This window comes from Hyphomicrobium sp., assembly GCF_041659645.1.
Taxonomy (GTDB): Bacteria; Pseudomonadota; Alphaproteobacteria; order Rhizobiales; family Hyphomicrobiaceae; genus Hyphomicrobium_B.
The window spans coordinates 795101-852771 of record NZ_JBAZXX010000003.1; the positions used below are offsets into that span (position 1 = coordinate 795101).

Below are 57671 nucleotides of genomic sequence, written 5' to 3' on the forward strand. Positions count from 1 at the left end.
CGCTCGCGAAGATCTTCGCTAAGACCTGCATCGAGTCGGTCCATTGTTCGGCGGTTTCGCCCGGCTTCACGCCGAACGCCTCCAATGTCGTGAGATTGTTGGAGCGCGCCGTTCCGATCTCCGCGCGGCCATTTGAAACGATATCAAGCGTCGCGAGGCGTTCGGCAACGAGGATCGGATGATTCCACTTCAGAAGCACCGAACACATGACGCGCAGCTTGATGCGCTTCGTGTGCTGGGAGATTGCGGCGTAGAGCACTTCGGGCGCAGACACGGTAAATCGGGGCGGGCTGAAATGCTGCTCCGACGTTCCCCAAGTCGAAAAACCGAGTTTGTCGGCGAGAGCGACCTCTGCGATCATCTCCTGATATCGCTGGGCGTAGCTCACGCCCTGCATAACTTCGCCTTCCTGTAGAATGCCTACCTTCACGTAAGTTCACCTATAAAGCCGTAATTCGTGAAAAATAACATTTGAAGTACTGTAATTCGTAGCGATACGCGAGTCAATGCTGCGAAACGCACATTCTTGGCTTGATCTGTTGCCGCGATATGTTTTGGCTCAAGATGACGGCACCGAGGCCGGTGCGCGCCGGAGGAATGAATGAAGGGGACCATGACGACGCCCGACTATCTTCGACTCGTCGCATCGCTCGACGATATCGATCGGCGCATCGTCTCGTTGCTGCAGGCCGATGGGCGCATGCCCTTCTCACATATCGCGCGTGAGATCGGCGTCACGGAGAAGACGGCACGCAGCCGTGTGCTCGATCTCATCGATGAGCACGTCATGCTGATAACCGCCGTCACGGATCCGTCGGTTCTTGGTTATGGGGCTTCGGCGCTGCTGGGGATCGCGACGCGGCCCAACCGGCCGGCGACCGAGATTGCGCAGGAACTGCAGAAAATTCCGGCCATCGATTATGTTGTCGTATCGACGTCACGCTACTCGCTGTTCGCGGAGGTGCTTTGCAAGGACCGCGCCGAGCTTCAGTCGACGATCGAGAACGATGTCGGCAAGATCGATGGTATCCAATCGATCGAGGCGATGCCTTATCTCAGCTTCCACTATCAGCTCGCTCATTTTGCGGCGGCCAAAAACAAGGTCGAGAGCGTAACGGGCGTTCGGCCGCGCGAGATCGATCCGATCGACGTGTGCATCATCCGCTCATTGAGCGAAGATGGGCGCAAACCGTTTTTGCAGGTGGCGGACGAACTCAATATCTCCGAAGGGCAAGTCCGTCTGCGCTTCAAGCAGCTGACGGATACGGGCACCGTCAGCGTCATCGCGCTGATAAATCCGATGAGTCTCGAATTTCGCTCGATGGCTTGGGTCGCGATCAACGTCGCTCCCGGGCATCGCGCGACGGACGTTGCTGATGCTTTGTCCCGGCTCGCGAATACAACCTATGTCGTCATTTGCGCCGGCCGCTTCGACATCCTGACAGAGTTCGTTTGCCAGACGGACCGGGAGCTTCTTGAGGTGATCGATCAGAATGTCCGGTCGCTTCCGGGCGTCGGCAGGCTCGAAATCTCTATCTACAGCGAACTTTATTATAAACGGCTCACTCCGATCCGCGATGAAGCGGCGGCCGTCGCCGAGAAGGTGTGAAGGGAGCGGCGTTGTAATCCATAGCCGAAGATTTGCGTTCGAGCCGCCACGGTCCCTGTCGCATACGGGTGAAATGGCGATGTGGGGCGGCCTCTTGTTTTGTCGTGGCCCGTCCAGTTTACTTGTGTCGCTCAATGGAAGATCGGAGACGTGGGACAAGGGCTTTCCCAATTCCACCGCCGGTCCAATGAGGCGTCGGGGCGGGCCTTCGCCAAGGGGATGAAAATGAGTTCGGGTGATAATAGCGTCGCTGAATCCGGTTGGCCTCTGACGGCGGGGGATAAGAGCTGGAGCACTCGGCAGCTCACCGTCGTTCTTCTCGTTACGGCCTGCGGAAACTGGTCTTACCTCATCGGTCAGTACGTTGCCTTCTATCTGGATTTTAAAATGGGCGTGTCGGCGCTCATTGCCGGCTCGATGATCGGAATGCTTATCTTGATGCTGGCCGTCGTGCCGACGTCCACAAAGTACGGTATCGATTCCATTGCCGCGTCGAAGCCTCAGTTCGGCAATCGGGGCTGGCTCATCACCGTCTTTCTGCAATACGCGTCGATCATCGGTTGGAATGCGCTTTTGCTGGTGTTCTTCGGAAAGGCTGTTGCGCAGGTCGCGATCACGCTCGGATTGGCGCAACCCGATCACGCGCTCCCGACCGTGAGGGTCGTCTCGGCCGTGACGTGCTGCGTCGTCTACATCGTGCTTCTTCGTGGGCTCAAGGGTCTCGAAGCGGCGGCGAATTTGCTCTGCGTCTTCGTCGTCGGCATCGGCCTTTGGATGCTCTATCAGCTGCTTTCGGGACAGGCGGAAGCTCTTGTCGTCGCAAAGCCAACGATGGCTTCGAGCAACCTGTCGTGGAACTACGTCACAGGCGTCGAGATCAGTATCGTATCGCTGCTTGGCTTTTGGTCGTATTTCGGAACGATCGTCCGCGAGGCGCCGACGCCGTCGAGTTCGGTGTTGCCGTCGATGCTCGCCATGGGGCTGGCGCTGCCGCTGCTGAGCATCGTCGGTCTTGCAGCCATGCTGGTTTTGCAGGTTCCCGATCCGACGGCTTGGCTCGTCTCGCTTGGCGGCCCGCTTTACGGGATTATCGCTTTGTTTTTCGTGATGGCCGCCAATCTCGGGCCGTCTCTTGCAGGCGTCTACTCGACGGCCATCGGTCTGCGTCGCGTGCCGGCGCTTGGTGGGGCACCGTGGCGAACGCTCATTCTGCTGTCGATCGTTCCGGTTGCGGCCGTTGGCGTGCTTATTCCGGAAGAATTTTTCTCAAGTTTCGGAACGTTCCTGGCATTTATTGGCGTCTTTTTTGCGCCTCTCTGCGCCATTCAAATCGCGGACACGTTTGTTTTGCGCCGGAATACCCTCAACGTGCGAGGCGTCTATCAGGATGGTCCGGGCAGTCCGTATGAGTTTTGGGGCGGCTTCAATCCGGCGGCGCTGCTTGCCATGGCGTCAGGCTTTTCGACGTATCTCTATCTTTTGAATCCGGTGACGTATGCGAGCCGTTGGCCGTATGAGTATACGACGGCTTCGCTTCCCGCTGCGCTTGTCGCCGGAGTCATCTTTGTTGTGGTGACGCGCATATTCGTGATGCCGTTCGGTAAGGGCGATTACGGCCGCTCTCAGCGCTAGCGCGGCGAGAGGCGCGGCGCGATTCTCGGTTTGTCAGATCACGCTTAGATCCCTCCGTGTCCGGAGATTGCGCAATATCGCGAGAGACGGCGTCGCGCGAAGACGCGTACAAATTTTCCCAATTCTTGCGCAATTGGCTGTCGTGCCCAATTTTATGGACGGCAAAAAGATAGCGCAATTCAGCGAAATTGGGTCATTGACTTGGATCAATCTACGAAATACGGTTATTCAAGACGCCAGTTATACGCTTTACGGTTCATTGCTGCCCGAGGGATGCGCAAGTTGCCTCTGACTTAGGCAATTCCGGTTCGGGCCCAACAAGTGAAGGACACGATGTTCTTTGGTCGTGCGCAGAAACATTCCGAACAGGCATGGGCTGAGGATATCGCGGCAGCGGATGGCATCTGTCCGAGCCCGCAATCTGATCGCGCCATTTCCCGATGCCGCTGTCACGGCGACATCGTCTTCGAATTCAAGGTCGACTTCCCGTATCCGGCGCGCCGGACATGAAATGGATGCCGCGCTGGCCACTATTCGAACCAACGTCATCAGCCAATTGGGAGTTTTGAAATGAGTAGCGGGGACGGCAAGTCGAAGATCGCGAATCTCTCACGCCGGCAGATTTTGGGAACAGGCGTCGCTGTGGCGGGCGCAGCAATGCTGCCGTTGCCGGCGATCATTGGTAAGGCCCGGGCAGCGGACGCGAAGACGGCCTTCAAAGGCGAAGAGATGACCGTTTGCGCGTGGTCGGGCGGGTATCTCGATTCATTTAAAACCGCGATTTCCGATCCGTTCAACGAGCAATACGGCACCAAGGTTTCGCTTGTCGGCGGCTGGGATCAGATGGTCGCGCAGATGAAGGCGGCGCCCGCTGGAAAGCCGCCGTTCGACATCACCGTATCGGAAGAATATACGACGCTCGGCGCCTTGGCCGAGGGTCTCTATGCGAAGTCCGATCGCTCCAAGTTTCCGCAGCTCGCGGACCTCCAGCCCTTCTTCCTGACGGCGCGTCCGGAATCGGCACGTGATTACGGTGTGCCGCTGGGCTTGGGCTTTGCGCTGCCGATGCTGAACACGTCGCTTGCGGCCGGTAAGCCGCTCAGCTGGACCACGATGTGGGACAAGGATCTCGAGGGCAAGCTGGCGCTCGATGCCGGAGCCTACTGGTGGCTCATTGCGATCTCGGCAATCTGGGGCGCGAAGAAAGACTTCAACGCCTTCTACGATTGGAAGCCTGGAATGGCGTCAGATCCGATCTTCGAAGCCCTCGAGCGCTTGCGCCCGGCGAAATATTATAAGGACGGCGCCGAGCTGTCGTTCCTGATGCTGCAGGAGCAAGCTGCCTTTGCCGAAATCTACTCAGCCGATGCCCTCGGCTTGATGCAGAACGGTGGGCCGAATTACCAAACCGGCATTCCCGCCGACGGCACCGTCGCCTACGGCGATTGGTACATCAAAGTGAAAGGCACGCAGCACGACGAACTCGCCGATATGTTCCTTGGCTATCTCTTGGAGAAAGAGACCCAAAACCGGTTCATCAAGGTTCAGATGTCGGTGATGTCGCGAAAAGACGTGACTGTGCCGGCCTTCTGGCACAATTATCCGTCAACGAACGAAGATCTGGTGAAGAACGTGCAGCTGATGACGATGGCCGGGCTTGAGCGCTTGCTGCCCAGCTTCGATGCGATGGGCGAGCGCTTCCAAAAAGCGGTGTTGAAGACCTCAAAGGGCTAGGACGGAATGGTTTGTGCCCTTCGGCTAGAACGTGTCTTAAAACGTTACGGAAGCCATGCTGCAGTCGATGAGATCGATCTTGTCGTCGAGCAGGGCGAATTTCTTACGCTTCTTGGGCCGAGCGGGTGTGGGAAGACAACGACTCTGCGTCTCATCGGTGGCATGGACCGTCCAGACGGCGGCACCATCGAAATCATGGGACGCAGGGTTGACCGGCTACCAAGCTACAAGCGCGATACGGCGACGGTTTTCCAGTCGGGAGCGCTGTTTCCTCATCTTACAGTCGCGGAAAATGTCGCGTATGGGCTGAAAATGCGCGGCGTGCCGGCGGCCGACATCGGTCCCAAGGTCAAGCGCATTCTCGAAGTCGTGCGTATGCCAGGGTTCGCCGACCGTTATCCCGAGGCGATGTCCGGGGGGCAGCGTCAACGGGTGGCGCTGGCCCGAGCCATGGTCGTCGAGCCGAGCATTCTGCTCTTCGACGAGCCGATGAGTGCGCTCGACCTAAAGCTCAAGCTTGAACTTCGCGCCGAGATACATCGGCTGCACGACGAACTCGGTTACACGGCTGTATTCGTGACTCACGATCAGAGCGAAGCTATGGCGCTCTCCGATCGCATTGCCGTCATGAACAAAGGCAAAATCGAACAGATCGGCTCGCCGATCGAGATCTTTGAAAGACCTGCGAGCGAGTTCGTTTATACGTTCGTTGGAGAGTCTTGCTCGCTCGAGCTTCCGCCGCAAGCCGTCAGTGATCCTGCGGGGCGTCTCTTCATCCGTCCTTCGAGGCTCGGTCTGGTCAATGGCGCCGGGGCCGAAAACGTCCTGATGGCGCGCGTCACGTCGATAGAATATCTCGGCGGCGTCTATCGTATTCATGCGGAGACGGATCACGGCGCGATTTTCTTCGACAGCGTGAAGGCTCCGGATGTCGGTCCGGACCATGCCATCAAGATTGGCTGGAAAAGCGCCGACGCAACTTATTTTCCGTTGCCGTGATGTCCAGCGCCGACGCCATCTCCCGCCGTTCCGGGATATCCGGGCTAACAGCGAACATCCCGTGGTTGCTGGTGCCGGGGTTGCTGTTTATCTTTTTCGTATTCGGCTGGCCGCTGCTCTATTTGCTGCGCATGAGCTTCAACGATCATCCGGGCGCGACCGTTTACGTCGAAGCCTGGACGCTTCGCAACTACGTTTTCGTGCTGACAGATCCCGGCATGCTCACCGAAATCGCGAAAACGGTTTACCTCTCCGTCGTCACTGCAGTGGTGACCGTCACCGCGGCGTTTTTCTTTGCGCAGTTTGTTTGGCTTCGTGAGGGCAGCGCTCGCCTGATCTTTCTCGCCATCGCACTCGGGCCGATGTTGATCTCGGAAGTTTCCGTCATCATCGGCTGGCGCATGTTCTTTCCATCGAACGGGCTTCTCTCCTATGCGATGACGTCTACCGGGCTTAGTGGGCAAAAGATCAATCTGTTGAGCACCGAACTCGCGGCCGTCGTCGGCTTGTCCTACATCTCGGTTTCCTACTGCTTCTTTTCTATACTCAGCGTGCTCAACGGCATCGATCGGGGATTGCTGACAGCCAGCGCCGATCTTGGCGCGTCTCCGGTGCGGACCTTTTTCACCGTGCTCCTGCCGCTCGCGAAAGGCGGAATTGCCGCCGCGTTCACCCAAGCGTTCGTCTTCACGATGGGTATTTACGCGACCACAAACGCACTCGGGCCGGATTCGCTTTGGACGGTGCCCTACGAAATTCAGCTTCAAATGTTGACGCGCCGTAACTGGCCAATGGCTGCCGCGCTTTCGATTGTCCTGATCGTGATCATCGCGGCGGCTGCGCTTGTCACGCAATGGTTGCGGCACCGGAAAGGGAGCCGCCATGTTTGAGGAGCGCGCTTTCCGCAATCTTCATCGCGCCTTCGCAGCATTTTTTACGCTCTACGTCCTTATCCCGATCGGGATTACGGCGGTCATGGCGTTCAGCGACGACAACGTGATCCGTTTCCCGATCCGGGGGTTTTCCGTTCGCTGGTTCGGGGCGTTTTTGAACGACGCGCAGTGGATCAATGCGGCTTGGAACTCGCTCGAAATCGCGGCGATGACCACCGTCATGTCGCTGTTGCTATCGCTGCCGACCGCATACGCGTTGGCGAACGGGCAACGCGGGCGGCCTTGGCTGCAGACGCTTCTTATTCTGCCGCTGTTTGTGCCCGGCGTCGTGCTTGGCATTTCGGTGGCGATGGGGCTTGGCTCGGTCACGGTGTTCGGCTCGGAACTTTTCGGTTCGAAAATTCTCGTCGCTTGTGCTCACACGCTTTGGGCTTTGCCGTTGGCAATCACGGTGTTGGTGCCGACGTTCGAGACGCTGGATAAAAGCCTGGTCGAAGCTGCAGGCGATCTTGGCGCGCCGCCGCTGTTGGCGTTCTTCAATGTCATCGTGCCGGTGGCGATGACGGGCATCGTTTCGGCGGCGCTTTTTTCGTTCATCACCTCACTCAATGAATTCATCATGGCGCTCTTTCTCACGACGCGCGATACGCAGACGCTGCCCGTCATGCTTTGGCTATCGCTTCGGTCGAGCGCTTCGCCGCAAATCGCGGTGGCGTCATTCGTGCTGGCGGGCTCGGTGTTCACGGCCGTCGGTCTCGCGTACGCGTGGTATTCGGCATCGCGGCGGAAATAATCCGCAGCTTCGCTGATGCGACCCGCGATAATCGCACATCCGCTATTTCCATTTAGAAAATCACATATGTGAAAAAATATATTGAAAAATTCAGTATTGTGATGGAGTGTGCCGTAAAACGTAATGGTGGGCGGACTGAATGACGGCTTTTCGAAATCGCGTGGAAGTTCTGATCGTCGGTGGCGGCATTGCCGGCGTTTCGATTGCTTATCATCTGGCCAAGCTCGGCATCACCGACGTTATGCTGTGCGAACGCAAGCAACTGACCTGCGGAACGACTTGGCACGCGGCGGGCCTCGTCACGCAGCTCCGCGCGACGCGAACGATGACCGAGCTTGCGAAATACACCGGCGAACTTTTTTCTAGTCTCGAAGCGGAGACGGGGCAGGCGACGGGCTTTCGTCAGAATGGTGCGCTTCGGGTCGCCAAAACCGATGGGCGTTTCGAAGAGCTGAAGCGCGGCGCGTCGATGGCGCGGAATTTCGGATTGCCGGTCGAGGTCTTGAGGCCGGAAGAACTGAAAGAGCGCTGGTCGCCGCTGAACGTCGAGGGCATCGTCGGCGGTCTTTGGATGCCGAAGGACGGGCAAGTCAATCCGGTCGACGTCACTGTCGCGATGGCGAAAGGCGCGCGCAACGCCGGCGCCACCGTTCTTGAGAACATCCGGGTCGAACGCATCCTCGTTGAGAACGGCCGTGCCGTCGGGGCAATTACGGATCAAGGCGAAGTTCGTGCCAACAAAGTTGTGATCTCGGGCGGAATGTGGTCGCGCGATTTCGCGGCGTTGAGTGGCGTATCGCTGCCGCTGCACGCGGCGGAACATTTTTATATCGTCACGGAGCAACTGCCGGACTTGCAGCGCGATTTGCCCGTTCTGTTCGTGACCGACGAGGAGGCCTACTACAAGGAGGATGCGGGCAAGCTTTTGCTTGGATGCTTCGAGAAAAAAGCCAAGCCTTGGGGGCATGACGGCATTCCGGCCGAGTTCTGCTTCGACTCGTTACCGGAGGACTTCGAACATTTCGAGCCGATCCTGCAGATGGCCATAAACCGCGTGCCGATGCTCGCCGATGCTGGCATTCAGCTGTTCTTCTGCGGCCCGGAAAGTTTCACGCCCGATGACCGCTATCTGCTCGGTGAGACGCCGGAAGTCGAAAATCTGTTTTGTGCGTGCGGGTTTAATTCCGTCGGCATTCTGTCGTCAGGCGGTGTGGGGCGAGCGTTGTCGCAATGGATTCGCGACGGCCGTCCGCCGGTCGAGCTGATGGATGTCGATGTCCGGCGCATGCATCCGTTTCAGTCGAACAAGAAGTACCTCTACGATCGCACGACAGAGACGCTCGGGCTGCTGTTCGACATGCATTGGCCGTATCGCCAGTTCGAGACCGCACGCGATGTGCGGCGAAGCCCGTTCCACGACAGGCTCATCGCGCGGGGCGCGTTCATGACGGAAGCCGTCGGCTATGAGCGGCCTGGCTTTTTCGCGGCGCCCGGCACGAGGCCGGAAATCGAATACAGCTATGGACGGCAGAACTGGTTCGGCCTCGCGGCAGACGAATGCCGCAATACCCGCGATGGCGTCGCGCTGTTCGACCATAGCTGCTTCGTCAAGTTCGCGGTCGATGGACGCGACGCGTGTGCGGCGCTCAATTGCATTTGCGCCAACGATATCGATGTGCCGGTTGGCCGCCTCGTTTATACGCAGTGGCTGAACGAGCGCGGCGGCATCGAGGCGGACGTTACCGTGACGCGCGTGTCCGAGACATCGTTCCTCGTCGTTACGATCGCCGCTTCGCAAATTCGGGATTTCGCATGGCTGACGCGGCGTCTGCCGAAGGATGCGCACGTTTTCGCTCGCGATGTTTCCTCTGGTCTGCCGATGCTGGCGTTGATGGGTCCGAAGTCGCGGGAGCTTCTGGCCATCATTTCCAACGCCGATCTTTCGAATGAAGCGTTTCCGTTCGGAGCGAGCCGCGAAATTGAGATCGGCTATGCCAAGGCGCGCGTGAACCGCGTGACGTTCGTCGGTGAGCTTGGGTTTGAAATTTTGATGCCCGCCGAATTTGCGCAGCAAATTTTCGATGTGCTTGTGGAAGCTGGGCAGGCGTTCGGTCTCAAGCACGCTGGCTACTTCGCGATGAACTCGCTTCGTATGGAGAAGGGTTATCGGCATTGGGGCCACGATATCGGCGAGGACGATACGCCCCTCGAAGCAGGGCTTGGATTCGCGGTGGCCTGGGACAAGCCGGGTGGCTTCATCGGCCGCGAAGCGCTGATGAGACAGCGCGAAAGCGGTCAGCTGAACAAGCGATTGGTTCAGGTCATGCTGGAGGGCGCGGAGCCGCCGATGCTCTATCACGAAGAACCGATTTGGCGCGCCGGAAAGATCGTCGGTTCGATTACGTCGGGCGGCTACGGTCACCGGATCGGAGCGTCTCTCGGGATGGGGTATGTGCGCTGTGACGATGGTGTCACTTCGGAGTGGCTTGCAGCAGAGCCGCTCGAAGTCGAAGTCGCGTGGCAGCGCTATCCGGCGCGTGCACAGCTCGGTCCCTGGTATGACCCAAAGGGCGAGCGCATCAAATCTTGAACGAGATTAGAACTCCGAACCGAGCTGACGCGCCGTTGCAAGGATGGTTTCAGGACCGGACGCGTCATCTATGGAACCGTACAGCAATTCCAGTCGTGGCTCGGCTATTCCACAGTAGCCAAGAATGCCGACGTTGAGTTGGGTTCGCATGGCGGCGTCATAGCCGCGCTTCGTATAGCCATCGGCAGCGGCGCCACCAATGGCCAGCATCCAGGCGCGTTTGTGGGGATATTTTCCCTCACCGTAAGCCCAGCCGTTGTTCCAGACACGGTCGATCCAGCCCTTGAGCAAGGCCGGCATCGACCACCAGTACACGGGAAAGATCATCACCGTGGCTTCGTTGCGTTCGATGCGCGCCATCTCATTTTGGACTGTCGGTGAGTAGAGCTTGGCGGAATTCGCCCAATCCGGTTCATCAGGTTCGCGCACGATCGGATCGAACCCTTCGGCCATGAGATCGGCCGTTTCGATTTCGTGACCATTGCTGCGCGCCGCTTCGGCGAATGCGTTCGCGGCGGCGTGGGTCAGTGAGTCGGTGCGGGGATGAGCGGTGACGAGCAGGATTTTCATCGGCATCGTTCCCGGTTGGGAGGCGTTAGAAAGCGCTCGGGCCATGTGTCCGAGCGATGACCGTCATAAGCGATGACGCTCCAGCTTACGCCGTGGCAAAACCTCCGGCGACACGCCTTCGATCAGGCTGGATCGAAGCTCTCCGCTTTGGAATAGGGGAACCACCAGAAATCCTGGTTCGACGCCTTTGGATCGATCATGACGAACTTGGTGTTCTGGAATTGCGCTAGACCCTCGGGTCCGAGCTGACGGCCGCTCCCCGAAAGCTTGCGGCCGCCGAAGGGGAGCGCGTCGTTGTCGAGCAACGGCGCATTCACCCACAGGATGCCGGACTCGATCTCGCGGACCGCTCGGAAGGCTTCGTCCATGTCGAGCGAATAGAGATTGGCGCCGAGGCCGAAACGCGAGCGGTTTGCGAGTGTGATCGCCTCGTCGAAACTCTTCACCCTGCAGATCGGCGCAACCGGGCCGAACGGCTCTTCGTTGAGGATTTCCATATCCGGCGTGACGCCGGTCAGGACGGTCGGCTCGACAAACCAACCGCGGTTGAGTTCTGCGGGTCGGCCCCCGCCGGTCGCAACCGTCGCTCCTTGCTTGCGGGCGCGGGCGATCAAACCTTCGTAGCGATCACGCTGCTTGCTCGTTGCGAGCGGCCCAAGATCGACGGCGCCAAGTCCGTTGCCAATGCGAAGCTTGCGCGCTTCCGCAACGAGGCCTTCGACAAAGGCATCGTGAATGTCTTCGTGGACGTAGAAGCGTTCGGCCGACGTGCAAACCTGTCCGCAATTGAGATAGGCGGCGAACGCGGCGCCTCGGACCGCCATGTCGAGCGGCGCCGTCGGCATGACGATGAACGGATCGTTGCCAGAGGCTTCAACGAGGCAAGGCTTGAAGCTTTCGGCGCATGTGCGTGCGACCGCTTGGCCGACGGATACCGATCCGGTGTAGGCGACGCCGTGCGTTTTCGGGCTGCCGACGAGGCGCTGACCGACGCGCGCGCCGCCGGTGATCACCTGGATTAAGCCCGCGGGAAGACCTGCGAACACTTCCATGAACTTGAGCGTCGTCAGGCTTGTTTGCTCATGTGGCTTGATGATCACGGCATTGCCGCCAGCGAGCGCCGCCGCGGCTTCCCAGCATAAAAGAACAAGCGGGTAGTTGAACGGCAGCACGATTACGATCGTGCCGAGCGGCTCTTTGATGCTGAAGTGGAACTGCCCGGGGACGGTCGCGCCGGCGAGGCGGCCGGTTTCGTGGCGCGCGAGTTCCGCGTAGTAGTCGATCGCGGTGGCGCACCAGGAAACTTCGTCGACGGATTCCTTGAAGGGCTTTCCTTCTTCGCGCGTCAGGCATTCCGCGTAAGGCCGCTTGTCCTTGCGAAGCAGAGACGCGATGTCATGCAGGACGACGGCGCGGCTTCGGGCGTCCATCGCCGTCCAAACCTTGCGCGCGGCTTCAGCGATGTCGAGAGCCTGATCGATTTCGTCATCGGGGCAATCTGCGATCGAGCCGAGCGTATCCTCAGTTGCGGGATCGATGACATCGAAGTGCTCGGTCGCCCGACTGACAACGTAATCTCCGCCGACGTAGATCTTGTTCGACAGGTTCGCGAAATCGTTCAGAGCCGCCATTGCGTTTCTCCTCGTTCAGGAAACCGCTGTTAAAAACTATATGTCATAATGGCATAAAATATTTAACGCGCAAGCGGTGCTGCTGTATTATATTTTGACCCGTCTCGCCAAACGTGGTGACGGGTGGCGTGCGATTGCCGGTTCGGCGCAAGTCTCCGAGCACCAAGACGAAGACACGGCTCGCGCCGCAGAAATGGACGACGATGACACAATCGAAAAAAGCAAAGCGCGCGGACGGCGCTAAAGTTCGCGCGCGCGAGGAGGCGAGCGAACTTGCCGTTGGATCTCGTCTCAGAGCGGTTCGAGAAGCCGCGGGTCTTTCGCAGCGCGAGCTTGCCAAACGCGCCGGTGTAACGAATGCGACGGTTTCGATGATCGAGCAGGAAACGCACGCGCCTTCGCTGGCGTCGCTGCACCGGTTGCTTGCCGCGATTCCGATTTCTCTTGCCGATTTCTTTGCCCTGCCCGTCTCGCAGAAGAACGCGCTTTTCTATGATGAAAACGATCTCGCGGTGGTTTCGAGAGGCGCGGCGGATCTTCGCGTCATGGGCAGCGAACGCCGAGAGAAGAAGCTGCAAATGTTCCTGGAACGCTACAAGCCCGGCGCCGGGACGGGCGAAGATCCAATTATTTTCGACGGGGAAACGGCGGTCATCGTCATCGAAGGGACTATTGAGGTCGAAGCCGACGGGGACGTGCGTCGACTGACGAAAGGCGGCGGCTATCAATTGTTCGGTCGCGTGCCCTACAAGCTGCGCAACGTCGGCAAGACCGTGGCCGTCATCGCTTGCGCGTGTACGCCGCCGATCATCTGATCTCGCGTTGCCCCTCAGTAAGTGGGTGGCGTGATAGCCCATACGACAACAGCCTCGATCTCGCCCGGATTGCGATAGCGGTGCGGCGTCGTCGAGGGAAAGCTGAAGCTATCGCCCGCCTGCAGCGTGAAGCACTGTTCGCCGATCCAGAGTTCGAACGTTCCCGAGGTCACCAGTCCGGCTTCTTCGCCTTGGTGCGAATAGGCGGGCTCCGCTTCGGTCGCGCCGGGCGGAAAGCGCGCCATCACCAGTTCGAGTTGCCCGCGGAGGTTTGGCGACAGTAACTCATCGGTGATGCCCGACGAGAAGCGCAGCATGCGCCTGTTGCCGGCACGAACGATGTAGTCGCGTTCCGCGGGATCGCAGCCTTCCGCGTTGTGTAGAAACCATCCGATCGTAACACCGAGCGCCTTGGCGATGTCCCGAAGCGTCTTGATGCTCGGCGAGGCGAGCCCGCGTTCGATTTCGCTCAGGTGTCCAACCGAGACAGATGCCGAGAGAGACAATTCTTTGATCGTCAGCCGTTTGGCTTTCCGCAAATCGCGAATTTCCGCGCCGACTTGCGAGGGAGTGGAATCGTTATCGAGTTCGCCCGATAAGATCGCCGCACTTTCTTTGGATGCCGACACTGCTTCCCGCCTTCTCTCTAGCTATGCATAAATTTTGAGCTTGCATCGTGAAATTTGCAAGCCATAATTTCGGAATGGCGAATTTTGCGGAATATTTAGATCCCAGCCGTGATGGACGCTCCGATATTTTGTCGGCGAGAGCGTGGATCGGCAACCTTGGCGGGCGCCCGATCCGGCCTCAAAGTTTCGCAGCTTCGTCGGTTCTGGCCGTTGGGCATTTCCGCTTCGATGGTCCGGCGCAGAATATCAAATCACCCGAGCTGCCATTTCATTATATCTCGCTGACGCTTTCCGGACCCTCGCTGATAGAAGCCCGGCGCGGCGGCGAGAGGGTCAAGACGCGCGTTCTGCCGGGGCAGACCATGATCCGGCCGGCGGGCGGCAGCGATGTTTGGCGCTGGGATCAGCCGACCGAGGAAGCGCATGTTTTCCTGCGCGCCAGTTTTCTTGAGGACGTGGCGGCGTCTATCGGCGGCGGACGAGCCGAGATTTTAGACCGGATTGCGGTCAGCGACACGAGGATTCGCGATACGATCCTGGCGCTGACCGATGAGATGATGCGTTCCGGCGGTATTTCGACGATTTTCTTCGACATGACTGCGGAGCTGCTGGCGCGTCGAATGCTGTTGCGCCACAGTTCGCAAAATCGAAGGCGACCGGTGGAATATCGCGGCGCGCTGACCGGGCAACAGTTGCGCCGCGTGCTCGCAGTCGTTCAGGATCGCCTTGAAGAAGATATCACACTCGACGATCTGGCGAGCGCTGCGTGTATGAGCCGGTTTCATTTCGTGCGCGCCTTCAAGGCAGCCGTTGGAAAGCCTCCGCATCGCTGGCTGGTGGGGCTGCGTATGGAACGCGCGAAGGAGTTGCTGCTATGGAACCGAGGCATGACGATCGGTGACGTTGCGGCGCGCGTGGGCTTCGATAGTCAGAGTCATTTCGGCCGGTTATTCCTGGAGCACGCCCGGATGTGCCCACGGGAATGGCGGCGGCATGCGGTGTCGTGACCGGTAATCGTATCACGTCCCGTAGGATCGCCCGCGGCGACGTCAATCGGTTCTGAATAAGCGCCTGACGTATTCGGAGTAGTCGTTCTTCCCCAAGCGGTCGAGAGAGGCCGTCAATTCGGGGGGCGAGATGAAACCCATCCGAACGGCGATCTCTTCTGGGCATGAAATCTTGAGTCCCTGACGGCGCTCGATCGCCGCGACGTAGTCGCCGGCGTCCATCAGGCTCTCAAACGTGCCGGTGTCCAACCACGCGAAACCGCGACCCATCTTTTCGACGTGAAGCGTACCGAGCGACAAATACATTTCATTCAATGTCGTGATTTCAAGTTCGCCGCGCGCTGACGGCGTAACTTGCGAAGCCAACTCGACGACGCGGCGATCGTAGAAATAAATGCCGGTGACGGCCCATCTCGATTTCGGGTCGTTAGGCTTTTCGATAATGGATTTGGCTTTCCCCGCCTCGTCGAACGTCACGACGCCGTAGCGGCCTGGGTCCGCGACCTCATAGGCGAAGATCGTCGCGCCGTCTTCGCGGCTTGCAGCGCTGCGAAGCATCTCTCCGAGGCCGTGGCCATAGAAAATGTTGTCGCCCAGCACGAGGGCGCAACGGTCGCCGCCGATGAAATCCCGGCCGATGACGAATGCCTGCGCCAGCCCCTCGGGAGCGGGCTGTACCGCGTAGCTCAGGCGAATTCCGAATTGCTCTCCCGAACCTAGAAGATTTTGGAAGATCGGCTGATCATGCGGTGTTGTGATGATTAGAATGTCGCGAATGCCCGCGAGCATCAACGTCGATAGCGGATAATAGATCATCGGTTTGTCGTAGATCGGAAGCAGCTGTTTGGAAATCGCGAGGGTGAGCGGATAAAGCCGCGTGCCGCTGCCGCCCGCGAGAATGATGCCCTTCAAAGCGCTCATGCCGATTTACCGAAATCCTGTTGAAGATGTAGCGTCGCGTCGCGGTTCAGCGGGCCGATCAGCCGATCAAGGGCATCCGAGAGAGCGTCGGGCCAGGGTCGTAGCCGAATACTATAGATCTGATGGAGCTTGGTCGTCGAAAGCACGGAGTACGCGGGACGCAGCGCGCGGGTCGGGTAGTCCTTGGTGGCGATGGGGAGGACGGCCGCGCGCGGAGCGCCTCTCAGCGCGGCGCCTTCGATGATGGCTTCGGCGAAAGCGTGCCATGTCGTCTCGCCTGCATTGACGGCGTGAAACGTGCCGAAATATTCGCGAGTCTGCAAAGGTGCGCTCAGCTTGTCGATAATCTGGCGGACGACGACGGCGAGATCTGAAGCGTAAGTCGGGCTGCCATGCTGATCACTGACGACGCCAATCTCCGACCGCTCCTGGTTGAGGCGCAGCATCGTCTTCGCGAAGTTTGAGCCGAAGGGGCTGAAAACCCAGGAAGTGCGAAGGATGACGTGGTTGGGATTTGCGGCGGCGACGAGGGTTTCGCCCGCGCGTTTGCTCTGCCCATAGACGCCGATCGGCGATACGGGATCCGTCTCGGCATAGGGCGTCTTTTTCTTGCCATCGAAGACATAATCCGTCGAGACATGAATGATTGGGGCGCCCGCTTCGGCGGCAGCTTGAGCCGCCGCCCGCGCGCCTTCCGCATTCACCGCATGGGCTGTTTCGGGGTCATCTTCGGCGCGATCGACGGCAGTATAAGCTGCGGCGTTGACGACGATCCTGGGGCGGGCCGCGAGGATGGCCCGCGACAGGGATCGCTCATCGCAGAGGTCGACCTCTGGCCGGCCGATTTTTACGACGCGATGGCCGGCGGCCATCAGCACCTCTTCGAGAGATCGGCTGACTTGACCGCTTTGGCCGATGATTACAATGCCATCACCGCCAATCGTCACACCGAATTCTCCGAAAGATGACGATCTGCCCGCGCGGAGTTTTCAAGAAGACCTAATCTTGTTCCGGAATAGACGTCGTCTCGTAGAGGCCGCCACCACCACTCGTTGTTCAAGTACCATTCGACAGTTGCCGCAATTCCGGTGTCGAAGGTTTTTTCCGCATGCCACCCAAGCTCCGTTTCGATCTTCGTTGGATCGATGGCGTAGCGCCGGTCGTGGCCCGGACGATCCTGGACGAACGTGATCAAGCTTCGGCGAGTTTCTCCGTTTGGAGCAAGCGCGTCGAGGGCATCGCAGATACGCTCGACGACGGCGATGTTCTCGGTCGGCGCTCGCCCGCCGATGTTATAAGTTTCCCCGATCCGTCCGCGCTCCAGAACCGCCGTCAGCGCCTTGACGTGATCCTCGACGTAAAGCCAATCTCGCACGTTGCGGCCATCGCCGTAAACCGGCAGCGGCTTTTTTTCGAGGGCGTTGAGAAGCACGAGAGGTATGAGTTTTTCCGGAAATTGGTGGGGGCCATAGTTGTTCGAGCAGTTCGTTATCAGCGTCGGCAACCCGTAGGTTGCGCGCCAAGCGCTGACGAGATGATCGGAGGAGGCTTTGCTGGCCGAGTAAGGCGATCTCGGGTCGTAGGCGGTGCTTTCCGTGAAAAAGCTGCCGTCGGCGAGGCTACCGTAAACTTCGTCGGTTGAAACGTGCAGGAACCGAAACGCATTTCGGCGTTCGGACGGAAGATCGCTCCAGTATTGTCGGCCGGCTTCGAGCAGAACGTGCGTTCCGAGAATGTTGGTTTTGATGAATTCCGCCGATGAAGAAATCGACCGGTCGACGTGGCTCTCGGCCGCGAGATGCATGACGGCATCGGGATGGAAATCCGCGAATATGCGATTGACTGCGCCGGCGTCGCAAATGTCTGCCTGGACGAAGCGATAGTTGGCATTCTCGGATACCGCTGATAGCGATTGCAGATTGGCCGCGTACGTCAGTTTATCGAAATTCAGGATGTCCCAACCGCGCTCACGGACGAGATGGCGAACGAGTGCCGAACCTATAAAGCCCGCTCCGCCCGTAACGATGACTCTCATCCGTCCCTACTCCACCAGCAGCAGGCTAAAAGGCCTGAGACATATCCTTGAGCAAAGGAAGCCTAACGTCTTTCTCCGACACGATTGCGGAGCGAATGTCGACCGGCCAATCGATTTTCAGATCCGGATCGGACCACAAGACGCCCCCTTCGGCCTGTGGAGCGTAATAGGCCGACACTTTGTAGACGACCTCCGTGTCCGGCTCCAGCGTGCAAAAGCCATGGGCAAAGCCATGGGGGATGTAAACCTGAAGCCCGTTCTCGGCCGATAGTTCAACTGCCGCGTGATGGCCAAAGCTCGGAGACGTGGGCCGCAGATCCACGGCGACGTCGAAGGCGCGCCCACGGCTTACGCGTATTAGCTTCGCCTGCGCATGGGGCGGCCTCTGGAAATGCAGCCCGCGAACGGTGCCGGCCTTCGCGGACAGCGAGAGATTGTCCTGCACGAACGTCTCCCGGACGCCTGCCTCCGCCAGTGCTTGGGCGTTGTAAATTTCACTAAAATAGCCCCGCGAGTCGTGGATCTTGTCGGGGGCGATTAAGACGATATCCGGAATGTCGAGATTGTTTATGCGAGCCACGAGGGTGTCCAGGTCATTGCGAGGTGGGAGCCGGTGAGCGCGAGGCGCCCATGGGAACGGTCCAAAGATTCTTAACTGCCAAACCATACCATTGATTCGCTATGTCTCATTCTTGGGCCGCCCGTCCCCGAGGTGCGAATGCTTCGGGACGCGAGGCTTGCAGGGAGAAAGCCGGCTCGGCTGCGATCATCGCCCCGGGCAGCTACGGCATAGACATCGAATTCTCTGTCTATGAAGTGAGCGAAGTCCAATAACCTATCAGTTCAGACGCCATTAAGAAGACTGAACCGCGCTACCGCGCTGACACGTACGATCAGCTAACAGGGCGGCCGTCCGGAGTGACCGCTTTCGTCGGTTTGTTCGCGAGAAGGCGATCGTAAAAGCTTTGCGTTCGCGAGGATACGAGAACGACCAGCGGGAACCCGACGCCGAATAACAACAAAAGGCGTCCCAGACCATGGGGCGCTAAGTGCGCGAGTTCTTTGTAAATGGGTCGATGCAGCAAATACATGACGAAGCTTGCGTGACTGACAGTCAGTACAAGAGGCGGTGGCTTGCGCAGGATCGAAATTCGCTCGCAAATCGCTACCAACGCTAAAGGCAGCAGGGCCGCGAATGGCAGGCTGAGCAGGTCCTTTTCGACTGGCTGGTCGCCTGACAAACTGAGTTCCAGAGCGAGAAGGCAGAAGGCCGAAACGAGTGCCAGACGCCCCTCGTCTAGGGTTCGATTGGCGAAGTAGACGCCCAGCGAAAATGACGGAAAGTAGAGCAACAGGCGAGGATCGGGATCGGGTGAAATCGCTTGAAGCGCAGCCATGGCACACGCAAAAAAAACGGCGACCGAGAGAAAATGAAGCGATCCCGATGCGAAGTACATCAAGGCTGGCGTCATTAAATAGAAGCAAAGAAGGACGCCGACAAACCAGAGCGTCGTCAAATGTCCTGACAGGAACGCGGACGTCAGAAAGGCCGCCGCTAATAGGTCCGCAGGACGCGCCGATTTGGTGATTAAGTAGAGGGCGATCGCGAAAAGGAAGAGAGGGTAGATGCGCAGCAAGCGTCGCTTATAAAAGGCTAGCACGTCTCGGACGTTTTTCGGCGGCAGGCCTTTGCCTAGCAAGAAGCCAGAAACGAAAAAGAACGAACCGAGCGCTAGGACTGTCAGGCGTACCGTAACAGCATTGGCGTAGCCAGGCGCGTAACCGCCCGTGTAATTCATCAGGTGCCAAAACCCAACGATATAGGTTGCGGCTGCGGCCCGGATAAAGTCGAGATAGGGAAGTCTTTCGTCCGCTCGCATTGTCGCCCCTGGCCCGCCCTCATCACGATACCAGGCACTAAGTTAGAATCTGGCTGTCGTCGGCCAGCATCTGGGCAGGCCGAAGCGCAGCGTAGGGCAGACCTGATGCTGGCGGCAAGATCGCTTCTGGGGCTGGTGGGCGATAGCCGGGTGATGAGTGCGGTCTGACGGCGTTGTAGTGTCTGCGCCAGTCCTCGATCGGCACTTGAGCTTCCCGCAGCGTCGTGAAGATCTCGCCGTTCAGAAGCTCGTTCCCAGAGCTTCGAGTTGAGATTCTCGCAATAGCCGTTCTCCCCACGGGCTTCCCGGCTCGATGTAGAGCGTTTTGACACTGATCCGGCCGAGCCACTCGCGCACGTTGATCGCAATAAACTCGGGGCCGTTATCGGAACGGATGCGCAACTGGCGGCCAGCCTTCCGGCACGGCCCTGATTACGTCGACGAGGGCGGATTGTCCGCGCCCAGGCCCGTTGGAATGGCATCACGGAGGCTGGCCTTCTGGGTCGAGGGCAGGCTTTCACGTCCGTTCCGGTGGCCACGCGGTCGTTGGAAATGTCACGAATGTCTCCTCCCCAGTGGGCGGGAGGCTAAATGAAATCAACGGACAACCCCATACAACGCAGACCCAAGAGCCTCGCCTTTGCGCCCGGCCGCCCGGCTGTGAAGAGAAGATCCGGATGGGGAATCCTTTCAGCCACCGATCGCAAACGGGAAGGAACTGGTGCTGGATGGACAGTACGGCGAAAAAGGCGTGGTGCGCCAAATGGTCCATGAGCCGGAAACCACCCAAATGGGAAATTTACAAATGGGTTGAGGGAACGGAGTAGTTTGGCCAAACTCTTCCGGAAAGCGTGGTCTATACGTGCAGAAATCTAATTTGGTCATCCGGGACGCCTCAAGCGAGCCACCACCCGCCGATAAAGATGCGACAAGAGCGTCAGCGGTCGACGCCGGTTGCTTTAGGGTTCTGCCGGCAGACCGCACAGCCAGTTAGAATACGCTGGGTACGCTGAGGAAGTATCTCTCGGCCCTAGGCGCCTTGAATGTATTTGAGGCGATTAAACGCTTACACATGCCACTCCAGTTCTTTGAGCAAAGGTACAGTTCATGGCCGATCTTCGCTTCTTCCGTCGCGCCGGTCCCTTCAAGTTAAGCGAGATCGCGGCGCACCTCGGGGCAGATGTTCTTGAGGCGGAGCGCGGCTCGATTCCCATTCACGACATCGGCGATTTAGACACCGCTGAAGCGGGTGAGATCAGCGTCTTTACCGATGCGCGTTATCTCGATGGCCTCGGTCGAACGCGCGCTGAGGCTGTCATCTGCAGTCGAGAACTTGCGGGCCATGCGGGTGATTCGACGCTGTTGATGTTCGTTAAAGATCCCCGCCTCGCGTATGCCCAGGTCGGGCATCTCTTCTATCCTCGTCCTGCTCTGGAATCCGGTGTTCATCCAATGGCTTGCGTGGACCCGACTGCCGCCATCGGCGAGGGTTCGCAGATCGATGCGGGCGCGGTGATCGGCCGGGGGGTCGAAATCGGAAGCGGATGTCACATAGGCCCGAACGCTGTCCTAGGTGAGGGGGTTCGACTGGGCGATAATACGAAGATCGGCGCCAACACAACGATCAGTCATGCGCTGATCGGCCAGCGCGTCGAAATCGAGACTGGGGTGACGATCGGGTCGCAAGGCTTTGGCTTTGTACCCGGACCGAATGGGCTCATGCGCATGCTTCAACTCGGCCGCGTCGTCATCGAAGATGATGTTCAGATTGGAGCTAACTGCGCCATAGACCGCGGAGCAACGGGTGACACGGTGATCGGCTCTGGTACCGTTCTCGATAATCTCGTGCATATTGCTCACAACGTGCGTATCGGCCGCCAATGTGTAATTTGTGCCCAGGTCGGCATTGCCGGAAGCACTCGTGTCGAGGAAGGGGTCATGATGGGTGGACAAGTCGGCGTCGGAGATCACCTCAAAGTTGGAGCTCGGGCAAGGATTGCCGCGAAGAGCGGTGTGATGCGGAACGTCGAGCCCGCAGCGGTCATGGGCGGTTTTCCAGCGGTCTCGATCAAGAATTGGCACCGCCAGACCATCGGTCTAGCCCGACTTTCCAGGAGCGCGCCGGGCAACACTGAAAAGCTGTAACCGCTAGACTAGAAATGAAACCAGCATCAAGATCGACACGATTGCTCACGAGCGTTGCGGCGCTTTCGCTGTCTGGCTTAGTCAAAACCGTGAAGGCCACGTCTCGCACGGTTCATGAGCCGCCTGACTTGATCCCTCGTCTCCGGGAGCAGGCGCCATTTATCATGGCGATGTGGCACGGGCAGTTCTTGATGCTCGGCGAGCTTAATACTCGCGAGTTCAATGTCGCGGCGATGGTCTCGCGCCACGGGGATGGCGATGTCGTAACGGGCGTCCTGAAAAAATTTGGCATTTCGGCTATTCGCGGTGCGGGTGCCGGAGAGCGGAAGCGAGACAGGGGCGGCGTTTATGCGTTACGGGCTTCGGTACGCGCGCTTCAAGAGGGTTCTATTGTTGCGATGACGGCCGATGTCCCACCGACGCGGCCGCGTCACGCGGGCAACGGCATCGTGATGCTCGCGCGCCTTTCAGGAAGGCCCATCATTCCGGTCGCCGCCGCGACTTCGAGATTTTTGGTGCTCAACTCGTGGAGCAAGGCGACCGTCAACCTACCCTTTTCGACCTTCGCGGTGGCTGCTGGTGAGCCGATATGGGTTGCCGCCGATGCTGACGAGACCGCGATCGAGATCGCCCGTCTGAAGGTCCAAACCTCACTCAACCAAGTGACCGAGCGTGCTTACGCGCTGACGGGCGCCCGCGATGTCGGCGCCGTAACTGTGGGTGTCGCGCAGCAACGCGAATAATATCGCGTCCGTGCAATGGTACATCTGCATGGTACGTCGGATGGCCTGCCTTCTTAGCTACGCCCACCCGTCAAGAAAATCCATGTGCTGGGTGGGAACGGGTTCGTACGGAGGAAATGTCGTTGCATAACGTCGATTTCAGTTCATGGCACAGTCTGGTCCTGACCTTAATCGGTTTAGCGGTTATCACGTTGGTCGGCGTCGGCATTCGACTGCTCATGATGATGACGTTCCAGCAGCGCCGCGAACGCATGAACCGCCAGATCAATGAGCGGCTGCGCACGTTGATTGGCGCGTATCGGACCTTGGGCGGCTCCTTCACCGGCAAATTATCGGTCGATCCGAGTCACTTGCGTGATTTACGCCGGGGAGGCGACGTCGATGCCGAGACCGATAGCGCTATCGGTTTGGCGGCCGATGTTTCGGATCGCGCTAGGCGCATCCGCGACGCGGTCGAGGCGGCACTCTCGGACATTATCCTGCTTGGGACGGAAGAGCAGGTCAAGTTGGCGACTCTTGCCGCGCGGGAGCTGCTCGCTGGAAATCAAGTTCATACGCACGAGCTTGTTGTCTCGCTCCGAAATTTCGTTCGCGAGGCGCTTGACTTAGCGCCCCTTCCTCCAAATCTCGACATTCCCGCGCAGGGCCCCTCACGGCCGCCACGCTCTGGTGGTGGTGGCAAGGGCGATCGCGGAAAAGAGGAAACTCAAAAGGGCGCCGGTGACAAAATTGGTGGCGCCGGGCTTGGCGGTGGAACTGCCTTGGGCGGGGGAATGGGCTTTGGCCTAGGAGGCGATGATGAACCGTCGCCTGGTGGTGGACATCGGTGAGTGTCCATCGTTCCTACCGCGAGCGGTCTTCCCCGCTATATGTTCCGGCGATGATGCAGCATTGTTTATCGCTGATGGTCTATAGAAGACTTCGCTGAATTTGGTGACAAACGTGGAGATGTGAGTATGCCGAGCAAAACCGCTTTTGTCACCGGCGGCACGGGCTTCGTAGGTCTAAACCTTGTAGAGCATCTAACGCAATCCGGCTGGGACGTCGTCGCGCTCCATCGACCCAATTCCGAACTGACCCATCTCAAGACATATCCTGTGCGCCTGGTGGAAGGGATGATCGAGGATTCGAGTTCGCTCGATCGGGCGATGCCCGAGGATCTGGATGCGGTGTTTCATGTGGCAGGCGACACGAGCATGTGGCCGGGTCATCGGCAGCGGCAATGGCGAACCAATGTGGACGGCACGCGCAATATGGTGTCGACGGCTCTGGCGAAGCGGAGCAAAAAATTCATCCATACGTCGACGTCGGGTGTCTATGGTCTTCCGGAAGCGCCGTTCGACGAGACGGCGCCAAAGCTCGGAAAAGGCAGTTTCAATTATCAACACTCCAAGGCTGTCGCTGAGGAAGAGGTCGCTAAGGCTGTCGATCAGGGACTCGACGCGGTGATTTTAAATCCGGCCAATGTCATCGGCCGCTATGACTGGGGTTCGTGGTCGAGGTTCATACTGAAAGCTGCCAACAAACAACTCCCGCTGATTCCGCCGGGCCGTGCTTGCTTTTGCGATGTTGGTTCGGTCGTGCGCGCGCATGTTGCTGCATCCGAAAAAGGGCGGACGGGACATAACTATCTTCTGGGTGGGGATGAGGCTTCTTACAGCGAAATCGTCCAGATCGTGGGTAAATTGCTTGGTCGGCCCACCAATACACGGGTCGCAAATCCGTTTGCGTTTCGCTTCGCCGGCCGCGCGTTGGACCGGATATCGCCGATTACCAGAAGCGAGCCAATGATCACCGCGGAAACAGCGGCATTCCTCTGTGCGAGCATCATTTGCCGAAGCGAAAAGGCTGTCGCCGAATTGGACTATAAACCGGTGCCGATCGAGGTGATGCTCAAGGACTGCATCGATTGGATGATCGCCGACGGCCAACTTAGCTCAAGACCGGTCGCGGTTTAGGATTCTCCAGGAGAGACGCTGGGGCCACGACGTTTGAAATCGGAAACCGGCTGAACATTCGCCCGATCATCAGGTCATAGAGACGCGGCGGCAAAAGCTGACTGAGGTGCACGCCCCATCCGAGTGAGAAGGGAAAGTGCGCGTACGACCTTTTCCGTTCGATTGCTTTTACGATCGCTGCCGCGGCAGCTACCGCTGTAACGGCCTTGCCGTTGGCCATATCGGCACCCATCAACCCGTTGATCCCGTCGAGCAATGGGGTCTGCACGTAACCCGGGAATATCGTCGTCACGACGACGCCCCTTGTGCGGAGTTCGGATCGAAGGCTTTCGAGGTACGCGGCCACCGCGGCTTTGCTCGCAGAATAGGCGGGTTCGAAAGGAATGCCTCGCACGCCGGCTAAGCTTGACACACCGACAATATGTCCGTGCTTGCGCTCCAACATGGAGGGTAGGACGGCGTCGATCATGTAGACCAACCCCAAGAAATTCGCTTGCAACATTTCCTCGACATCTCCGATCTTCAGATCATCGACTGTCGAAGCACGGCATATTCCAGCGCATGGGATTAAAATGTCGATTGGACCTAGAGTCTGGGCGATTTTACGGACGGCAGATTGAACTTGCTCGTGGCTGCGGACGTCTACGGCTGCGGCGGTGCAGCGGACGCCAGCTTCGCGAAGTTCAACTTCGAAGGCATCAAGTCTGCTCTGCTCTCGATCGATAAGCGCAATTTTGGCTCCACGCCGGGCGAACAGCCTGCATATTTCCTGACCGATGCCGCTGGCTGCACCCGTGACTGCTATGACAAGTTCACTCGATCGCATTGGGTTGAATACCTTTTGGCCGGGAGGTTACCTCAAACTGTTTCCCCGGTTAGCACTATGGCGGTCAATTGAGATCAGGCAACCGATTGCAGCTGCCGATCTCGTCGCAGCAGCTGGCACGGGGCTTATTAACTTTTCGGCGACTTTCCCGATCCAGAGGCGGCATGAGTGGGCAAATTCCTAGGATGGCCGTCCCTATTCCCCAGTTTACGACTTGGCGAATTGGACCGTCGGGCGCCGGCCGAAGAAAGTTTGTCGAAATACTCCTTAAGGTCATTCTTTTGACCCAGTTTTTGAATTACTGATTGGCTCGCGGGATTCAAAAATGCTCAACGTCGGTGTCTAAAAGCACCGCGGCCGAGCGTGTCGGAGCCCGTCATGCAAATCCGCTCAGACTCCAAATCTCAACTCGTCGACCTCGAATTCGACGCCGAGCATACGCTTTGGCGTAAAGCCGACACGGATCGCGGTACTGCGCTCCTCGATATTTTGAGTAGCGAGTTTAAAAGCGCCCTTCGGCAGATGCATCGGCACGTTATGTTACGCAACGCGCTCCGACGTTCGCAGGATCTTGCTCAGATCCATTTGTTCGTCGGGTATGGTGGGGGATTTTCCGAAATCCTTCCGATAGACGACATTCTCTCGGAAATCTTGAAAGAAGGCGCTGCAGGCGACGGTGATCTGCAAATTCTCTGCCGATGGAATGTCGATCGATATGGAAAACCTGTTTTCCCGCATCAACCCGGCCGGTTGATGGAGACGAAGCGCACCATCAAATTGGAAGAACTCCGAAAGCAGTCCGCGAACCTGCTCGCTTGGGTAGACGACTGTGCTGCTGAGGCCGACCTAAAAGGTGGCACGTGGCTCAAAAGGCGACCCGATGATTTGCCATCACCTCGGAAACTTTTGACGGCTTAGGACGAAACCAGGGTCATCTCGCCGAGCGATTGGCCCCCGTTTTTACACCCCAATACACATCAGCGCCCAAAATCTAGCAAAACCTTTTCAAGTGGGTCGCTGTCGATGTGTACGGGACCAGAAAATGGGTGATCGATGGAGATAATCACGAGAAGGCCCATAAAGACAATCGTGGACAGAATTCCTGTCATCATGACCTGAGCCGCGAGATTCTCGGTGCCGAAGAAAAACGTAAATCCCACGGTCAGGACCGCGCCGCTGAAGAGAACGGCCCACAACATTCCGGGCACAATACCCATCGCAAGTTGAAGGCGGGTGCGGCGTGCCTGGGTTAAGGTGTCGAGCTGTTTAAACATCTCCGCTAGGACGGCAGGATGCCGCTGGCCGTTCGTGCTCATTTTGATCGCGGAGGCATAGAGAGCATCGAGCGCTTTTGTGACCTGATCGCTCCCATTCTCGTCAGCCATCCGCGGCCAATCCTGCTCAACCGCGAGTTTGAGATAGTTACTCAATGCGGCGCGGGTTGAGGTCGCATCGGGGTCCGAGCCAGCAGAGAGACGATAAAGGGTAGCGGATGCTCCTGCCTCCTGCAGGACCGCTCCCTCAGCGTCGCTGAAGCGCTCCCAAACGACGATGACGGCGAAAGCGAGTAGCACCGCATAGATCACGCCGACGGTCGCGAACTTGAAGCCGGCGATCTCGTTATTGGTTGTAAGCCGCTCAAGTCCGACTTTGCGCCGGATGATCACTGGGCCGCACATGGCGATGACGGTCGGAACGACGACTAGGAAGAGCGCCGCAATCCATAGCGGTAATCCGGACAAATAAAGCGACACGTTCTTATCCCCCAAGCCACACTACGCGGTTCAATAGGCGTTCTGATCCCAATGTGGATAAGCTTCTACTACACCTCTTCGCGCAGCGGGATTTTCGCCAGCGACATAGTTTTCGGGCGGTGGGTTGGAACTTACAGATGGGATATTCCGCTGGGGTTCCGCCCAGCAAAATCTTTCGCCCCTTAGCGGACTTAGCGCAAATCTCCCGGGTAACGCCCGTCCGGTTTCCCTCGTATTTGTCGGCAAAAGGGAAACACAAAATTTCAGACGGAGGGCCACTTGGCCGAAATTGAAGTCCGGATTCACGAAGGCAGCAGGGATTCCTTGCTGCCTTTGTTCCGCATGGCGGATGAGTCAGAAAGCGAAGTTCTCACCTACTATGAGATGGGAAATGTTCTTGTGGCGTACGAACGCGGCGCGATTGTTGGCCTCGCTCACGTCGTGGAAGAAGCGGGTGCGCTGGAAATCGTCAACCTGGCTGTTGTTCCCCAGCGTCGGGGCAAGGGCATCGGCAAGCGGTTGATAGAAGAAGCGGCGAGGTTCAGTCGGCTCAGCAACACCCGGCGGCTCGTGGTCTGTACGGGGGCGTGGGAGACGAGCAACATAATCTTCTATCTGAAGCGCGGCTTTCGCATCTTCAACGTGGTGCAGAACTTCTTCACGTCGGAGAAGGGATACGATCTGGCGGTTCGCGATCAGGTGCAATTCGAGATGACCGTATGAGGGATGGGTCGTGTCGAAGAATTGGATGCGGCTCCATTTAGTTCTGTAGGTCAGCCATTCGTTCTTTGCAGGGACATTGCCGGGTTCGGAGAGCAAATCGTGACGCAAAGCGAGATCGCTGAAGTTCAGATCAGATATCTGATTGAAGATTGGGCGGAAGCTGTGCGAGGTAGCCGGGGAAGATGTTGCCTTCGCCAATATGCGGTGCGGCTCCGCAACCGGCAGTGGCCCCGCGCTAGATGGAGGATTTCAATTCAGGCTGACGATTGGGCTGCGTAAAATCGACCACCAGTGGCGGCTCGCTCATGAGCACCATTCTGTACCGGCGGTAGATTAGTCGGTCGTCTTCGCGTCACGGAGGCGCCAGTGTCGGAGCCAATAGTCATAGTGGATATCGCATGGCAATACCTGATCACTGCTCCGTCCATGAAGCTGGCCATGCGGTTGCCGCCGAGGTTCTCGGTATTCCGCACCACGGCGCAACGGTCGACCCGGACCGCTGTGGTACTTACCGGATGGCGCTAAATCCGTCCGGTGAGACCTTCATCATCGATCCGCGACCCGGATGGTCACGGGTGATGGGCCCCAAGAAACAGATAGCGAAGAACCTGGCCATTTGTCTGTATGCTGGACGAGCCGCCGAATTGTGCGTCTTCGGTCATGACGTTGGTGGTCATCTCCGGGACTATTCAGAAGCACGCAGCATGATCCTGTGGGCCCGGCGCGATAATACGATCGGACCTCTTCAGTGGCGAACCTTACAGCGACAGCTAGTTCTCCGGGCTGACATCTTGGTAAGAGAGAATGAGGTTGCCCTCCGGCGCGTGGCTGCAGCACTGCAAACGAGGAACACACTGAGCGGAGATGAAATCGGGAAGCTTCTAGGCTAAGCGGAAGGGCTGCTATCTAACCCGCATTAGGTGCGAGGAATACACGCGCGAACTATAGCATTGTCGGAATCTATTCGCCGGTTTTGGTCAGCCAGTCTTCTGCTTCGTGAAGCGAGAATGCGAACTCAGAGCCGGGTATGCCTGAGGGCATTCGTGAACCTCCTGTGTTCTTCACGATGGAAAAGCGACCATGATGAGGTCCCTTACCCACTTTCTCCAAACGATAGCCTTTGCTCTCGGCGATTCGGCTAACCCTTTTTTCCTCTGCATTTGTCATGAGCTGGTTCCCGATCAGAAAAGGCGAACTCTACATCAAAATAGCTTGCATCGGTTCTTTCGGGTGGTCTCGACCTTAAATTCTGTTTCCCAGCACCCGCCATAATACCAAAGGAAATCGCATCGCACGCGGATCCGAACGTCGCGAACCCCGCATCTATACAAAAGCGGACGCCAGCGTGAGATGGCGTCCGATCCCTGGCGATTGCTCGGGCAGTATCCGCTTATTCATTGAGAGTGGACTTGATCCTCGAAATATTCGCGGCCGCTTCTGGCCCTTAGCGGTCATCGCGCGAGCGTGGCGCCGCGTCGATCGAGCAGCCGCTCGGCAGAGAAAGCCGACAGTCACGGGGGAATGGTATGCGTCGGTTACGATGAAAGCGAACTTGTCTGAATTATGCGGGAAGCGTCGTTCGAACGAGGTCGATGAGGTGTCAGCTTACGCGCGGAATTCCGACACAGAGACGAGACATTGGCTGTGAATTGCTGACCAGGGCGCGGTATTCTGACGGAGAGTTCTCATCTTCGTTCGAGCCGGTGGCGCTTCAAGGGCTGAATTAATTGAACCTTTTCATTGGCGCACCGGAGTTGATGAAGATGAGAACTTTTGCATCGTTATTAAGGTTGATTGATCGACGATCTGAAGCGCATCCTGAACGGAATGTCTGCTTTCTAGCCGTCAACAGAAGCGCGGTTTGACGGGCAACGACCTCCGCTATGGGCCAGTAGCGGACATAAGGTAAGCTGCGGGATCGCTCTCAAGTGAAGCCCACGGTTCTTGAGGACGTACGGTCTCGGCGCCTCGGTCTGGTCATCAAATCGCAGAAGAGCCGAAGTGGTCGCGCTGAAACTTGAAGCGGGTACCGTCTACATCAACAAGCACGCCGATTTCGCCCGACACATTCCGCAAGCTGGCGCTAAGTGTTCAGGTCTCGGCGTCGAGATTGGTGAAGAGGGATTACTTGAGCATACGCAAGTTCAAGTTCTCAACGAAGCCCTTTAATCACCAGCGCCGCACGGGGCCGCACTGGCGCCCCCTTCCAGCCGTTTCGCGCGGCGTTCTTTGAACAAGAATGAACCGCACAAAGCTCGACAATTCCCCCCGCCGTCCCCCAAAGTTCATCGTCGCGACACGCAGCGGCAGATGCCGAGATCCACGGACCGTCAGTGGGGCCTTAGCGCGCCCGTGTCGGCGAGGGCCGACAATGGACCGCTTTCAGTCATCTTCTCGATTTCCGGTCAAATGTTGCCCGACTTCAGAGAATTCTCCACGCCGCTGGCTAGGTGCATTTTTCGCGTCGAGGAAGTCGACGGACGAAAATCAAGTGATCGTCAGGGTCGCAGTGCCTCTAACCCCAGCACATGGAGACCAAAATGAAGTTGAAGAACAAAGTTGCTTTCATCACTGGTGGAACGTCAGGCATCGGCCTCGAAACGGCAAAGCTGTTTCAGTCGGAAGGCGCCAATGTTGTTCTCGTCGGTTCAAATGAATCGCGTCTGGCCGCAGCCGGCAAAGAACTCAATGGCAATGCCTTGCTCGTCCGTGCCGACATCCGAAAAGTAGTTGAGATCGAACGCGCCGTCGAAGCCACTCGGAGTAAGTACGGTCGTATCGATGTCCTATTTGCCAATGCCGGCGCCACGACAGTCGCCCCGCTCGAAGCCGTGACGGAAGAGTACGTCGCTGAGAACCTCGCTCTCAATTTCACCGGCACGTTCTTTACGATCCAGAAGGCCGCTGCAATCATGACGGAGGGCGGAAGCATCGTCGTGACGACGTCGTTCCTAAACACGATCGGCTTTCCCGGTCTGTCGATGCTCGCTGCAACGAAGGCGGCTGCGAGATCCCTCGTTCGGACCCTGGGCGCCGAATTGGCGCCGCGCGGTATCCGCGTGAACGCCGTCTGCCCCGGTGCGATCGCAACGCCATTCTACAGCAAGATTGGTCTGGCGGATGCGACGCTCTCGGAAGTTGCTGCCAGCATCACGCAGAAGATTGGCTTGAAGCGATTCGGCGAAGCGACCGAACTCGCAAAGGCCGTGCTGTTCCTTGCGAGTGATGACGCGTCCTACACGACGGGCGCCGCGCTGGTGGTCGATGGCGGTTTGACCCAGTTCTGGCGCTGATGCCGCCCACGACAGCCCGCGCTCATGTCCGGAGTGCGGGCTGCTAGCCAGCCCGAATACGTCCGAAGTTACCTAGCTCTTCACGAAGCTTGGGCACAGCGAAATCGATGAACCGCCGCAGTTTCAGGGGCATCATGCTTCGAGATAGATGGACCAGGTGAACCGGCATCGGCTCGACTTCGAATTCCTGCAAAATGAACTGCAGCCTTCCTTCGTCGATAGCGTCGGCCACGTCGTGTTCAAGCACTCGGGTCGCTCCTATACCATCGATCGCAGCATCTACAGCAGCATCCGGCGACGACACCAATAACCGTGGCACTACCTCAATTGTGAAGATGTCCTGCGTGGCTGGACTGCGGAAACACCATGGAGAGAGGCTGGGACTATCGAATACGATACAAGGATATCCGCGAAGGTCCTTTGGCATCCTCAGTGCACCGCACCTTTCAAGCAGATCCTTGCTCCCTACCGTCACCACACGCAGTGTCCCCACCCGCGTTGCGACCAGAGCACTATCACGCAGTCGCCCAATTCTGATTGCGATGTCTACGTGGGCATCTATGAGATCGACGTTGCGATCGGACTGCACGAGCCGCACTCTTATCTCGGGATATTGCGCTAGGAATTGATCAATAACTTTCAACACCCGCAAACGAGCGACTTGGACGGGCGTGGAAATTACCAACTCACCCCTCGGCGCCGTAAACTCGCCGGCGGCACGACGTTCTTGCTCATCAACCTGTTCGAGAATCTGTTTTGCCGAGGCAACATACTCAGTGCCAGCGTCAGTCAGCTGAAGCTTTCGCGTCGACCGAACCAATAGCTTAGTTCCAACCGCCGTTTCGAGATCGTTGACCTTTCGCGTGAGTGTGGCGACCGGGATGCGCAATTTCCTGGCGGCAGCCGACAAACTCCCCTCCTCAACGGAGGACACCAGCATCGCCATGGCTTCAAGCCGATCCAAATGAATCATCCAAAGAAAGGGGAAGTAGGAAATTCTAGCTTTTCCAGATTTGTTAGGCTTGAAGCAATGAATAATGGCTTCGGGCATTTTGCCCGAGCACAGAAATCGCCTCTTCAATTTAACTCAAAAAGCGAGCACAACGCACAGTCAAGAACCGGAGGAGCACATGCGGCTGCTGACGCTTTTATTGTTACGGCTTATGGCGGCTGTATTGCTGTGCTTGTCGTTGTCGATTGCGGGATTGGTTTGGGATGCGCACCGTTCGATCGAAGCCGATGTCGCGGCAACCGCGACGCGCGTCGATCAGCGGCTCCAAGCTCTTTACTGGCAACATCTGATGTGGCGGAACGGAATCTCGCGCGGCTCCCTGTTGCCGCTGCCGGATTGGGACACGGTCGAAACGCAAAGCATCATTTCGCCCGGCGTTTGCGTCACCTATGGTCTCCCTGGAACGACGCCGCGTAAACTGTGCAGCCAGGTCGAAGCGCTCGGTCCCCGTGCCCCCGCGTGGTTCGCCGCAGCTTATCTGTCAATCATGGGCAATTATTCGCCGGTCGTTCAACCGCTCTCTCTCCACGATGAACAAGCCGGACCCATTCTCACCGCAGCCGATACAGAGGCAGCACTTCGACGGGCTTGGAGAGAAATTTCGACGGTGGTGGACGCCGCTGTTATGCTTGCGGCAGGCATTGCCATTCTAGCCGCGATCATGATCGGTCACGCCTTGATGCCCGCACGCGCGATCGTGGGCGCCCTTCACGATCTCGAAGAGGGCCATCTCGGCTCCCATCTCGGGCATTTCAACAGCACCGAATTCAATCACATCGCTAACGCCGTCAATCGACTTGGCACCACGCTCAAACAGACAAACTCTGAACGCATGGCACTCACGGCACGCCTGTTCCAAGTCCAAGAAGAAGAACGACGCGCCTTGGCCCGCGATCTTCACGATGAGTTCGGCCAAGCGCTGACGGCAACCACCGCGCTCGCAACTATCATTGAAACCCGCGCGATGCCGGAGCGACCCGATATCGCGCAAGACGCGCGCGCGATTGCGAAGACGCAAGAATATCTCATGAAAATACTCCGCACGACTTTGGTGCGCTTGCGTTCCCAAAGCATCGAAGAACTCGGCCTCGAGGCCAGTCTCCGTCAGCTGATCACGGATTTTAACGCTTCATCGAAAAGCGGCACGATCTTCCGGCTTCACATGGCCGGCCGACTGGCCGAACTGCAAAAACGCGTGGCCGTAGATCTTTATCGCATCGTGCAGGAGTGCTTGACCAATGCGAGTAAACACGGCAGGCCAACCGAAGTTACGGTCCGTCTTGAACATCGCAGCTCCGGCGAGCCTCACGTGACGTTAAGCATTGAGGATGACGGCGGCGGCGATAGCGGCCACGTGTCCACGACTTTTGGGCAGGGTATCCTTGGCATGCGCGAGCGCGTAGCGGGTTTGGGAGGTTCGCTTTCCATCGGTAATGCTCGCAAAGGTCTATTGATTACCGCACGCGTTCCACTTTCTGAGGGGGGCGCTCTCGTTTGAAAAAAATAACGATTTTGCTGGTCGATGATCATCCCATCGTGCGCGAGGGGTACCGCCGACTCCTGGAACTGCGCCCAGAATTCGTCGTCTGCGCCGAAGCCGAAGACGCTAGCCAAGCTTACGAAGCCTATAAGCTTCATAAGCCTGATGTCGTTATCATGGACCTGACGCTCGTTGGCGTTAGCGGCATTGAAGCCACTCGCCGAATTCGCGATATCGACAAAAGTGCAAAGGTCCTCATTTTTAGTATGCATGCGCAAAGTGCGTATGTGCTCAAGGCGTTCGAAGCGGGCGTTCGCGGCTATATTACGAAGGGCAGCCCGCCAGCCGAACTGATCAAGGCCGTTGAAGTCGTCGCTGAGGGTGGTCGCGCCATGAGCGAAGACATTTCAAAGGCGTTGGCGGCGGATCGGTTGCGAGGTGCGGTTCAACCGCTAGATGACCTATCGCCGCGAGAGATGGAGGTATTACGGCTCATCGCGACTGGCGCTAGCAGTGAAGCGATCGCTGATCTCCTTCACCTCAGTGTCAAAACAGTTCGTAATATACACTACGCCGTGAAGGCTAAGATCGGCGCCGACAATGACGCTCACCTCGTCTTGCTCGCTTTAGCCGCCGGAATTATTCCCGCCGAAAACCTGTTCACTCCGTGACGGGCAAATTGCCCGAAAACGCCGGGCACCGTGCTCTATGCCGAACGATACACTTATGCGTAGTTTGCCCCGCATTCGGAGCGATCACGATGCTAGGCTGAGAGACCTCCGACGATGCTGAAGAACAGCAATTAAGCAAAAAGTCGGGAGGAATAATTACTGATGGCTTTGGACTCATCCATTCCAGCGCATTTGCGTTGCCCTCGTACTAGAACCCGCCAGGTGAGCGACACGTGGAATCCACCAGTTGCGGCCTATTCCGCGCGGCCCACGGAAAACATTCAGCAGTTGGTGATGTCGTATTTCGGAGTCCAAGCGAAAGGCGAAGAGAATAAGGATCGTATCCGTACGGCACTTCAAGGAATCATCGAAAGCTTCAAGCAGCCGAATGGACCGGCGCGCTATGACACTGTCCAGTTCATCGATGCGGCTGGCTACCTCAACCAAGTCGCCGTGGCTTACTGGATCGATACCGATACCTTCCACAAATGGATTGAGAGTGACGTTATCAAGAATTGGTGGGCATCGGATGACCGGTTAAAAGAAGAGGTGGGCTATTTTCGCGAAATCCTCCGTCCGCGCATTGAGCAGTTCGAAACTATCTATACAGCTGCTCACGGTCCTTTCGAGGGCGTCAGCAAACTTTTTCCCGAAATGAGCGGGCCGATCATCGAGCACGGATACTGGGGCTCGATGCGCGATCGTCTCCCCGTGTCGCAGACCAGCACCATGGATCCGGAAGGCACGCTCGCCGTCGCTCAAGGATCGCCATCGCATGGCGGCCGTGTGATTATCAACGGTCACAATAACCTCACGCTCATTCGCTCGGGCGAAGACTGGAGCACGACTGAAGCCGAAGAACGCAAGATCTGGTATGACGACATCGCGCCCGTCTTGAAGGAAGGGATGGATTTCCTGCGCGACGACGGCATGGATGTCGGCTGTTACTGCAATCGATACTGCTTCCACATCGACGAAAACGGAAAGCAGGAGGAACGCGGCTTCGGCTACAGCCTCTGGCGTTCGCTTTCGGCGCTTGAGACCTGGGGCGCGACCCATGGCACCCATCTCTCGATCTTCGTGACGTTCAATAGGCTGGCGAAGAAATTCAAAAACCTGACGCTTTATCATGAAGTCTCGGTTTTCGACGCGTCGAACCAGTATTTCGAATACGTGAATTGTCACCCCAAGACTGGCCTTTTGCGCGCGGTCTGAGTTCATCGCAGCACTGATTTAAGAAGGCGGCACTCAACATGCCGCCTTTTTTGCACTCAAGCGGGAGTTTTGCCCGTCGCCAAGGAGCCCAGGCGAACCATCCACGATGCGACGGATTGAAAACTTTGAACATCCGGGGCGGCTATTCCGAACCGTAGAGCGGTATCACCTGCCAAGGCTTCCGCCACCGCACGGAAAGGCGGGTAGAGGTTGATGTCTGCAGCCGTGCATTGCTGAGTGTTGAGCCAGCCTGTCTGCCGAAGCCGAGCATCTAATTCGTGCAGCAGATCATCAAATCTCTCGGCCGCGTTGCGAACAACCGTTTCTGGTAAAGAGCGGCGAAAGAGCAGAGCGCCGATCAACGGTCCAAGCACGGGATCGGCATAAGATTGCTGCTCGCAAATCTCCTGCATAATCTTACCCGCTTCAGCTGGGGTTACGCCGTAAAGAGGAACCGCAGGATAGGCACGATCAAGATAGAACATGATTGCCTGCGATTCTCTTACCACGGTAACGCCGTCCTTTAAGACAGGCAGCATTCCAGACGGGCTAAGAACCAGAAACTCTGGAGTTTTGTTTTCCTGATTGGCGACGTCCAAGTGGTGAGACCGATAGGACAGCTTTTTCACTGCCAGCGTCAGCAGCCCTCGCATGGCGAAGGGCCCGCCGGATGTCCAGTAAAAGTCTATTGTCATCGCACCTCTTCCAAAATTCTGGTTGCGAAGTCGTTTTGGCGCTCGGCTGTCTGGATCATCGCATTAGTTGGAGAACGCCAGTTTGCTGAGCGGATCAGACCGGAAAATCGAGGCATCGATGGGAAAAAGCTTCTAGAGCTTCATCGCTACGGCTTCGATTTCGACCAACGCATCGTTGGGTAGCCGGGCTACTTCGATAGTCGATCGCGCGGGCGGCGCCTCTTTGAAATATTCGCCGTAAATTCGATTGAGCTCGGAAAAATCGTTCATATCCTTCAGGAAGCAGGTTGTTTTGACGACAGCTTCCATGCTGGATCCGGCAGAAGCCAGCGCCGCGCTGAAATTAATGAAAACCTGACGCAGCTGGGATTCAAAGCCCTCCGGAAACTGCCCGTTTTTTCCAAACGGCAGCTGACCGGAAATGAACACGAGACTTTCGGCTCGTACAGCATGCGACAGCGGAAGCGCGGGCTTTACATTTCCCGGATTGAAGACGTCTCGTTTCATTTTTACTGCTCCTGTTTAACGCGGTGAAAATTTTTCTATCGAGCGATTTGTCGCAAACATGGAAGAGGCGTGCTAGGCGAAGCCATTGAGCATGACCTTTAAAGATCAAGCGTGACGCTGACCCGCGCACGCGACACGCACGGCATCAGGCGGTCTTGACGCTTGGAGGTGGGCAAGATCTTGTCGCGATGGATAACCGTACCGTTGCGATAACCGCATTCGCACGAGCCACAGACCCCGATCTGACAGGAGGAGGGCATCACGAATCCATTTTCACGCAAAACCTCTAGCAGCGATTTGGTGGCGGGCACGAGCAAGGTCTCGCCTGTTGAAGCTATGGTCGCTTCAAAAGGCTCGGGTTTGAAATTTTCATCAACCGTCATATCGAAGGCTTCGACGTGCAGCCCGTCCTCGGGCCATGCTGTCAACGCAGCCTGCACGGCATCGAGCAGGCGCTGTGGGCCGCAGACATAGGCATGAATGCCTGGGTCATACGGCGGCAGAATCGCGGGATCGAACCGAGTTCCCTCCTTCGAAAACCAGCAATGAAGACGCGGCCCGCAAATGTCCTTCAACTCGGCGAGTAAAGGAGTCAGCCTGGCGGAAGGCGCGCAACAATGAAATGCAAATGTCTTTCCTCGGCGTCGCAAGGTGCGTGCCATCGAGATGAGTGGCGTTATGCCAATGCCGCCCGCGACGAAAATATAACGATCGCCGCGTTCGTCGAGAGGCAGGCTATTGCGTGGCGCAGAGATATGCAATTCGCTCCCCACCGTTACATGGTCATGAAGCCACCGCGAGCCACCTCTTCCTTGTTCTTCGCGCTTGATGGCAATCTCGTAGTGAGTGTGTTGCTCGGGGTCGCCGCACAGGGAGTATTGACGCACGCGACCATCCGGCAAATGCAGATCGACATGCGCGCCCGCTGACCAATGGGGAAGTGAAGAGCGTAAGGGATGTTTGAGATGTAAATGAAGTACATGCGGTGAGGTCAATCGCATATGCGCCACGTGCATTTTCATAATGATGCGCGCGGTCATGGATCAAGCACTTCGATGACATCGCCCTGCCGAATAGTGCCGCCTTTTTCGACGCCGCAGTTTAGGCCCGAGCGATTGTAAAGCGGCAAATAGACGGGAAGACTCAAAAGCTCCTCCAAATATTTGCAGGGGAAGTTCAAGCGGCCTCCGCGAAGAATTGTGTCGCCCACCCTGAAGCGGCGCCCGACGAGATGGTTCAATGGAACTCCGCGAACAGTCAGGTTTCGCCGGTGATCTCCGGGTAGAAGGTTGATAGGACCGCCTTGCAAGGGGGGATCGTTTCGCGAAAGGGCATCAAGCGCTTCTTGTTCGATAAGTGTGACTTCGCGCACATCAGGCTTGGGAGAATAGGTGCCCGTGCCGTTGTAATACCGATCTCCAACGATGCCTCGGCCTGTAACCAACATAGCCTCTCTGATTTCCTCCATCTCGTAGCTCGCACCGGTGGCAATATGGATATGAAGAAGCTTACCCCGCCACTGAGTTGCTCCGCCGATAGTTCGTGAAGCGATTGAGCCTGCCGGATGTTCAAAGGCCTGCATCATTTGAGGCGCGTTAGAAGTTTTTGGATGGATTTTCACGGCAGCGTATCTCCGTGAGTACCCCGCCGCCGGGTACGGCACGTTTGCGTATTGCCCGTCAAGGATGATGCGCGCCAGCTGAGCAACTCGCTTCCAATGCCCCGAATTTATTTGTTTCTCTTAAGGGTTACCGCACGAAACGGCTGGACGGGGGTGTCCGCGCAGTCCCGTGCGGCTCCGGCGATTACAGGGCTTCGTTGAGAACCTGCACTTGCGTGTACTCAAGTAGCCCCTCTTCACCAATCTCAACGCCAAGACCAGAACCCTTCGCGCCGGCTTGAGGAATGTGGGGAGCGATATCGGCGTGCTTGTTGATGAACACGGTTCCCGCTTCGAGTTTCAACGCGACCTCCTTGGCGCGTGTGCGGTCGGACGACCAAACCGACGCACCGAGGCCATATTCACTTGCATTAGCGCGCGCGATCGCTTCGTCGAGCGTCTTATATTTCAAGACAGGTAAGATGGGCCCAAACTGTTCCTCATCGACGAGCTTCGTACCCTCTTCCATGTCTTTGACGATCGTCGGCTGAATGAAATAGCCTGGACGATCCGGCACGTTTCCGCCCGCAACGATCTTGCCGTTAGCGTGCGCGTCATTGAGGTAGGTTTTGACCTTTTCGTATTGCATGGCGTTTTGCAGCGGTCCCACGACGGTGCCCTGCTGAAGTCCGTCGCCCAATACGGCATCTCGAGCTAGTTTTCCGAGCTCTTCGCACATTTCGTCATACTGACTTTCGTGCACGTAGAGCCGTTTCAATGCCAGGCAAACCTGTCCGGAATTGAAGAAGGCACCCTGGAAGATGCCGGGAGCCACATCTTTGGGGATGGCGTCTTGCAGGACGATTCCCGGATCATTGCCGCCCAGCTCCAATGTGAACCGCTTCATCGACTTGGCGACATTTCCCAAAACCTTGAGACCCGTTGCTGAGGAACCCGTGAAAGCGACCTTTGCCACATCCGGATGGCTGGTGAGTACATTGCCAAGATCATTGGCGTCCGTGACGATGTTGACAACGCCAGCAGGGACGATGGTGGCAATTAGCGCGCCGAACATGAGTGTGGCCAAAGGCGTGGTCGCGGCGGGCTTCACCACAATGGTGTTGCCGGCTAGGAGCGCCAGCGGAACCTTGAAAGCCATGATCATTAGCGGGAAGTTCCACGGGATAATTCCCGCGATGACGCCCAATGGCCGACGATGCAATTCGACCCGACGTGCGTCGCTGTCCTCGAGGATTTTTGGATCCAAATTGAGAAGCGCCGCGTGACGGAAGAAGGCCGCAGTAAGATCGACCTCGCCTTGGGCCTCGCCCAATGGTTTGCCTTGCTCGGACGTGAGTAATCGCGCCATCTCTTCGCGACGGCTTTCTACCGCGTCGGCTACGCGAACGAGGACCCTGCGTCGCTCATCCATGGTTGTGGCCGCCCACTTGGGAAAAGCCTTTTTCGCGGCCGCGACGGCCTCATTCAACTGGCGCGCCGAGCCGCGTGGGCACGTTGCGATACGAGTCTCGGTCGCGGGATTGAGCACGTTCATCGTGCTATCCCCGTCAACCAGCTTTCCGCCGATTAAGAGTTTATATTCGCCCGACATCCTGATCTCCCAAACGATTAAGGAGCCCCGGAGTATCAGTTGGTCATTCACACGAGCTATAGACTGGCGCTCATATGAGTTATGATTGTAGACCGGCAAACACGCGGTATGTTTAGGCAGCGGATGCTTGGAAATTGTGCATTGTACCCATGAAAAACATCGACCTGGCGCTTCGTCAATTTATAGCCATCGCGGGCGCCGGTTCTGTTTCCAGAGCAGCCGATGCATTGGGCCTTACGCAATCCGGCTTGAGTAAACAGCTCTCGCTTTTGGAAGAAGGTCTCGGTCAAACACTCTTTGAACGCCATGGGCGTGGTGTCGTCTTAAGTTCGGCAGGAAAGACCTTACACGATGCGATCAAGACGTCCTACGAGCTGATCGATGCGACGGTCGTGCGCTTGCGCGAAGAGCAGGGCATCACGGAGGGTCGTTTGCGGATCGCGACCATCCACCCGTTGAGCTCCTACTTCATCACGGGCGTCATTGCGAAATTCATGGCTCAGCGACCGAACGTGAACGTCTCGATGATCGGACGCAGCTCCCCGGACGTTATCGCTTTGGTAGAGACTGGCAAGGTCGAAATCGGTTTTGTTTACGACGAAGCCGTCGCAACTGCGAATGTAGAGGAAACAATCCTCTTCGACGAGAAAATGTCGCTCGTGGTCTCGGAAGACTCGGTGCTCGCGAATGCAGACAGCGTCGATCTGAGAGAGACACAACTTTCGTTGGTCGTTTTTCCGGCGCCTTATTCGCAGCGGCGGATGCTCCAACTGCATGGCCTGGATTCGCACGCGGTAGCCGAGGTCGATACTTTAGATGCGATGCTTAAGCTCGTGTCGCTTACTTCCGGTCAATGCATCTTGCCGGATCACATTTCAGGTGATGCTTTTGCCGAACATCGACTTGTTGCGATTCCAATATCCGCGCCATTACTGCGAAGACGGGTCGTTGCCATACATCGGAAAGGCCGCACGCTCTCCAGTCTCGCCAATCTCATCCTCGAAATCGCACGCGCCACGATCAAAAGCCGAGGGGATGTCATAGCTAGTAGAAGCGCAAAGCTATAGCTGCATGCCAAGTACTGGCATTACGAGGTAGCCTCGGAATGTGATCCTAGGACGAGGCCTCTTTGACCATATATTTTCGTGGTTTTGCGACAGAGCCGAGGCGCGCGCAACTTTCGCGTCCCTTGGCGACCGCAGTTTCGAAACGCGCACCGCTTCTTACAGCGATCATACTCGTCGCTTTGAGTCTCAGGCCAGGAATTGCCTCCCTCGGCCCGTCGTTGCCCTATATCATCAATGACTTCAATCTCTCGCATACGGAGGCTTCGTTTGTCGGTGCCATCCCGCCGTTATTGATGGGCCTTCTGGCTTTTCCGAGCCCTTGGCTAGCGCATCGTTTCGGCGTCGATCGCACCCTGCTTTTTGCAGTAGTACTGTGCGGTCTGTCCGTTGCCGCGCGCGGATGGGCATCGAATGGGTTGGAGATTTTTCTGACCACCGCAGGGGTCGGTACCGGAATTGCTGTCGCGCAAGCCCTTCTGGGTGGTGTCATCAAGACTGCTTTCCCCAATAACACGTCGCTGGTGATGAGCGTCTATGCCGCGACGCTCTCTTTGGGTGCCGCTGTCTCTGCGCTGACGACACAACAGTTTATTACCCAAACCGGCCATTGGCCGCTTGCAATCGGGGTCTGGTCCCTTGTCAGTCTCGCGGCGGCTTTGGCCTGGGCGTTCACAAATACAAGCGTACCGGAACCTGCAGTGTGTCACCGCCCTTCCCCTCCCATGCCTATCGCTTCTCTCCGCGCCTGGCAGATCGCCCTCTACTTCACAATTACTGGCATACTCTTTTATGCGCTTTTAGCCTGGCTCGCGCCGCTCTACCGCGAATTGGGTTTGCCAGCATCGCAAGCGGCTTCCACGGTCGCGGTGTTTAGCGCGACTTTCATGGTGGGCAACCAACTTATGGGGTGGTTCAGCCGATCGCGCGACCGCCGTATCTGGTTATTTCTTTCGAGCCTTTGCGCATCAATCGGATTGATTGCGCTCGCGATCGCGCCGATGCACTCGCCGTTTGCTGTTGTCACTGTCTGCGGTGTGGGCCTAGGCGGCTCTTTCACACTCGGCATGACGATTGTTCTCGATAACACTCGTTCCGCTGAGGAAGCCAACAAATGGAACGCGTTTGTCATGGGCATAGGTTATTCGTTTGCCGCCCTAGGCCCTGTCATTTTTGGCTATTCGCACGACGTCTTCGGGAGCTATCAGAACGCGCTATGGTGTTGCGCCGCCATTTCAATCATCGCCATTCCAGTAGCGTTTGCTCTGGCGCCGTTGCGTTTTGAACCGTCGGCTTAAGCGGCTTTTCTGCTCCAGATCGCGGTCGCGCGGACAATTCCCGTCTTGCTGTACTAACGTCCGTTTTTCTCTGCAAACCAGTAGCTCGGACAACCGAGCACTCGCCGACCACTTCCGCTTTGGGTCAGAATCGTCGTTCGAACGAGGTCGATGTGGTGTCCGCTTACGCGCGGAATGCCGACACAGCGGCGAAATATTGGATGTGAATTGCGGATCCGCAGCACTCGGTATTCTGACGAAGAGTTCTCATCTTCGTCCGGTCCGGTGGCGCTTCAAGGGCTGAATTAATTCATCTTTTTTGTTGGCGCGCCGAAGCTGATGAAGATGAGAACTTTTGCATCACAATTAATCTAATACGTTAACTGAATTGATGATGCTGGCGGAGCTCTTACGAGGTCGAGAATGACCATGCTCATCTTTGGTTCGCCGTTCGTCGGAGCTGCGATAGCATCGGAGTGACGAGAGAGCCGTTACGATGTCTGCCAACGTCCGCATACTCACCCGCCGTGAACTATATAATCTTGTATGGTCGAAGCCCGTGCAAACGGCTGCGGTCGAACTTGGCATCTCCGATCGTGGCCTTGCCAAGATTTGTTCTCGCCACCGCGTACCGAGCCCCACCCGAGGATACTGGGCCCGCGTCGCTGCCGGCCAGAAATTCAAACCTCCGCCTTTCGAAGAGATCGACGATGCTGCACTCGATCGGATCGAAATCAATGCAACCATCTCGCACCTTCCCGAGCAGACGCGTGAGATGCTGCGCAAAGCCAAAGCGGAGCGCTCCGAACGACGGGAAGAATGCGTGCCGGAATCTCTCTTGTCGTCGCCGCCGGTCGAAAAGCCGCATCATATAGTTGCGGCCACTGCCAAAGCGCTACGCAAGGAGAAATCAGACGAATACGGGTGCGTCTCCGCGACCGGCATGGGTCTCTGTGGCGTGATCGTGCATAAGGATCGCGTCGAACGGACCATCATCTTCCTAGACGCGCTAGCCACCGCGTTAGACGCAGACGGTCTGCAACTGCGGCCCGATGAAATGCGCATGAAGATTGTCGTCGGCAAAGATATGGTTGCATTCACGCTGACAGAGAAGACGCGCCGAGAGAAGCACATTCCGACAGAAAAGGAACAGGAACTTCATAAACGCCAGCTAGCAAAGCGACGGCGTGCGGCGAACTATAAAAACTGGGACTTATATATGTCGCTTCCCCACTGGGAACCCTGGCCCGAATATGACACCGTTTATACAGGTCAACTCGCATTCGTAATCGATTGTTGGGCGCGGGGGCTGCGCAAGACCTGGGCAGACGGCAGGACGCAGAGCGTCGAATCTATGATCGAGGATATAGTCACAGGCCTCAAGATCATCCTCGCCAACGAGAAAACCGAACGCGAGCGCCGTGAGGAGGATGAACGTCAGCGTGGCGAACTTGCCCGGCGGCGGGACCTCGCCAAGAAACGCAACGAGCGCGAGGAAAGGCGCATCACCCATCTGAGGGGCCTGGTGCAGCTGCAGCGTGAGGCCACTGATATTAAGAACTGGCTCGCCTCACTGCCTGACACAGCCGCAGCAGATATACCAACCGATCTCGGGCGCATGATACATTGGGCGACAGCGCGCCTGGCTGATCTGGAAGCCCGGACGACGATCAATGCAGCCGCTGCCCAGTTGGAGGGGAAGGCTCTGTTTCCAGAAATCGATGAACTACACGATCCGCTCGGCGATCCACCTGAGCCCAAATACCGTTGGTGAGATTGGCATTTTTTTGGCGTGCGGATGTCGCTGATCGTCGGCTGCGTCTAAAAATTACAGATGGATGCAGATTATGATCATCCGCAATCCTGCTCTGGCTTTCGTTAGAGAAGAAAAGACGGCCCGCTCCTACCGTCTGCTTTCCAAGCCCCCATTGAATCTAGGAACTCGAGATGGCGCTTGTGTGTGGGCTGCCAACAGCCATTAAGGGTAGAGCGGCGCGCCAACATCAATATACTTCCCGGCTGCGCTTTGCGTCCAGCTCTTTGCCCAAGTCGAACTTATCGCCCCAAGCGGTGAACCACTGCTGGTTGGACGCCTGGAAGCGCGCCAGTGCAGCTGCATCCAACCCAAATATCTGGCCTATTGCCGATTTAGTTGCCGGACTAATATACGGACAAACGGTAAGATCGAATAGAAGAAACAGACTTTCAGCGTCGCTGGGACAGTGTGCCTTTGTGAATTTCAGTTTGTCTAATATGTGCTCTTCGATGAAGTTGCGTAGCCTGTTATAACGCTTCTTTTCTTTCATGTAGGCAAGAAGAACTGTCAATGAGAAGTGATTTAGAAATTGCGCCCTTTCGTAGTTACCCTCGCGTTCCTTAATCGAAAAATACTTTACAAGGGTTGATTCAGGCAACCAGTAGGCCTTGCCTATTTGTGAAAGTGAAACGAGGAGATAAAGATTCTCGACTTCTCTATCTCGATCGATAACGTTCTTGTCAATTTGCTGAATTACGTTGTCATGCAAATATTTGAAAATCTGATGTTTGAATTCGGCTGCGAAGCGATTCTGATTTAAGAATTGAATTGCGGTTGATGTCATTCTACACAATCGTATGGTGTGGTTTACCTTTGGGCTTGCGGAGTAGCAAAAAAAGCCAAATTCTATGATTGCAAGAAGAGCGCTCAGCAACCTTTTGTCGTCCCGCGTGGTTTTGTTTGCTTCCAAATAACATTTGAGAAGATGTTCGACTTTATTCTCCAAAATTGAAAAGGTGTAATTCAAAAGATCGCTATATTGCACCACGCTATCTTTGATTATGGTCTTGTATCTTATTATCAACCTGTTTGAATTTATTGGGCACATTAAGTGAATGATGTCGTTTTGGCCTTCATTTTCCGCGACCTCGCAACGGGGCTCAATCTCTTCATTCAGGAGCGTTGATATTCGCTCTTTCGCGATAGTGATTTCAGTTATTATGGGTTTTTCATAATTCTTTATTTTGGCTGAGTTGATGCTCAGTTTGTAGTTTTTCAGAATTATTTGCAGCGTTTCTATTATTTTAAGTTTTGAAGACTGCTCATTATAGAAAACAAAAAAATCATCCACATAGCGAAATATTTCATAGTCAATTTTGTGCTGTAGACTGGCATCGCGGAATAGCTTTTCGCGTAAATCGACGTCGACCGCCTGAAGAATTATCTCTGCGAAGATGCGGGAAAATTCGGGGCCAATCACTATGCCATTCGTTTCCTGATGGTTTAGAGATTGTACTAATCTATCGAATTGACCAGCGAAGGTTCCTCTGCTTTCGCCAAGGTGAAACTTCGTTTGAGCCTTCCCCAGAACTGCCCATGCGATTGAATGAGTGTAAATACTGTCAAAGCACTTGCTAATATCGATTTGGACCATCGCGGAATATTTTTTTTCACACCGGTGATATTTGTAGGATTCAAAAAAACGATGTATATTTCGATATTTGTGATAAACGAAATATGATCCCAGCTGTTCGTACTCTTTCTCTTCTTCCTCGATGCCTTCTGAAGCTCTGTCGAGTCGCTGTTCGTGGAGGTTGTCGTTGAAATAGGCAAAACGAGATACTGAGACTGGCCGACGAATAGAAAATTCGCCCAGTGAAGAATAGTAGGTAATTAGGGAACTACAGCTAGCGTAGAAATTTGCGATTTGAATTTGGTTGCGGGGGTGTACGACGCTTAGCGTTCTGCCATCAAGGTTGTGTGCGACGCGAAAATTAAACGGTATCGTGTCGAGCTTACAGAATCTTAGTTTTACGGCTCGTCGTGTGTATGTTCCGCCCCATTCCTTAAAAGTCTTGATGTCAGGAACTATTGTCCGGTCGAAGCCAAAGAGTAGCGCCATAGTCGTGTCGAGGTCGTCAGAATTAGATCTCCAGCAGACGCAGCCATCTTCTATTTCTACTTTGTTGATACGCAAAAACCGATAGAAGCCACGATTAGTGAATGTTGGTGGCACTTCAAAAGGTAGCATGTCCGTCAAAACGGATCGTTGTTTTCGATGAGTAAGTGAAACTCGGCGTCTAGCCATGCTGCCAAGCCTCCACAATCATTTTCAGTTCTTTTGTACTGAAATGATGGAAGCGTCTCTCTTCGAATCCCTTTTTAAATCTGTAAGGCTTCAGCCGCTTTTTAAGGCGGCCCGATTTCAGATCGCCAAGTCGTCTGGTGAGGATTTTATCGAGCAAAACAAAGGAACTAATCTCGTTGGCGGCGGAGTTGCTGTAATAAATGCCCGTCACTGCGGAGGCTTTGCTATTCACGAGTCGGGTATTGCCGGTTAGGAATTTTATGCGCGCGACTAAATCCCTAAAGGAGCGACGCGGCCTTAGGTGACGCAGCTTAGCGTAATGATCGAACGCTGCGTTTAGTCTCATTTTGTATTTCCGAATTTTTTTTGAGCTTGGAGAAATTTCTAATTTCTGACCTTTCAAAAAACGATAGCCGAGATATTCGAATTTAATGGCGCCCGGGTTGCTAAAATCAAAACTTGTAGTTTTTCTTGCATTGCATCTGAGAGAGTATTGCGCAAAAATATCCGAGATGCTTCTCTCATAAGATACCGGTATAAGACCCACAGGGGGCCTTGCAAAAATTGCAACTATGTCGTCCACATAACGGCAATATAAAACTATTCCCGGAATCCTTTTTATATCGCGATCAACGTGCCTAATATAGAATTCTGCCAGATATGCGCTGATGCCTACCCCTCGGGGAATACCAGTAGGAGTTCCCGCCAATTTTCCGTAAGCATCGAGTACTTGTCGAAGGTATTTTTTGGACGATGCGCTTAGCAGTTGATCTGTTTCAAGCTGATCTACGAGAGCCTTACGATCAATGCTTTCGTAAAAGTCCGCTATGTCGGTCCGGACTAGTTCGTAAGGATAATTTCCGGAAATCGTATCACGAACTCTGCTCACCTGATCGTGTCGATTGGATTGCTTGACGCCATATAGCTTATGAAGGTTGCTTTGAAGCTGTTTGATTGCGAAAAACGTCTCAGCAGAGCCGTCAATAACATAGACGGTTTTACCGTTAGGGCCGAGCTTCGACTTGAGATCAATCTTGAAATTTGGCGCGATTACATTTGCACTCACTTTCTCGAGCTCTTCGTCAATGGCCGCTGATTTGTTAGACTTCAAGGCCTTTAATTGTGCTCTTAGGGAATCCACGCTTATCTGAAACAATTCAACGGGAAGAGAATCTTTCGAGGCTCGAAGTTCTCTAAGTTCCCGTGCCTTGTCTTTGACGGCGAGCGTATATCGCTCGAGGTCGGGGAAAAAGCGGGTAGCTAAATCGTTACCCTTCCTATTTTCTAAATCGAAAATGTGCCGAAAGTTTTCGGCTGTGAACATTTGATCTAACAAGCTGCCCCCACAACTTATCGAGCCGGATTACTTTCGATTTTTGCGACGGCGGTGCGCAAATGGCAATATGCATTTGTTTATTTTGTGTGCAGGTCACCGATCGCAGTCAAAACAATCGCTGCCGTCTCGTAGGGCTTCGCGCGCAATTGGATAGCGGTCGGACTGCTAGCCCAGCGAGTAGTTCTATACTTCAAAAAGCTCAGAGATATATGCCTCGTCGGCGGGCCACTCAGGATCGAACTGCGTGTCGTGCGATCCGTGCTCCACTGAGAGACCATTGAAGCCGACGGTGGCAGCTAGGAAACATCGGCGGATCTGTTCGGCCAGAGCGCTGTGGTGCATGCCGAGGGAGACAACGACATGGTAATAGGCGCATGCCTTAGAGTCGCACCAGATCGAGGTGAGGCGGAGCCGAACGTCGGCCGGCATGGCGTCAACGACGGCCTTCATCGTCTCGAACTCGTGCGCGACGGAATAGCGGCTCTGCAATGACACGCCGCGATGGTCGAGCGTGTCATAAGGAACCTTGGGGCCGGCTTCTTGCCGATCGATATCAGATTGCTGCTGGAAGAGAGCCGATTGTTCCGGGGTCATCTGCACGGATTTGATCTCCGATTCTTTCTGTACGTTCCAGCCGCGTGCTCTACGTATAATCTCCGCGCGCAGTTCCTCGTTGTCGGGGGCGTGCAGATAAGTTGTCTCGCTTTTCATGTTCAGGATTCCGGCAGCCGTGAGAGCCGTGATTGCTTCGCTGAAACGCGGGTGCGCGGCGAGCTTTGGTAGGATCGCTGCAGGCGCACCATCGAAAATCGCCGTGATCGTCACCGGATCAAATTTGGGCGTGAAACCGAGCTGACGCTCGATGTCGAGCAGCATCCCTGAGACGATCTGGAGGCGCATTTTCTGATCCTTGCCCGATCCTGGACGTAGCAGCGGGGTTGTAGACCGATGCACGATTTCCAAGTTTGCAAGGTAGGGCAACGTATCGCGTATCCAGCACTTGGTGCGGGCTTCATCGGCTTCCTCGGATGCGAATTCATCGCGGAGGTAGGCCCGGACAGGCAGGTGGCACGGCTCTGGGAGATTGCGGATCAACGCGCCCCAATAGTCATAAGGAAGATGGGTGTCGGGACGCCGATCGATCCGGCACGCCAAGTCGTGCCAATCGCTGTAGTCACCGGCACGCGCAACTGCCGCCTGGCACTTCCCCAAGGGAAAGGCGAGCCCGCTTCTCCCAAGAATGGTCTTGAGCTGCTTGGCGCACTTCTTGGCACCGTCAAGCGTCGAGTACATGATCGCATCCTTCATCCCGGCCATGAAAGACGCGCTGCTCGTCTCATAGCGGCCGGATAAAGTTGCGGTCACATGAGATGAAGGGGAGAATTCGTTGGATCAATGATCCTTCGCCAGGGCAGCGGCCACGCCGACGATGGCGGCGTCGGAACAGAGGCTATTCGATTCCGGTCCTGGAAAGCAAGACTGAAGAGGCAGCGCCCCAGGGTATGCGATTTTCGCGCTGGCTGGCCGCTAGAGAAGTTCAGCCTGGACAGGTTCAGGTTCAACCCTGCGCTCGGCAAAATGCAGGCCTTTCACGCCGCTCATGTCGCGGACGACGCGGGTGATGTGATGCGTGGTATTCACCTCACGCCAGATGGTGGAGTTACCCGGGCGGCCGCCGGTACGCGCGGTGCGGAAAATGAAGTTGTCCGCCGCGGAGAAGGCCCGGCCTGCAAAATGCCCGCTCTCCACGATCCGCCGGGAAACTTCGCGCATGACGGCGGTGTCCGTTCCCGTCTCGGCGCCGCGCACGACAAACCAGTGAGTAGGTGTCGTGTATCGGTAGTGACGGATTGCGCGACCGCCACCATTGCCGAAGACCATCATCGCGCAATCGGCTGCATAGTCGCCGAACCATAGATGGTCCGACGTATCGGCACGGAAGCGCACCGCTCGCCGCCAGGCTATCCATTCGTTGCGCGGCACCATGTCCTCACCGCCATGCTCGGCCGGATTGACCTCGGGATAGTTGGTGCCTTGGGCGACAATGGCGTGCCAGCTCGCAGCCCCCTCAAGATCGTGCAGGGCACCCTCAATGACGCCGCTCACGACGTCCGGTTGCGAGAAGTCCATATCGGTGAAATCGATCAGGGCGGCGATAGTGCCGGCTGGCACGCCAATGCGGTCGATGGCGCGTTTGATCCGGTCGGTTGCGGCACGCGGATCAACCAGATCGGCGGCAAAGATCCGCAAGCCGAGCGACAGCGGTCCTGCCGCCAGAGAATCCTTAAAGGCCTGCAACCGCCCGCTTTCGATATCCCCGATGGTGGCGACAGGCACGGCGTCAACGCGCGCATTGCGTGCAAGCTCGAACGCCTTCGGGAGCCAGAGGCCAGCCTTTTCTCCATAATCCTGAAAGAGGAACCCGACATCGAGAAGGGCGCGGCGGCCTCCCCAGTATTTGGCGAGAACGATGCCGGCACCCGGCACACCCTCGGTATCCATAAGAACCCCCTGTAGCTCGCAGTCGCGTTCCGCAGGGGGCGGAATGATGAGATGGGGTAGGACGTGATCTTTGATGTTGTCGTCGAGCCGGGCAAGGCCCTGCAGCTCTCCGGTTTTCATGCGGAGGGTGGGCACATAGAACGGCTTGCGGTAGGGCGTCATTGATCACCTTTCTTCTGCTGGCTCAGAAGCTGCCGGTGCACGGCACCCCGACCTATTTTGCTGGAGAAGATGGAGTAGTCATCTCGTTCTTTGCGGATGCGGCCAAACACGATGGCGGGGTGAATGCCAAGCTGCTTGGCAAAGGCCTCGATTGGCGCTGCGGTCTTGGCAATGCGGGCAGGAGAGCGTTTCCAAAGCTCCTCGGGAATTAGAAGATTCGCCGCAAAAAGATTGGCCTCTTCCTCAAGTTCATCGACTGGCGGAGCCGTGAAGCTGTCGAAGAAGCCGGTTGCCAAGCCCGTTCGGTAGTGCAGTATGATGTGCGCCACTTCGTGCAGAAGCGTGAACCAGAAATTGTCCAGGGTGTCCCGAAGCAGCGAGAGCGCAACGACGGGCACGTCACCGACCAGAAACGACGCGCCATCGACCTTCATCCCGGTGATATGGGGTTCAATGATAAGGACGATGCCGTGCTGCTTGAGGAGATCCGCGGCCCTCGAGGGTCCGTTTTCGGCGGCGCTGAGGCGAATGAGGTCGAGCAGCCAGGAGACCTCAAGTGGCCGATAGTTGACGGTTTCCTTGGCAATGACCTTTTCGGCAAGGCGGGTAACTTGCGCCTTCCATGAAAGAAGCACCCAATCTTCGGAATGATCGACAACGTTGAGTCCGGTGCGCAGAAGGGAGGGCGCCCCGTGCTTGACGACATGCTCGGCCATATGGCGTTTGAGCTGATCCAGGCCGTCCTCGTCGGAGGTTTGCTCGAAGTCCGCAAACCAACGATTTTCCCGCGCGTGCTTTAGAACCTTGCGCGCCTCGGCCGACGAGATGTCTTTTGCGAGGGCCCAACCGTCGCGGACACCTTCGGCGTAGTGGATGCGCCATTCAACGCCGAGAACGCTTGCGAATTTCAGGTAGTTCATAAGACTGATGCCGCGGTATTTCTCGGCTTCATAGCGTTGCACTGCTTGTTCGCGAAGGCCAAGTTTGCGAGCCAGCTCCTTTTGCGTCAGGCCGCGGGCAAGACGCGCGACGATCAGCGCTGCGCCGGGATCATGTCCGGCATTCTTGCGCATCAGATCTATGTCGCCGTCTTTCGCGCGCTCATAAGCGTCAAGCAGGTTTTGAAGTTCTCGGCGCTCCGTGGTCAGTGATTTACGCACGCCGCTAACAACCTCGGTCGGAAGGCCCTTTACGATCGCGTTGAGGGACTGCTCAGAAGAAAGCGCGTGGTCGATGTCAGCCAGCATCGTGACTGCGTCGCGCGCCTGGTTGTCCGAGGCGATAAGTGAGCGAATCATCATGTCTTGATAGTACACAACAAATATGTTGTGCTGAAGAGCTTATGTTGTCTCAAGTTTGATCCAGGGGCAACGCGCAAGCCATTGATATATAAATTGATATATAAACAATGCAATGAAATATAAGGTATTATCGTTGAATAGTGTCGGGTTTCTGCCTATGTTGAATGTCGGGTTTTTGCAGGTGAGTGCTATGCCGCGTCGGAAGACATTGAAGGAAAGGATCGAGGATCGTATCGCCCGCCGGGCCGGGGATACGGTGTTCTTGACGCGCGAGTTCGCACCTCTTGGTGGCGAAGATCAGGTTCTGCGCGCACTGCGCAAGCTGGTAGCGGATGGCCGTTTGGTGCGGCTCGGTTATGGCGTCTATGGCCGGGCGATCAAATCGCGGTTGTCGGGCAGTCCCATGCTTTACAGTCCAAGCGGCTTTCATGGTGCCGCCCGCGAAGCGCTGGACAAGCTCGGCGTCAAATGGGAACCGACCGAGGCAGAGCGAGCCTACAACGAAGGGCGTTCGACACAGGTACCGGTCAATCCGGTTGTGCGAGTAAAAGGCCGCTTCAGTCGGCACCTCCGCTACGGAAACGCGGAGCTTGTGCTTGAACGATAGGCCTACGCTGCAAGATCTTCTGGAAGTTCAGCAGCACTTCGGTCTGCCAAGCCCGGCGCTTGTCGAAAAGGATTGGCATGTCGTGAAGGCGCTTGCCGCGATTGTTGCCGCGGACACGAAGCCGTTTAGGCTCGTGTTTGGCGGCGGCACCGCGCTCTGCAGGGCATATGGCCTTATCAAACGCATGTCTGAAGATATCGACCTGCGGATCGTGGCAGAGGCGAAGCCGTCCCGCGGACAACTGCGGGCATTGCGCGAGACGGTCACCCAAGCGCTTCTCGCTACGGGGTTTCAATTCGATCCAAAGAACGAGGCACATCGCCAGACGATGTACGAAGGCCACTACACTATCTACCGCTTGCCATACGCGCCGGCCGCGGAAGGGAGAGGAGCGCTGCGGCCGGAAATTCAGATCGAGACTGCGTTATTTCCGCTACGGCGCCCGGCGATCAAGTGCGCAGTGTCTTCCTTTGTGGCTGAGGCGACCAAGCAAAAGCCCGAAGTCGCTGAGGTCGAGTGCGCATCTGTTGCGGAAACCGCCGCCGAGAAATTCGTGGCGCTGACGCGTCGAGCGGGCGCTGAGCTGGCCGGCTTGCGCGCCAAGCGCGATGAAACGCTCGTCCGTCATATCTACGATCTGCATGCCATCCATGAGCACTATGATCCGGCAGACGTTTGTGCGCTGGCGCGGGAAATCATGGCCGCCGATGCGGAACTCCGCGGCGACAAGTTTCCTGCTTATCAGAATGATCCCGTCGTGGAGACGATCAAGGCAGTTGATGGGATCATAGCCGATGCTGAGTACGCAGCGAGCTATACCGCCTTTCGGCGCGACATGATCTACGGCGGCAGCCCGGAGTTCGCAGAAGCGGTTGAAACACTCAGAATGCTTGTCAATGACCTGAAAAAGACCGGCTAAACCGCAGGATGCTCAGCCTTCAAGGATATCGAGGTTGGGTAGGCCGCGAACGATCTTCATCGTTTCCAGGCTGACGGTGATGACGCGCAAGAACAGTTCCAGGGGGTATTTGGGATTCTTCATCGTCTCGACCGCCCAATCATTGGCGTCGTTGATGATATCGCTGTCCTTGTCAGTCTTTACGCACTGCCGCTCAACCACCCAATCCAATGCAGGCCTGCCGTTGACGACATAGTCGTAGGCCTCCAGCGGGATGCCGGTGACGGTGATCTTGTCGTTGTAGTGAAGGGTGGTGCGGTCTTTGTCCTTGCCATAGCGCATTTTCTCGACGCGGTAGTCGCCCGGCTTCCCGCCGCCCGCGACTTTGGCGTCGCCATAGATAGGCGCGTTCTCATAATTGATGTGAAGCTCGGCCAGCGCACGTCCAGCGTTGCTGAACGCCCAGAAATCAGCGGCAGTCTTGATGCGTGGGATGCGTGGCAGTTCCTTGCCCAGGTTGTCGGCGAAGCGCACGCGGTAGTCCTCGGAATGCAGAAGGCCGTAGACGTAATAAAACAAATCTTCCTTGCTAATTATGTCCTCAGGATAGGCTTCTTTAAAGTGTGTTAGCCCCTCATCTGTGATGGCATCGCGGCGCTGTGGCTTCCCGCTCGATCCGAAGAGATCGCTGCCATCACTTTTTTCGTGTGGCATCTCGTAGAGGTACAGCGGAAAGCATTGCGTCCCGCCGTCGGTCTGCAACTCAACGACGCGATCGACCATAAGTGCCAACTGGCCGCTACCGTTCCATCGCTGCTTGACCATGATGGCTCTGTTCTCGGTCGTAGGCGTAGGAAAGAGCTTAGGGAGTTGGTAGATTGTGTTGTTGAAACGCCTGTTAAAATACAGCCACTGCTTGTCGAAGGGTCTATAGAGTGCGGGGACTATCGAGCTTTCGTCGAACGTCACCTTGCGGCCGCGCTTAACTCCCTGGACCTCTGATCGATCCCAATTGATGCGCGTCGGATCGCGATCAATAAAGTCCTTGGCCTCCAACGAAGGAGAGGTTTTGTTCTCGTGTGCGAACCGATCAACTTCTGAATTGTAGAAGTCGATACTCGCTTTCACGTTTTGTACTACAGTGCGGCGGGATTTGTTAAAACACCAGGCATCGCGGTTCGTCTTTACACCGCTTGAGTAGTTCGAGAACAAGGCGATTGGGGCGGCCGCTTCCTTGTCGCCAATCGGAATGAACTCGTCGAAACAGCTGTCGCGTTGTTTCAGCCAATCTCCGTGGGAGTCCGGCTGGATCGCGATCCAGCGGTCAGCCTCCTCAATTCCGTTGATACTGCCAAGCGCAACAACCTGAGCCAGCTTTTGTTCGCGCGTCAGGTAGTCACCAATGTCACAGAACCGTATTCTTCCAGCATGATGCGATGCCGGATTTTTCACGAGAAGCGTGATCGCTATGGGCGCGCGACTTCCGGCACCAAAAATATTTCCGGCTTCCTTCTGGCGGCTCTCGCCTGACGTCCGCGCGTTACCTCGCAAGTGGAAAACGTAGATGTTAGTGAATTCGTCTGCGAGAGTTCGCCTCAGTCCATCAGTCGCGTTGCCGTCGATCCATCCGGCGTTAGTCACGAACCCAAGCACACCTGCCTTGCCTATACGGTCGCTCGCCCAGCGGATCGCCCGAATGTAGCTATCATAGAGTGAGTTCTTTAGCGTTGCATTAGAGCGTGCGGCATAGGTGGCGCGGATGCGGGCATCAAGTGTGGGATACTCAATATTCTGGTTGTTGTCGTTCGCGTCGTCTTGGCCTTTGGAGTACGGCGGATTTCCCATGATGACACGGATGTCGAGCTTCTTCTGCCGCTTTCGGCGCTTGCTATTATCCACGAGGATGGCGTCGATCAGGTCTTCCTTCTCATACATCTGGAAGGTGTCGGTGAGGCAAATGCCCTCGAACGGCTTATACGCGCCGCCGATAATGCCGTGATAGGCGGCCTCGATGTTAATGGCGGCGATGTAATACGCCAGCAGGACGATCTCGTTGGCGTGCAGTTCGGTTGCGTACTTTTTCTTGATCTCTGCCTGGGTCATGAGGCCGGACTGCAAAAGCCGCGTAATGAAGGTCCCCGTGCCGGTGAAAGGATCGATAATGTGAACGCCTTCGCTTCCCAACGTCTGGCCGAATTCGGATTTGAGCACGTCATTGACGCTGCGGACTATAAAGTCCACCACTTCGACGGGCGTGTACACGATGCCCAGGCGCTCGGTCATTCTTGGGAAGGCGTTGCGGAAGAACTTGTCGTAAAGTTCCACCACGATTTTCTGCTTGCCCTGCGCGCTTTCGATGCCAGAGGCGCGAATTTTCACGCTGTCGTAGAACCGCTGAAGCGTATCGGCTTCCTTGTCGAGATGGTGTTCCTGCAGTAGGTCCAGCACGCCTTGCATCGCTTGCGACATGGGGTTGTGGCTCGCAAAACTGTAATCGCTGAACAGCGCCTCGAAGACGGGTTTTGTGATCAGGTGCTGGGCGAGCATTTCGACGACGTCTTCGTCGCTAATGCTGGGATTTAGATCGTCGCGCAATTCCTCTGCGAATTTGTCGAAGGCTTCGCGCTCGGCCGTGTTTTTTGGATTTTCGATGATGCCGGTGATCCGGTCGATGTGTGTCTGGGCAATCTTGGCGATGTCGCCTGCCCACTCTTCCCAGTGAAGCCGGTTGCCGCATTTCTGCACGACCTTGGCGTAGATGGCGCGTTCTACTTCGCCGATCTCGAACTGCAGTTTGCCCTGTGCGTCTGGCCCTCCCTTCGTCGGTGCCGGAGCTCCGATGCCGAAGGTGTTCTTGCCATCAGTGCTGCTGCTTCCTGACTTGCTTTGCTTGCGCTGGATCTTATCGGTGACCGCTATGACTTCCATTTTGCTGGTGTCCTTGCCGATCAGGTCCAGCTTGTTGATCATCGCATCAAAGCGGTCGTCATGAGAACGTAGCGCCTGAAGAACCTGCCAGACCACGCGGTACACCTGGTTGTTGCCAAGTGCTTCATGCGGTTCCATCCCCACAGGAATGACGACAGGAAGCACGACATATCCGCGTGTCTTGCCCGGCGCGTTGCGCATGACACGGCCGACGGACTGCACCACATCGACCTGTGAATTGCGCGGAGTCAGGAACAGCACCGCATCAAGTGCCGGAACGTCCACGCCTTCGGAAAGACAGCGGACGTTGCTGAGAATGCGACATGTGTCTTCGCCAGGATCGGCCTTGAGCCAGGCAAGCTGCGTTTCTTTCTCGCTGGCATTCATGCTGCCATCGACGTGCGCGGCTTCGCATTTGAGGCGCATGCTGGGCTCAATTTCGACCCCGGCCTCCAGCTCCGCCTTCTGGTAGGCTTCGACGACGGATTGGAACATTCCGGCGATGTTCTTGGAGCTGACCTTGTGGGTCTTGGCGCCCTTCTGGATTTCGATCACTTGGCAGAAGGCGACAGCGCGACGCATGGCGGCCGTGTCACCTTCCAGAGGTGTCAGGTTCTGCTTTGAAAGGGCCTTCCAACAGCCAATGATCTTGGCGGCGTCGTCAACCTTGATCTGGTTGTTGCCGTCTTTCAGGAGTTCCTGCAGCCGCCGGCTGACATGCTCTTCCTGAACCGCCAGCACGATCACTTTATAATCGACGAGCAGGCCACGCTGCACAGCGTCGGAGAACGTCAGGACGTGAAGCTCTTTGCCGAAGAGGGATTCATCATCCATCGAGCATAAAGCGACATTGTCTTTTTCGGCGGTTGCCTTGGCCGCATCGCCGTATATGCGCGGCGTGGCCGTCATGTAGATCCGCTTGGTGCCCCGAATGGTCTTTTCATCGTGGACCATGACGAAGGCGCTCTCGTCCTCGTCCTCGAACGTCGCCCCTGTCGTGCGGTGCGCCTCGTCGCAGATGATCAGATCGAAATCGGCAAGCTTGTGCTTCCTCTGAGCCTCGCTGATTGTCGCGATGGAGTGGTAGGTGCTGAAGACGACGGACATGCTTTTATCGTCGCTGCGGGCGTTGACCTCCCTGGCGAGATCCTTGGCATTGGTTGTTGCCGGATAGCGCAGCTCGTGAACCAAGGTTTCGACGGTATCGTCGGTCTTGTCGCGCTTTTTGCCGATGTCGGTGTCGGAGCAGACTGCAAAGCAGTGCAGCGGGACGGCCGCTTCCTGCGACCATTCGGTCAGAGTCTGCGACAGCAGATTGAGGCTTGGCACCAGGAACAGAACCCGGCCGCCAGCGCCTGCCATCTTCTCGGCGATCGTGAGGCTGGTGAAGGTTTTACCCGTGCCGCAGGCCATGATCAGCTTGCCGCGGTCCGCGGCGGCTAATCCGTTCACGACAGCTTTCAACGCTCTGGTCTGGTGCTCGCGCAGCTCCTTCTTTGATTTCAGGACCGGCTTGGCTTTTGGTGCGTATTTCGACCAGTCGATCTGACTTTCTTCCAG

51 protein-coding genes and 1 pseudogene (2 of these 52 running past the window's edge) are annotated in these 57671 nt (G+C 56.6%); 27 read left to right on the forward strand and 25 right to left on the reverse strand.

Features of this window, described 5'->3' with window-relative positions:
* Positions 1 to 430 carry the beginning of an LLM class flavin-dependent oxidoreductase gene (locus WC811_RS13795; protein ID WP_372645508.1) on the reverse strand. Its footprint begins 647 nt before the window's first position, so 430 of the gene's 1077 nt are visible here — the first part of the coding sequence; the start codon lies at positions 428 to 430; the stop codon falls past the left edge of the window.
* Between the two features lie 171 nt (positions 431 to 601).
* On the opposite strand from WC811_RS13795, the gene WC811_RS13800 reads away from it, so the two are divergent.
* From WC811_RS13800 to WC811_RS13835, 8 genes are all read left to right on the forward strand, one after another.
* Positions 602 to 1609 (forward strand): Lrp/AsnC family transcriptional regulator, encoded by a 1008-nt coding sequence (locus tag WC811_RS13800; RefSeq protein WP_372645510.1) that lies wholly within the window; start codon positions 602 to 604, stop codon positions 1607 to 1609.
* Between the two features lie 225 nt (positions 1610 to 1834).
* Positions 1835 to 3241 carry a cytosine permease gene (locus WC811_RS13805; protein WP_372645512.1) on the forward strand — a complete coding sequence of 469 codons (1407 nt, stop codon included), beginning with the start codon at positions 1835 to 1837 and terminating at the stop codon, positions 3239 to 3241.
* A gap of 333 nt (positions 3242 to 3574) precedes the next feature.
* Complete coding sequence (locus WC811_RS13810; RefSeq protein ID WP_372645514.1) at positions 3575 to 3751, forward strand: hypothetical protein; 177 nt, start codon at positions 3575 to 3577, stop codon at positions 3749 to 3751.
* 60 nt (positions 3752 to 3811) lie between these two features.
* Entirely contained in the window at positions 3812 to 4975 is a 1164-nt protein-coding gene (locus WC811_RS13815) for a PotD/PotF family extracellular solute-binding protein (RefSeq protein WP_372645516.1), read from the forward strand.
* Positions 4976 to 4981: 6 nt separating this feature from the next.
* Positions 4982 to 5974 (forward strand): ABC transporter ATP-binding protein, encoded by a 993-nt coding sequence (locus tag WC811_RS13820; RefSeq protein ID WP_372645518.1) that lies wholly within the window; start codon positions 4982 to 4984, stop codon positions 5972 to 5974.
* Positions 5974 to 6864 (forward strand): ABC transporter permease, encoded by an 891-nt coding sequence (locus WC811_RS13825; protein WP_372645520.1) that lies wholly within the window; start codon positions 5974 to 5976, stop codon positions 6862 to 6864. Before WC811_RS13820 ends, WC811_RS13825 begins: the two co-directional genes overlap by 1 nt.
* On the forward strand, positions 6857 to 7660 hold the full coding sequence (locus WC811_RS13830) for an ABC transporter permease (protein ID WP_372645522.1): 804 nt from the start codon (positions 6857 to 6859) through the stop codon (positions 7658 to 7660). The genes WC811_RS13825 and WC811_RS13830 overlap by 8 nt, the downstream gene beginning before the upstream one ends.
* Before the next feature lie 139 nt (positions 7661 to 7799).
* Positions 7800 to 10250 carry an FAD-dependent oxidoreductase gene (locus WC811_RS13835; RefSeq protein ID WP_372645524.1) on the forward strand — a complete coding sequence of 817 codons (2451 nt, stop codon included), beginning with the start codon at positions 7800 to 7802 and terminating at the stop codon, positions 10248 to 10250.
* Between the two features lie 6 nt (positions 10251 to 10256).
* Here WC811_RS13835 and WC811_RS13840 read toward each other — a convergent pair whose 3' ends face one another.
* Both WC811_RS13840 and WC811_RS13845 read right to left on the reverse strand, forming a co-directional pair.
* Entirely contained in the window at positions 10257 to 10820 is a 564-nt protein-coding gene (locus WC811_RS13840; protein ID WP_372645526.1) for an NAD(P)H oxidoreductase, read from the reverse strand.
* Between the two features lie 122 nt (positions 10821 to 10942).
* Positions 10943 to 12451 (reverse strand): aldehyde dehydrogenase, encoded by a 1509-nt coding sequence (locus WC811_RS13845; protein ID WP_372645528.1) that lies wholly within the window; start codon positions 12449 to 12451, stop codon positions 10943 to 10945.
* Between the two features lie 203 nt (positions 12452 to 12654).
* Here WC811_RS13845 and WC811_RS13850 point away from each other — a divergent pair, with 203 nt between their 5' ends.
* Entirely contained in the window at positions 12655 to 13266 is a 612-nt protein-coding gene (locus WC811_RS13850; protein WP_372645530.1) for a helix-turn-helix domain-containing protein, read from the forward strand.
* Between the two features lie 14 nt (positions 13267 to 13280).
* Here WC811_RS13850 and WC811_RS13855 read toward each other — a convergent pair whose 3' ends face one another.
* Positions 13281 to 13895 (reverse strand): helix-turn-helix domain-containing protein, encoded by a 615-nt coding sequence (locus tag WC811_RS13855; protein ID WP_372645532.1) that lies wholly within the window; start codon positions 13893 to 13895, stop codon positions 13281 to 13283.
* A gap of 74 nt (positions 13896 to 13969) precedes the next feature.
* Between WC811_RS13855 and WC811_RS13860 the strand changes: the two genes are divergently transcribed.
* Positions 13970 to 14902: a helix-turn-helix domain-containing protein gene (locus WC811_RS13860; RefSeq protein WP_372645534.1), complete on the forward strand. Its 933-nt coding sequence runs from the start codon at positions 13970 to 13972 to the stop codon at positions 14900 to 14902.
* A 42-nt stretch (positions 14903 to 14944) separates the two neighbouring features.
* On the opposite strand, the gene rfbA is transcribed toward WC811_RS13860, so the two are convergent.
* From rfbA to WC811_RS13890, 6 genes and pseudogenes are all read right to left on the reverse strand, one after another.
* Positions 14945 to 15823, reverse strand: coding sequence for a glucose-1-phosphate thymidylyltransferase RfbA (rfbA, locus tag WC811_RS13865; protein ID WP_372645536.1), 879 nt, complete (start codon positions 15821 to 15823; stop codon positions 14945 to 14947).
* Complete coding sequence (gene rfbD, locus WC811_RS13870; protein ID WP_372645540.1) at positions 15820 to 16770, reverse strand: dTDP-4-dehydrorhamnose reductase; 951 nt, start codon at positions 16768 to 16770, stop codon at positions 15820 to 15822. The genes rfbA and rfbD overlap by 4 nt, the downstream gene beginning before the upstream one ends.
* On the reverse strand, positions 16767 to 17858 hold the full coding sequence (rfbB, locus tag WC811_RS13875; protein WP_372645543.1) for a dTDP-glucose 4,6-dehydratase: 1092 nt from the start codon (positions 17856 to 17858) through the stop codon (positions 16767 to 16769). Before rfbB ends, rfbD begins: the two co-directional genes overlap by 4 nt.
* Positions 17859 to 17883: 25 nt before the next feature.
* Positions 17884 to 18438: a dTDP-4-dehydrorhamnose 3,5-epimerase gene (gene rfbC / locus WC811_RS13880; RefSeq protein ID WP_372645545.1), complete on the reverse strand. Its 555-nt coding sequence runs from the start codon at positions 18436 to 18438 to the stop codon at positions 17884 to 17886.
* 313 nt (positions 18439 to 18751) lie between these two features.
* The gene (locus WC811_RS13885) at positions 18752 to 19738 is read right to left on the reverse strand and encodes an acyltransferase family protein (RefSeq protein ID WP_372645547.1); all 987 of its coding nucleotides are present in this window, start codon (positions 19736 to 19738) and stop codon (positions 18752 to 18754) included.
* Between the two features lie 37 nt (positions 19739 to 19775).
* Positions 19776 to 20134 (reverse strand): annotated as a pseudogene (locus WC811_RS13890) (integrase core domain-containing protein); the annotation flags it as partial.
* 711 nt (positions 20135 to 20845) lie between these two features.
* On the opposite strand from WC811_RS13890, the gene lpxD reads away from it, so the two are divergent.
* The 4 genes from lpxD to WC811_RS13910 all read left to right on the forward strand — a co-directional run bounded on the left by lpxD (position 20846) and on the right by WC811_RS13910 (position 24584).
* Complete coding sequence (gene lpxD / locus WC811_RS13895; RefSeq protein WP_372645549.1) at positions 20846 to 21883, forward strand: UDP-3-O-(3-hydroxymyristoyl)glucosamine N-acyltransferase; 1038 nt, start codon at positions 20846 to 20848, stop codon at positions 21881 to 21883.
* A 164-nt stretch (positions 21884 to 22047) separates the two neighbouring features.
* Positions 22048 to 22626, forward strand: a complete 579-nt coding sequence (locus WC811_RS13900) for a lysophospholipid acyltransferase family protein (RefSeq protein WP_372645551.1) — start codon at positions 22048 to 22050, stop codon at positions 22624 to 22626.
* Positions 22627 to 22742: 116 nt separating this feature from the next.
* The gene (locus tag WC811_RS13905; RefSeq protein ID WP_372645553.1) at positions 22743 to 23456 is read left to right on the forward strand and encodes a hypothetical protein; all 714 of its coding nucleotides are present in this window, start codon (positions 22743 to 22745) and stop codon (positions 23454 to 23456) included.
* Positions 23457 to 23582: 126 nt separating this feature from the next.
* Entirely contained in the window at positions 23583 to 24584 is a 1002-nt protein-coding gene (locus WC811_RS13910) for an NAD-dependent epimerase/dehydratase family protein (RefSeq protein ID WP_372645556.1), read from the forward strand.
* On the opposite strand, the gene WC811_RS13915 is transcribed toward WC811_RS13910, so the two are convergent.
* Positions 24559 to 25410 (reverse strand): SDR family NAD(P)-dependent oxidoreductase, encoded by an 852-nt coding sequence (locus tag WC811_RS13915; RefSeq protein WP_372645558.1) that lies wholly within the window; start codon positions 25408 to 25410, stop codon positions 24559 to 24561. The genes WC811_RS13910 and WC811_RS13915 overlap by 26 nt on opposite strands.
* 378 nt (positions 25411 to 25788) lie before the next feature.
* Here WC811_RS13915 and WC811_RS13920 point away from each other — a divergent pair, with 378 nt between their 5' ends.
* On the forward strand, positions 25789 to 26328 hold the full coding sequence (locus tag WC811_RS13920; RefSeq protein WP_372645561.1) for a hypothetical protein: 540 nt from the start codon (positions 25789 to 25791) through the stop codon (positions 26326 to 26328).
* Between the two features lie 59 nt (positions 26329 to 26387).
* Here WC811_RS13920 and WC811_RS13925 read toward each other — a convergent pair whose 3' ends face one another.
* Positions 26388 to 27077, reverse strand: a complete 690-nt coding sequence (locus WC811_RS13925) for a DUF4239 domain-containing protein (RefSeq protein ID WP_372645565.1) — start codon at positions 27075 to 27077, stop codon at positions 26388 to 26390.
* 366 nt (positions 27078 to 27443) lie between these two features.
* On the opposite strand from WC811_RS13925, the gene WC811_RS13930 reads away from it, so the two are divergent.
* Positions 27444 to 27887: a GNAT family N-acetyltransferase gene (locus WC811_RS13930; RefSeq protein ID WP_372645568.1), complete on the forward strand. Its 444-nt coding sequence runs from the start codon at positions 27444 to 27446 to the stop codon at positions 27885 to 27887.
* A gap of 142 nt (positions 27888 to 28029) precedes the next feature.
* Complete coding sequence (locus tag WC811_RS13935) at positions 28030 to 28224, forward strand: nuclear transport factor 2 family protein (protein WP_372645569.1); 195 nt, start codon at positions 28030 to 28032, stop codon at positions 28222 to 28224.
* 623 nt (positions 28225 to 28847) lie between these two features.
* Here WC811_RS13935 and WC811_RS13940 read toward each other — a convergent pair.
* Positions 28848 to 29054 carry a hypothetical protein gene (locus tag WC811_RS13940; RefSeq protein ID WP_372645571.1) on the reverse strand — a complete coding sequence of 69 codons (207 nt, stop codon included), beginning with the start codon at positions 29052 to 29054 and terminating at the stop codon, positions 28848 to 28850.
* Between the two features lie 777 nt (positions 29055 to 29831).
* Between WC811_RS13940 and WC811_RS13945 the strand changes: the two genes are divergently transcribed.
* Both WC811_RS13945 and WC811_RS13950 read left to right on the forward strand, forming a co-directional pair.
* Positions 29832 to 30056: an aldehyde dehydrogenase family protein gene (locus tag WC811_RS13945; RefSeq protein WP_372645573.1), complete on the forward strand. Its 225-nt coding sequence runs from the start codon at positions 29832 to 29834 to the stop codon at positions 30054 to 30056.
* 371 nt (positions 30057 to 30427) lie between these two features.
* Positions 30428 to 31180: an SDR family oxidoreductase gene (locus WC811_RS13950; RefSeq protein WP_372645576.1), complete on the forward strand. Its 753-nt coding sequence runs from the start codon at positions 30428 to 30430 to the stop codon at positions 31178 to 31180.
* Positions 31181 to 31223: 43 nt separating this feature from the next.
* Here the strand turns inward: WC811_RS13950 and WC811_RS13955 are convergent, their stop codons facing one another.
* The gene (locus WC811_RS13955; RefSeq protein WP_372645578.1) at positions 31224 to 32231 is read right to left on the reverse strand and encodes a LysR family transcriptional regulator; all 1008 of its coding nucleotides are present in this window, start codon (positions 32229 to 32231) and stop codon (positions 31224 to 31226) included.
* A 79-nt stretch (positions 32232 to 32310) separates the two neighbouring features.
* Here WC811_RS13955 and WC811_RS13960 point away from each other — a divergent pair, with 79 nt between their 5' ends.
* From WC811_RS13960 to WC811_RS13970, 3 genes are all read left to right on the forward strand, one after another.
* Positions 32311 to 33690, forward strand: a complete 1380-nt coding sequence (locus WC811_RS13960) for a sensor histidine kinase (RefSeq protein ID WP_372645580.1) — start codon at positions 32311 to 32313, stop codon at positions 33688 to 33690.
* Positions 33687 to 34343 (forward strand): response regulator, encoded by a 657-nt coding sequence (locus tag WC811_RS13965; protein ID WP_372645582.1) that lies wholly within the window; start codon positions 33687 to 33689, stop codon positions 34341 to 34343. Before WC811_RS13960 ends, WC811_RS13965 begins: the two co-directional genes overlap by 4 nt.
* 222 nt (positions 34344 to 34565) lie before the next feature.
* Positions 34566 to 35558: a phenylacetaldoxime dehydratase family protein gene (locus WC811_RS13970; RefSeq protein WP_372645584.1), complete on the forward strand. Its 993-nt coding sequence runs from the start codon at positions 34566 to 34568 to the stop codon at positions 35556 to 35558.
* A gap of 56 nt (positions 35559 to 35614) precedes the next feature.
* Here the strand turns inward: WC811_RS13970 and WC811_RS13975 are convergent, their stop codons facing one another.
* The 5 genes from WC811_RS13975 to WC811_RS13995 all read right to left on the reverse strand — a co-directional run bounded on the left by WC811_RS13975 (position 35615) and on the right by WC811_RS13995 (position 39972).
* Positions 35615 to 36253, reverse strand: a complete 639-nt coding sequence (locus tag WC811_RS13975; RefSeq protein ID WP_372645586.1) for a glutathione S-transferase family protein — start codon at positions 36251 to 36253, stop codon at positions 35615 to 35617.
* 132 nt (positions 36254 to 36385) lie between these two features.
* Positions 36386 to 36760, reverse strand: coding sequence for a RidA family protein (locus WC811_RS13980; protein ID WP_372645588.1), 375 nt, complete (start codon positions 36758 to 36760; stop codon positions 36386 to 36388).
* 98 nt (positions 36761 to 36858) lie between these two features.
* Positions 36859 to 37800 carry a 2Fe-2S iron-sulfur cluster-binding protein gene (locus tag WC811_RS13985; protein WP_372645590.1) on the reverse strand — a complete coding sequence of 314 codons (942 nt, stop codon included), beginning with the start codon at positions 37798 to 37800 and terminating at the stop codon, positions 36859 to 36861.
* On the reverse strand, positions 37797 to 38345 hold the full coding sequence (locus WC811_RS13990; protein ID WP_372645789.1) for an MOSC domain-containing protein: 549 nt from the start codon (positions 38343 to 38345) through the stop codon (positions 37797 to 37799). Before WC811_RS13990 ends, WC811_RS13985 begins: the two co-directional genes overlap by 4 nt.
* Before the next feature lie 220 nt (positions 38346 to 38565).
* On the reverse strand, positions 38566 to 39972 hold the full coding sequence (locus WC811_RS13995) for an aldehyde dehydrogenase family protein (RefSeq protein ID WP_372645592.1): 1407 nt from the start codon (positions 39970 to 39972) through the stop codon (positions 38566 to 38568).
* Positions 39973 to 40121: 149 nt separating this feature from the next.
* On the opposite strand from WC811_RS13995, the gene WC811_RS14000 reads away from it, so the two are divergent.
* From WC811_RS14000 to WC811_RS14010, 3 genes are all read left to right on the forward strand, one after another.
* Complete coding sequence (locus WC811_RS14000; protein ID WP_372645594.1) at positions 40122 to 41039, forward strand: LysR family transcriptional regulator; 918 nt, start codon at positions 40122 to 40124, stop codon at positions 41037 to 41039.
* A gap of 179 nt (positions 41040 to 41218) precedes the next feature.
* Positions 41219 to 42334: a CynX/NimT family MFS transporter gene (locus WC811_RS14005; protein ID WP_372645791.1), complete on the forward strand. Its 1116-nt coding sequence runs from the start codon at positions 41219 to 41221 to the stop codon at positions 42332 to 42334.
* A gap of 802 nt (positions 42335 to 43136) precedes the next feature.
* The gene (locus WC811_RS14010) at positions 43137 to 44087 is read left to right on the forward strand and encodes a hypothetical protein (protein WP_372645596.1); all 951 of its coding nucleotides are present in this window, start codon (positions 43137 to 43139) and stop codon (positions 44085 to 44087) included.
* Between the two features lie 229 nt (positions 44088 to 44316).
* On the opposite strand, the gene drt3b is transcribed toward WC811_RS14010, so the two are convergent.
* The 5 genes from drt3b to WC811_RS14035 all read right to left on the reverse strand — a co-directional run bounded on the left by drt3b (position 44317) and on the right by WC811_RS14035 (position 51675).
* Positions 44317 to 46377, reverse strand: a complete 2061-nt coding sequence (gene drt3b, locus WC811_RS14015; RefSeq protein WP_372645599.1) for an antiviral reverse transcriptase Drt3b — start codon at positions 46375 to 46377, stop codon at positions 44317 to 44319.
* Positions 46370 to 47713, reverse strand: coding sequence for an antiviral reverse transcriptase Drt3a (gene drt3a, locus WC811_RS14020; protein ID WP_372645601.1), 1344 nt, complete (start codon positions 47711 to 47713; stop codon positions 46370 to 46372). Before drt3a ends, drt3b begins: the two co-directional genes overlap by 8 nt.
* A 183-nt stretch (positions 47714 to 47896) precedes the next feature.
* Positions 47897 to 49030 carry a hypothetical protein gene (locus tag WC811_RS14025; protein WP_372645603.1) on the reverse strand — a complete coding sequence of 378 codons (1134 nt, stop codon included), beginning with the start codon at positions 49028 to 49030 and terminating at the stop codon, positions 47897 to 47899.
* Positions 49031 to 49240: 210 nt separating this feature from the next.
* Entirely contained in the window at positions 49241 to 50377 is a 1137-nt protein-coding gene (locus WC811_RS14030) for a beta family protein (RefSeq protein WP_372645605.1), read from the reverse strand.
* Positions 50374 to 51675 carry an ImmA/IrrE family metallo-endopeptidase gene (locus WC811_RS14035; protein WP_372645607.1) on the reverse strand — a complete coding sequence of 434 codons (1302 nt, stop codon included), beginning with the start codon at positions 51673 to 51675 and terminating at the stop codon, positions 50374 to 50376. The genes WC811_RS14030 and WC811_RS14035 overlap by 4 nt, the downstream gene beginning before the upstream one ends.
* A 193-nt stretch (positions 51676 to 51868) precedes the next feature.
* On the opposite strand from WC811_RS14035, the gene WC811_RS14040 reads away from it, so the two are divergent.
* A complete protein-coding gene (locus WC811_RS14040; RefSeq protein WP_372645609.1) occupies positions 51869 to 52285 on the forward strand; it encodes a DUF6088 family protein in 417 nt (138 codons plus the stop codon).
* Positions 52275 to 53204, forward strand: a complete 930-nt coding sequence (locus tag WC811_RS14045) for a nucleotidyl transferase AbiEii/AbiGii toxin family protein (protein ID WP_372645611.1) — start codon at positions 52275 to 52277, stop codon at positions 53202 to 53204. The genes WC811_RS14040 and WC811_RS14045 overlap by 11 nt, the downstream gene beginning before the upstream one ends.
* A 12-nt stretch (positions 53205 to 53216) precedes the next feature.
* Here the strand turns inward: WC811_RS14045 and WC811_RS14050 are convergent, their stop codons facing one another.
* Positions 53217 to 57671 carry the 3' portion of a DEAD/DEAH box helicase gene (locus tag WC811_RS14050; RefSeq protein ID WP_372645613.1) on the reverse strand. The gene runs 429 nt beyond the window's last position, so the window shows 4455 of its 4884 coding nt (coding positions 430-4884); the start codon falls outside the window, past its right edge; its stop codon occupies positions 53217 to 53219.

Bases quoted from the DNA above. Each gene is read 5' to 3' on its own strand.
- WC811_RS13845 (WP_372645528.1), bottom strand. From the start codon at position 12,451: ATGGCGGCTCTGAACGATTTCGCGAACCTGTCGAACAAGATCTACGTC.
- WC811_RS13820 (WP_372645518.1), top strand. From the start codon at position 4,982: ATGGTTTGTGCCCTTCGGCTAGAACGTGTCTTAAAACGTTACGGAAGC.
- WC811_RS14025 (WP_372645603.1), bottom strand. From the start codon at position 49,030: ATGGCCGGGATGAAGGATGCGATCATGTACTCGACGCTTGACGGTGCC.
- drt3b (WP_372645599.1), bottom strand. From the start codon at position 46,377: ATGGCTAGACGCCGAGTTTCACTTACTCATCGAAAACAACGATCCGTT.
- WC811_RS13800 (WP_372645510.1), top strand. From the start codon at position 602: ATGAAGGGGACCATGACGACGCCCGACTATCTTCGACTCGTCGCATCG.
- WC811_RS13960 (WP_372645580.1), top strand. From the start codon at position 32,311: ATGCGGCTGCTGACGCTTTTATTGTTACGGCTTATGGCGGCTGTATTG.
- WC811_RS14000 (WP_372645594.1), top strand. From the start codon at position 40,122: ATGAAAAACATCGACCTGGCGCTTCGTCAATTTATAGCCATCGCGGGC.
- WC811_RS13940 (WP_372645571.1), bottom strand. From the start codon at position 29,054: ATGACAAATGCAGAGGAAAAAAGGGTTAGCCGAATCGCCGAGAGCAAA.
- WC811_RS13915 (WP_372645558.1), bottom strand. From the start codon at position 25,410: ATGCGATCGAGTGAACTTGTCATAGCAGTCACGGGTGCAGCCAGCGGC.
- WC811_RS13905 (WP_372645553.1), top strand. From the start codon at position 22,743: ATGTCGTTGCATAACGTCGATTTCAGTTCATGGCACAGTCTGGTCCTG.
- rfbA (WP_372645536.1), bottom strand. From the start codon at position 15,823: ATGAGCGCTTTGAAGGGCATCATTCTCGCGGGCGGCAGCGGCACGCGG.
- WC811_RS13810 (WP_372645514.1), top strand. From the start codon at position 3,575: ATGTTCTTTGGTCGTGCGCAGAAACATTCCGAACAGGCATGGGCTGAG.
- WC811_RS13815 (WP_372645516.1), top strand. From the start codon at position 3,812: ATGAGTAGCGGGGACGGCAAGTCGAAGATCGCGAATCTCTCACGCCGG.
- WC811_RS13950 (WP_372645576.1), top strand. From the start codon at position 30,428: ATGAAGTTGAAGAACAAAGTTGCTTTCATCACTGGTGGAACGTCAGGC.
- WC811_RS13985 (WP_372645590.1), bottom strand. From the start codon at position 37,800: ATGACCGCGCGCATCATTATGAAAATGCACGTGGCGCATATGCGATTG.
- WC811_RS14030 (WP_372645605.1), bottom strand. From the start codon at position 50,377: ATGACGCCCTACCGCAAGCCGTTCTATGTGCCCACCCTCCGCATGAAA.
- WC811_RS13885 (WP_372645547.1), bottom strand. From the start codon at position 19,738: ATGCGAGCGGACGAAAGACTTCCCTATCTCGACTTTATCCGGGCCGCA.
- WC811_RS13955 (WP_372645578.1), bottom strand. From the start codon at position 32,231: ATGCCCGAAGCCATTATTCATTGCTTCAAGCCTAACAAATCTGGAAAA.
- WC811_RS13900 (WP_372645551.1), top strand. From the start codon at position 22,048: ATGGCGATGTGGCACGGGCAGTTCTTGATGCTCGGCGAGCTTAATACT.
- WC811_RS13825 (WP_372645520.1), top strand. From the start codon at position 5,974: ATGTCCAGCGCCGACGCCATCTCCCGCCGTTCCGGGATATCCGGGCTA.
- WC811_RS13805 (WP_372645512.1), top strand. From the start codon at position 1,835: ATGAGTTCGGGTGATAATAGCGTCGCTGAATCCGGTTGGCCTCTGACG.
- WC811_RS13850 (WP_372645530.1), top strand. From the start codon at position 12,655: ATGACACAATCGAAAAAAGCAAAGCGCGCGGACGGCGCTAAAGTTCGC.
- WC811_RS14040 (WP_372645609.1), top strand. From the start codon at position 51,869: ATGCCGCGTCGGAAGACATTGAAGGAAAGGATCGAGGATCGTATCGCC.
- WC811_RS13990 (WP_372645789.1), bottom strand. From the start codon at position 38,345: ATGATGCAGGCCTTTGAACATCCGGCAGGCTCAATCGCTTCACGAACT.
- lpxD (WP_372645549.1), top strand. From the start codon at position 20,846: ATGGCCGATCTTCGCTTCTTCCGTCGCGCCGGTCCCTTCAAGTTAAGC.
- WC811_RS13975 (WP_372645586.1), bottom strand. From the start codon at position 36,253: ATGACAATAGACTTTTACTGGACATCCGGCGGGCCCTTCGCCATGCGA.
- WC811_RS13840 (WP_372645526.1), bottom strand. From the start codon at position 10,820: ATGAAAATCCTGCTCGTCACCGCTCATCCCCGCACCGACTCACTGACC.
- WC811_RS13860 (WP_372645534.1), top strand. From the start codon at position 13,970: ATGGCGAATTTTGCGGAATATTTAGATCCCAGCCGTGATGGACGCTCC.
- WC811_RS13910 (WP_372645556.1), top strand. From the start codon at position 23,583: ATGCCGAGCAAAACCGCTTTTGTCACCGGCGGCACGGGCTTCGTAGGT.
- WC811_RS13995 (WP_372645592.1), bottom strand. From the start codon at position 39,972: ATGTCGGGCGAATATAAACTCTTAATCGGCGGAAAGCTGGTTGACGGG.
- WC811_RS14035 (WP_372645607.1), bottom strand. From the start codon at position 51,675: ATGATTCGCTCACTTATCGCCTCGGACAACCAGGCGCGCGACGCAGTC.
- WC811_RS13835 (WP_372645524.1), top strand. From the start codon at position 7,800: ATGACGGCTTTTCGAAATCGCGTGGAAGTTCTGATCGTCGGTGGCGGC.
- WC811_RS13980 (WP_372645588.1), bottom strand. From the start codon at position 36,760: ATGAAACGAGACGTCTTCAATCCGGGAAATGTAAAGCCCGCGCTTCCG.
- WC811_RS13830 (WP_372645522.1), top strand. From the start codon at position 6,857: ATGTTTGAGGAGCGCGCTTTCCGCAATCTTCATCGCGCCTTCGCAGCA.
- WC811_RS13920 (WP_372645561.1), top strand. From the start codon at position 25,789: ATGCAAATCCGCTCAGACTCCAAATCTCAACTCGTCGACCTCGAATTC.
- rfbB (WP_372645543.1), bottom strand. From the start codon at position 17,858: ATGAGAGTCATCGTTACGGGCGGAGCGGGCTTTATAGGTTCGGCACTC.